This window comes from Stenotrophomonas maltophilia group sp. RNC7 (assembly GCF_030910085.1).
Classification (GTDB): Bacteria; Pseudomonadota; Gammaproteobacteria; order Xanthomonadales; family Xanthomonadaceae; genus Stenotrophomonas; species Stenotrophomonas sepilia.
The window spans coordinates 1-56,482 of sequence record NZ_JAVFVN010000809.1 but is presented as its reverse complement, the minus strand read 5'-3'; the positions used below and the strand labels follow the sequence as shown (position 1 = coordinate 56,482).

At 66.6% G+C, this 56,482-nt stretch carries 50 protein-coding genes (1 of these 50 cut by a window edge); 20 read left to right on the top strand and 30 right to left on the bottom strand.

The genetic code is table 11. The features are described 5' to 3' along the window. On the top strand, positions 1-1,436 hold the 3' portion of the coding sequence (locus tag RCF13_RS19650) for an oligopeptide:H+ symporter (RefSeq protein WP_231352603.1). The gene continues 319 nt to the left of window position 1, outside the view; only the last 1,436 of its 1,755 coding nucleotides appear in the window; the start codon falls outside the window, past its left edge; the stop codon is at positions 1,434-1,436. Positions 1,437-1,492: 56 nt separating this feature from the next. Here RCF13_RS19650 and RCF13_RS19645 read toward each other — a convergent pair whose 3' ends face one another. Further along, a complete protein-coding gene (locus RCF13_RS19645) occupies positions 1,493-3,481 on the bottom strand; it encodes a prolyl oligopeptidase family serine peptidase (RefSeq protein ID WP_061480393.1) in 1,989 nt (662 codons plus the stop codon). A gap of 163 nt (positions 3,482-3,644) precedes the next feature. Further along, positions 3,645-4,280 carry a LysE family transporter gene (locus RCF13_RS19640; protein WP_049422777.1) on the bottom strand — a complete coding sequence of 212 codons (636 nt, stop codon included), beginning with the start codon at positions 4,278-4,280 and terminating at the stop codon, positions 3,645-3,647. Positions 4,281-4,418: 138 nt separating this feature from the next. Between RCF13_RS19640 and RCF13_RS19635 the strand changes: the two genes are divergently transcribed. The 4 genes from RCF13_RS19635 to RCF13_RS19620 all read left to right on the top strand — a co-directional run bounded on the left by RCF13_RS19635 (position 4,419) and on the right by RCF13_RS19620 (position 10,358). Next, entirely contained in the window at positions 4,419-5,324 is a 906-nt protein-coding gene (locus tag RCF13_RS19635) for a LysR family transcriptional regulator ArgP (protein WP_061480394.1), read from the top strand. 170 nt (positions 5,325-5,494) lie between these two features. Further along, positions 5,495-5,941, top strand: coding sequence for a GNAT family N-acetyltransferase (locus RCF13_RS19630; protein ID WP_019336987.1), 447 nt, complete (start codon positions 5,495-5,497; stop codon positions 5,939-5,941). A gap of 193 nt (positions 5,942-6,134) precedes the next feature. Beyond that, positions 6,135-7,823, top strand: a complete 1,689-nt coding sequence (mqo, locus tag RCF13_RS19625; RefSeq protein WP_231352602.1) for a malate dehydrogenase (quinone) — start codon at positions 6,135-6,137, stop codon at positions 7,821-7,823. 327 nt (positions 7,824-8,150) lie between these two features. Then, the gene (locus RCF13_RS19620) at positions 8,151-10,358 is read left to right on the top strand and encodes a TonB-dependent siderophore receptor (RefSeq protein WP_134968083.1); all 2,208 of its coding nucleotides are present in this window, start codon (positions 8,151-8,153) and stop codon (positions 10,356-10,358) included. A 127-nt stretch (positions 10,359-10,485) separates the two neighbouring features. Here RCF13_RS19620 and RCF13_RS19615 read toward each other — a convergent pair whose 3' ends face one another. After that, positions 10,486-10,806: a hypothetical protein gene (locus RCF13_RS19615; protein ID WP_061479173.1), complete on the bottom strand. Its 321-nt coding sequence runs from the start codon at positions 10,804-10,806 to the stop codon at positions 10,486-10,488. A gap of 442 nt (positions 10,807-11,248) precedes the next feature. Beyond that, positions 11,249-11,680 carry an SMI1/KNR4 family protein gene (locus tag RCF13_RS19610; RefSeq protein WP_229298514.1) on the bottom strand — a complete coding sequence of 144 codons (432 nt, stop codon included), beginning with the start codon at positions 11,678-11,680 and terminating at the stop codon, positions 11,249-11,251. Positions 11,681-11,986: 306 nt separating this feature from the next. Between RCF13_RS19610 and RCF13_RS19605 the strand changes: the two genes are divergently transcribed. Next, positions 11,987-12,934, top strand: a complete 948-nt coding sequence (locus tag RCF13_RS19605; protein WP_134968082.1) for a nucleoside hydrolase — start codon at positions 11,987-11,989, stop codon at positions 12,932-12,934. Between the two features lie 4 nt (positions 12,935-12,938). On the opposite strand, the gene RCF13_RS19600 is transcribed toward RCF13_RS19605, so the two are convergent. The 7 genes from RCF13_RS19600 to RCF13_RS19570 form a co-directional block, all read right to left on the bottom strand. Beyond that, positions 12,939-14,198 (bottom strand): MFS transporter, encoded by a 1,260-nt coding sequence (locus RCF13_RS19600; RefSeq protein WP_134968081.1) that lies wholly within the window; start codon positions 14,196-14,198, stop codon positions 12,939-12,941. Further along, positions 14,195-14,698 (bottom strand): hypothetical protein, encoded by a 504-nt coding sequence (locus RCF13_RS19595; protein WP_231352601.1) that lies wholly within the window; start codon positions 14,696-14,698, stop codon positions 14,195-14,197. Before RCF13_RS19595 ends, RCF13_RS19600 begins: the two co-directional genes overlap by 4 nt. Positions 14,699-14,757: 59 nt before the next feature. After that, positions 14,758-15,894, bottom strand: a complete 1,137-nt coding sequence (locus RCF13_RS19590) for a metallophosphoesterase (RefSeq protein ID WP_061479176.1) — start codon at positions 15,892-15,894, stop codon at positions 14,758-14,760. A 133-nt stretch (positions 15,895-16,027) separates the two neighbouring features. Then, positions 16,028-17,566, bottom strand: coding sequence for a TerC family protein (locus RCF13_RS19585; protein WP_134968080.1), 1,539 nt, complete (start codon positions 17,564-17,566; stop codon positions 16,028-16,030). A 43-nt stretch (positions 17,567-17,609) separates the two neighbouring features. Continuing rightward, positions 17,610-17,834, bottom strand: coding sequence for a helix-turn-helix transcriptional regulator (locus tag RCF13_RS19580; RefSeq protein WP_061479178.1), 225 nt, complete (start codon positions 17,832-17,834; stop codon positions 17,610-17,612). Continuing rightward, on the bottom strand, positions 17,834-18,301 hold the full coding sequence (locus RCF13_RS19575; RefSeq protein WP_134968089.1) for a DUF2975 domain-containing protein: 468 nt from the start codon (positions 18,299-18,301) through the stop codon (positions 17,834-17,836). The genes RCF13_RS19580 and RCF13_RS19575 overlap by 1 nt, the downstream gene beginning before the upstream one ends. A gap of 204 nt (positions 18,302-18,505) precedes the next feature. Next, a complete protein-coding gene (locus RCF13_RS19570; RefSeq protein ID WP_061479179.1) occupies positions 18,506-19,087 on the bottom strand; it encodes a hypothetical protein in 582 nt (193 codons plus the stop codon). 128 nt (positions 19,088-19,215) lie between these two features. On the opposite strand from RCF13_RS19570, the gene RCF13_RS19565 reads away from it, so the two are divergent. Both RCF13_RS19565 and RCF13_RS19560 read left to right on the top strand, forming a co-directional pair. Beyond that, on the top strand, positions 19,216-19,527 hold the full coding sequence (locus RCF13_RS19565; protein ID WP_004147836.1) for a metalloregulator ArsR/SmtB family transcription factor: 312 nt from the start codon (positions 19,216-19,218) through the stop codon (positions 19,525-19,527). A gap of 24 nt (positions 19,528-19,551) precedes the next feature. Next, positions 19,552-20,946: a DUF2867 domain-containing protein gene (locus tag RCF13_RS19560; RefSeq protein ID WP_134968079.1), complete on the top strand. Its 1,395-nt coding sequence runs from the start codon at positions 19,552-19,554 to the stop codon at positions 20,944-20,946. A gap of 38 nt (positions 20,947-20,984) precedes the next feature. Here RCF13_RS19560 and RCF13_RS19555 read toward each other — a convergent pair whose 3' ends face one another. After that, entirely contained in the window at positions 20,985-21,416 is a 432-nt protein-coding gene (locus RCF13_RS19555) for a pyridoxamine 5'-phosphate oxidase family protein (RefSeq protein WP_134968078.1), read from the bottom strand. A 285-nt stretch (positions 21,417-21,701) separates the two neighbouring features. On the opposite strand from RCF13_RS19555, the gene RCF13_RS19550 reads away from it, so the two are divergent. Both RCF13_RS19550 and RCF13_RS19545 read left to right on the top strand, forming a co-directional pair. After that, a complete protein-coding gene (locus tag RCF13_RS19550; RefSeq protein WP_134968077.1) occupies positions 21,702-22,139 on the top strand; it encodes a hypothetical protein in 438 nt (145 codons plus the stop codon). A 36-nt stretch (positions 22,140-22,175) separates the two neighbouring features. After that, positions 22,176-22,682, top strand: coding sequence for a PaaI family thioesterase (locus tag RCF13_RS19545; protein WP_231352600.1), 507 nt, complete (start codon positions 22,176-22,178; stop codon positions 22,680-22,682). Between the two features lie 9 nt (positions 22,683-22,691). Here RCF13_RS19545 and RCF13_RS19540 read toward each other — a convergent pair whose 3' ends face one another. The 4 genes from RCF13_RS19540 to RCF13_RS19525 all read right to left on the bottom strand — a co-directional run bounded on the left by RCF13_RS19540 (position 22,692) and on the right by RCF13_RS19525 (position 27,945). Continuing rightward, positions 22,692-24,434, bottom strand: a complete 1,743-nt coding sequence (locus RCF13_RS19540; protein ID WP_134968076.1) for a GGDEF domain-containing protein — start codon at positions 24,432-24,434, stop codon at positions 22,692-22,694. Positions 24,435-24,596: 162 nt separating this feature from the next. After that, the gene (locus RCF13_RS19535) at positions 24,597-25,622 is read right to left on the bottom strand and encodes an AI-2E family transporter (protein WP_053497611.1); all 1,026 of its coding nucleotides are present in this window, start codon (positions 25,620-25,622) and stop codon (positions 24,597-24,599) included. A 116-nt stretch (positions 25,623-25,738) separates the two neighbouring features. Next, positions 25,739-26,791: a sensor domain-containing diguanylate cyclase gene (locus tag RCF13_RS19530; protein WP_061479183.1), complete on the bottom strand. Its 1,053-nt coding sequence runs from the start codon at positions 26,789-26,791 to the stop codon at positions 25,739-25,741. Positions 26,792-26,940: 149 nt separating this feature from the next. Continuing rightward, positions 26,941-27,945 (bottom strand): LacI family DNA-binding transcriptional regulator, encoded by a 1,005-nt coding sequence (locus tag RCF13_RS19525; RefSeq protein ID WP_134968075.1) that lies wholly within the window; start codon positions 27,943-27,945, stop codon positions 26,941-26,943. Between the two features lie 95 nt (positions 27,946-28,040). On the opposite strand from RCF13_RS19525, the gene RCF13_RS19520 reads away from it, so the two are divergent. From RCF13_RS19520 to RCF13_RS19500, 5 genes are read left to right on the top strand one after another with little or no spacing between them, the layout of a single operon-like run. Next, complete coding sequence (locus RCF13_RS19520) at positions 28,041-29,093, top strand: sugar phosphate isomerase/epimerase family protein (protein ID WP_134968074.1); 1,053 nt, start codon at positions 28,041-28,043, stop codon at positions 29,091-29,093. 27 nt (positions 29,094-29,120) lie between these two features. Then, on the top strand, positions 29,121-30,338 hold the full coding sequence (locus RCF13_RS19515) for a nucleoside permease (RefSeq protein WP_134968073.1): 1,218 nt from the start codon (positions 29,121-29,123) through the stop codon (positions 30,336-30,338). 12 nt (positions 30,339-30,350) lie between these two features. Next, positions 30,351-31,475 carry a Gfo/Idh/MocA family oxidoreductase gene (locus RCF13_RS19510; RefSeq protein WP_231352599.1) on the top strand — a complete coding sequence of 375 codons (1,125 nt, stop codon included), beginning with the start codon at positions 30,351-30,353 and terminating at the stop codon, positions 31,473-31,475. Between the two features lie 19 nt (positions 31,476-31,494). Continuing rightward, positions 31,495-32,358, top strand: a complete 864-nt coding sequence (locus tag RCF13_RS19505) for a sugar phosphate isomerase/epimerase (RefSeq protein WP_154350381.1) — start codon at positions 31,495-31,497, stop codon at positions 32,356-32,358. 18 nt (positions 32,359-32,376) lie between these two features. Then, positions 32,377-32,673, top strand: coding sequence for a cytochrome c (locus RCF13_RS19500; protein ID WP_005415640.1), 297 nt, complete (start codon positions 32,377-32,379; stop codon positions 32,671-32,673). A gap of 10 nt (positions 32,674-32,683) precedes the next feature. On the opposite strand, the gene RCF13_RS19495 is transcribed toward RCF13_RS19500, so the two are convergent. The 6 genes from RCF13_RS19495 to RCF13_RS19470 all read right to left on the bottom strand — a co-directional run bounded on the left by RCF13_RS19495 (position 32,684) and on the right by RCF13_RS19470 (position 37,942). Next, on the bottom strand, positions 32,684-33,442 hold the full coding sequence (locus RCF13_RS19495) for a DUF1080 domain-containing protein (RefSeq protein ID WP_061479188.1): 759 nt from the start codon (positions 33,440-33,442) through the stop codon (positions 32,684-32,686). Continuing rightward, a complete protein-coding gene (locus RCF13_RS19490; protein WP_134969200.1) occupies positions 33,442-34,017 on the bottom strand; it encodes a gluconate 2-dehydrogenase subunit 3 family protein in 576 nt (191 codons plus the stop codon). Before RCF13_RS19490 ends, RCF13_RS19495 begins: the two co-directional genes overlap by 1 nt. Then, positions 34,017-35,702 (bottom strand): GMC family oxidoreductase, encoded by a 1,686-nt coding sequence (locus RCF13_RS19485; RefSeq protein WP_134969201.1) that lies wholly within the window; start codon positions 35,700-35,702, stop codon positions 34,017-34,019. The genes RCF13_RS19490 and RCF13_RS19485 overlap by 1 nt, the downstream gene beginning before the upstream one ends. Before the next feature lie 27 nt (positions 35,703-35,729). Further along, positions 35,730-36,626 carry a TIM barrel protein gene (locus RCF13_RS19480; protein WP_181357916.1) on the bottom strand — a complete coding sequence of 299 codons (897 nt, stop codon included), beginning with the start codon at positions 36,624-36,626 and terminating at the stop codon, positions 35,730-35,732. 210 nt (positions 36,627-36,836) lie between these two features. Beyond that, positions 36,837-37,619 carry an SDR family oxidoreductase gene (locus RCF13_RS19475; RefSeq protein WP_061479191.1) on the bottom strand — a complete coding sequence of 261 codons (783 nt, stop codon included), beginning with the start codon at positions 37,617-37,619 and terminating at the stop codon, positions 36,837-36,839. Next, complete coding sequence (locus RCF13_RS19470; protein WP_061479192.1) at positions 37,616-37,942, bottom strand: nuclear transport factor 2 family protein; 327 nt, start codon at positions 37,940-37,942, stop codon at positions 37,616-37,618. The genes RCF13_RS19475 and RCF13_RS19470 overlap by 4 nt, the downstream gene beginning before the upstream one ends. A 98-nt stretch (positions 37,943-38,040) precedes the next feature. Between RCF13_RS19470 and RCF13_RS19465 the strand changes: the two genes are divergently transcribed. After that, on the top strand, positions 38,041-38,952 hold the full coding sequence (locus tag RCF13_RS19465) for a LysR family transcriptional regulator (RefSeq protein ID WP_061479193.1): 912 nt from the start codon (positions 38,041-38,043) through the stop codon (positions 38,950-38,952). A gap of 123 nt (positions 38,953-39,075) precedes the next feature. Here RCF13_RS19465 and RCF13_RS19460 read toward each other — a convergent pair whose 3' ends face one another. Continuing rightward, positions 39,076-39,648 carry a single-stranded DNA-binding protein gene (locus RCF13_RS19460; protein WP_043034165.1) on the bottom strand — a complete coding sequence of 191 codons (573 nt, stop codon included), beginning with the start codon at positions 39,646-39,648 and terminating at the stop codon, positions 39,076-39,078. A 291-nt stretch (positions 39,649-39,939) separates the two neighbouring features. Between RCF13_RS19460 and RCF13_RS19455 the strand changes: the two genes are divergently transcribed. After that, on the top strand, positions 39,940-40,971 hold the full coding sequence (locus tag RCF13_RS19455) for a LacI family DNA-binding transcriptional regulator (protein ID WP_308141472.1): 1,032 nt from the start codon (positions 39,940-39,942) through the stop codon (positions 40,969-40,971). A gap of 124 nt (positions 40,972-41,095) precedes the next feature. Here the strand turns inward: RCF13_RS19455 and RCF13_RS19450 are convergent, their stop codons facing one another. From RCF13_RS19450 to RCF13_RS19425, 6 genes are all read right to left on the bottom strand, one after another. Beyond that, positions 41,096-41,401 carry a hypothetical protein gene (locus RCF13_RS19450; RefSeq protein ID WP_061479195.1) on the bottom strand — a complete coding sequence of 102 codons (306 nt, stop codon included), beginning with the start codon at positions 41,399-41,401 and terminating at the stop codon, positions 41,096-41,098. Further along, a complete protein-coding gene (locus tag RCF13_RS19445; protein WP_134969282.1) occupies positions 41,398-41,862 on the bottom strand; it encodes a GNAT family N-acetyltransferase in 465 nt (154 codons plus the stop codon). Before RCF13_RS19445 ends, RCF13_RS19450 begins: the two co-directional genes overlap by 4 nt. A 140-nt stretch (positions 41,863-42,002) precedes the next feature. Next, the gene (locus tag RCF13_RS19440) at positions 42,003-42,389 is read right to left on the bottom strand and encodes an SseB family protein (RefSeq protein WP_134969281.1); all 387 of its coding nucleotides are present in this window, start codon (positions 42,387-42,389) and stop codon (positions 42,003-42,005) included. Between the two features lie 127 nt (positions 42,390-42,516). Then, the gene (locus RCF13_RS19435) at positions 42,517-44,232 is read right to left on the bottom strand and encodes an alpha-amylase family glycosyl hydrolase (RefSeq protein ID WP_134969280.1); all 1,716 of its coding nucleotides are present in this window, start codon (positions 44,230-44,232) and stop codon (positions 42,517-42,519) included. Further along, positions 44,232-45,719 (bottom strand): MFS transporter, encoded by a 1,488-nt coding sequence (locus RCF13_RS19430; protein ID WP_134969279.1) that lies wholly within the window; start codon positions 45,717-45,719, stop codon positions 44,232-44,234. Before RCF13_RS19430 ends, RCF13_RS19435 begins: the two co-directional genes overlap by 1 nt. Next, positions 45,716-47,917: a Six-hairpin glycosidase-like protein gene (locus tag RCF13_RS19425; RefSeq protein ID WP_231352598.1), complete on the bottom strand. Its 2,202-nt coding sequence runs from the start codon at positions 47,915-47,917 to the stop codon at positions 45,716-45,718. The genes RCF13_RS19430 and RCF13_RS19425 overlap by 4 nt, the downstream gene beginning before the upstream one ends. A gap of 237 nt (positions 47,918-48,154) precedes the next feature. On the opposite strand from RCF13_RS19425, the gene RCF13_RS19420 reads away from it, so the two are divergent. Then, positions 48,155-50,209 (top strand): glycoside hydrolase family 97 protein, encoded by a 2,055-nt coding sequence (locus tag RCF13_RS19420; RefSeq protein WP_061479201.1) that lies wholly within the window; start codon positions 48,155-48,157, stop codon positions 50,207-50,209. A gap of 275 nt (positions 50,210-50,484) precedes the next feature. Continuing rightward, on the top strand, positions 50,485-53,241 hold the full coding sequence (locus tag RCF13_RS19415) for a TonB-dependent receptor (protein WP_181357890.1): 2,757 nt from the start codon (positions 50,485-50,487) through the stop codon (positions 53,239-53,241). 220 nt (positions 53,242-53,461) lie between these two features. On the opposite strand, the gene RCF13_RS19410 is transcribed toward RCF13_RS19415, so the two are convergent. Beyond that, entirely contained in the window at positions 53,462-55,075 is a 1,614-nt protein-coding gene (locus RCF13_RS19410; RefSeq protein ID WP_134968733.1) for an alpha-glucosidase, read from the bottom strand. Positions 55,076-55,289: 214 nt separating this feature from the next. On the opposite strand from RCF13_RS19410, the gene RCF13_RS19405 reads away from it, so the two are divergent. Continuing rightward, a complete protein-coding gene (locus tag RCF13_RS19405; protein WP_061479203.1) occupies positions 55,290-56,288 on the top strand; it encodes a polyprenyl synthetase family protein in 999 nt (332 codons plus the stop codon). Positions 56,289-56,482 lie beyond the last annotated feature (194 nt).

Here is a 56,482-nt window from a genome sequence, read left to right as displayed (position 1 = left end):
CGTACCGGGTGAACGGCGAAGTGGTGCGCGACACCTCCGCACTGGCGGTGACCTACCTGTCCCTGGCGCTGATCATCATGGGCGTCGGCTTCCTGAAGCCGAACATCTCCACCATCGTCGGCAAGCTGTACGCCAAGGACGACCCCCGTCGCGACTCGGGCTTCTCGCTGTTCTACGCCGGCATCAACCTCGGCGCGCTGTTCTCTTCGCTGGTGTGTGGCTTCCTCGGTGAGGCCTATGGCTGGAAGTATGGGTTCGGTGCTGCCGGCATCGGCATGCTGGCCGGCCTGGCGATGTTCCTGTGGGGCCAGAAGTACCTGCAGGGCCATGCCGAACCGCCGCAGCCGGCCGCGCTGAAGCAGAAGGTGCTGGGACTGCCGCGCGAATGGCTGATCTACCTGTGCGCGGTGCTGGGTGTGCTGCCGGTCGCCTGGCTGATGTGGGCTGCCGGCAACGGCGCGTTCGCGCTGGGCGGAGAAATCAGCCTGGCGCTGATGCTGATGCTGGTGGTGCTGGGCGGCGTGCTGGTCTGGTTCGCCTGGTTCACCGGCACGAAATGCACGCCGGTGCAGCGCCAGCAGATGATCGCGCTGATGGTTCTGATCTTCCTGGCGCTGGTGTTCTTCACCATGTACGAGCAGTCCTACGGCTCGTGGGTGACCTTCACCGACCGCCTGTTGACCAAGGACATCGTGCCCTCGCTGGTGATCACCGGCGGCACGCCGCTGCCGTGGTCGATCCTCTCGCTGCTGCTGGCACCGCTGGGCTTCGTGATCAGCGCGCGGCTGTCCGAGCGCCGCCCGGGCTCGTCTGCACCGCGCACGTTCTTCGCCGCCATCGTCGTGCTGATGCTGGTGCTGCTGGTGCGCGACTGCCTGGTGATCCCGCAGACCGCCGGCTCGCTCACCTATCTCGGCGGCCTGTTCCTGGTGCTGCTGGCGCCGGTCTTCGCCGCGCTGTGGACGTGGATGGACCGCCGCGGCTGGGAGCCGGGCAAGCCGGTGAAGTCGGCCTGGGGCCTGGTGATCGGCGCACTGTCGTTCTTGCCGCTGGCACTGGCGGCGCAGCAGGTGGGCGCCACGGGCGAGATGGCCAGCGTGTGGTGGCTGGTGCTGGCCTACTTCCTGCTCGCCAGCGGCGAGATGTGCCTGTCGCCGGTCGGCCTGTCGGCAGTGACACAGCTGGCCGTGCCGCGGGTGATGAGCCTGATGATGGGCACCTGGTTCCTGGCCACCGCATTCTCGGAGACGCTGGCCGCGCTGTTCGGCAAGCTGGCCGCGATCGAGGTGCCGGAAGGCGAATCGCTGGACATGGTGGCCGCAGCCGGCGCCTATGCGCACCTGTTCTGGCTGCTGATGTGGATCGGCCTGGGTTGCGCACTGGCGGCCTTCATCGCCGCACCGCTGCTGAAGAAGATGATGCACGGGGTGAAGTAAACCCCGCGCTTGCGGAAAACCAGGGCGGCGGAACGTTCATCCGCCGCCCTGTCAGCTCAGGGCGCCTTGTCCTTGCCGGTCGCGGGCGCGGCCGTCGCGGTCTTGCCACCCAGGCTGCGCGCCAGGAAGGCCAGCAACTTGTCGTAGTACTCGCTGCGATGGGCCTCGGTGTAGAAGCCGTGGCCTTCGGTCTTGTAGTACAGGCTTTCCACCGGCGTGCCGGCGCGCTTGAGCGCCGCTTCCATGCGCTCGGTGTGCTGGATCGGCGCGCGCTTGTCTTCGCCACCGGCGGCCAGGAACACCGGCACCTTGATCCGTTCGGCCAGGTTCACCGGCGACACCGCACCCAGCTTGGCCGGATCCCCCAGCCATTCGCGCAGATAGGTCACGCCTGAACCCCGGTCCTGGATGTCGCCGCGGGTGTACATCATCGGCAGGTCGTAGACCCCGACATAGCCCGCCGCGCACTGATACAACCCGGGTTCGCGGGCGGCACCCATCATCGCCGAGTAGGCCCCGTAGCTGGCGCCGTAGATGCAGATGCGACGGCCGTCGGCGATGCCTTCGCTGATTGCCCAGCGGGTGGCATCGGTGACATCGTCCTGCATTGCCGCGCCCCACTGCTGCGCACCGGCCTGGGTGTGCGCCCGGCCGTAGTTGCCCGAACCACGGAAGTTGACCTGCAGCACGGCATAACCGGCCGCGGCCAGCATCTGCGTTTCGCGGTCGTACTGGCCGGAATCGAAGATGTCGAACGGGCCGCCATGCGGCATCACCACCATCGGCAGGTTGCGCCCGTCGCTGCCGGCCGGCAGGGTCAGGAAGCCATGCAGCGGCAGGCCGTCGCGCGCCTTCAGTGCAATCGGCTTCACGCTGGCACTACGGTCCACGTCGATCCAGTCGCTGCGGCTGATCAGGTGATCGGCCTTGCGCGCCACCGTGTCGTACACGTAGAAATCGCCCGGGTTCGAGCCCGACCAGGTTTCCACCAGCACGACACGGCCATCGCGGGTGCTGGAGGTGATGTAGACGGGCCCTCCGAAGGCGGCTTCCAGGCTGCGGTACAGGCGCGCCTCCGGCGACTTCTCGTCGAAGAACCGGGTACGCGGCGTATCGCCCAGATACAGCGCGCCCACCGGCACGTGGGTGCCGGGCCGATGGATGATGCGATACGGATTGACCACCTCGTCGCGCAGCAGCGTGGCACGCTCGCCGGTCTGCGGATTCCAGCTGACGATCGCATCCGGGCCCTGGGCCTGCTCGACGTTGAGGTAGGCCAGGCTGTCATCGGCCGAGAAGCCGAGGGCGGTTTCGATGCGCTTGCTGACCGCCTCATCGTTGATCAGCTTCCAGGTGTCGCCGCTGCGTTCGCGGAAATACAGCTTGTTGATGTTGTCGCTGCCCGAGCCGTGCACGAAGCGGACCTCGCCGGCGCCATCGGTGGTGAATTCGCCGCGCCGTACCGGCGAAGATGCCACCCGCGCACGGCGGCCGGTGGTCACATCCATGCGATCGACGCGGGTGAACGGATCCTCGGCCAGCGGCCATACGGTCACCAGCACGTTGCGCTCGTCGCCCGGCAGGTCGTCGGCCAGGAAGGCGGCGACCGCCTCGACCTTCTTCGGCTGGATGCGGGTTCCCGGGCCGTTGCTCTCCACGCGGTAGCCCACCAGCAGTTCGCCGCGATTGCCGTTGGCATCGATGGCGTAGAGTTCGCCGGTGGGATTGGGCTGGTCGAGCGAGCCCCACTTCTGGGCCAGGCCGATCAACAGGCGCTCGTTGCTGACCCAGTCGAATTCCTGCGCGTGGTTGCGGCTGGGTGGCCGGAAACTGCCGACCATCTGCTTGTCCTTCAACCGCAGCACGGCGATCGCGGTGGCGTCCTCCATCGGCACCGTCGCCGCCACGTACTCGCCCCCCGGCGAGATCTTGATATCGGTGAAGGTCTCCCGGCGCAGGTACTGCGTCAGGTCCACCGCCCCCGCGCTGCCTGCGGCAACGCCCCCGATGACGGCCAGTGCGGCCGCCAGAATCGTCTTGTGCATCCTTCCCCTGCTCCTCTGGACACCTTGTCCTGGTGGCCGATTCTAGGCAGGGCCATGCCTTTCCCGCCAGAGCCGGAAAAGACGACGGCACCGTTGCCGGTGCCGTCGTTGCCACTACCTTGGAGAGAGAGTCAGGACGTGGGTTCGGGGGGCGTGCGCCGGGTCAGTGGACCCCGCGCACCGCCAACATGAGGGCCAGGATGCTGAGGATCACGGCGATGGTGCCGTCGAGCACGCGCCAGGTGCCGGGCTTGGTGAACAGCGGCGCCAGCAGGCGGGCCCCGAGGCCCTGCGCGGTCAGCCACAGGCAGCTGGCGGTGACCACACCGGCGGCGAAGGCCATGCGGGCGTTGCCGAAGTTCTCGGCGATCGAGCCGATCACCATCATGTCCAGCCAGAAGTGCGGATTGATCAGCGAGAAGCCGACCGCGGCCATCAGCACCGCGCGGCGGCTGCCGTCGTCGCTGTCAGCCTCGCCCATGCCACCGCCACCCGCGATCGCACGGCGTGCCGACTTCATCGCATACCAGGCCAGGAAGGCCACGCCGGTCCACAGCACGGCGCTGGTCAGCCACGGCAGCGCCGAGGTGAGCGTGCGCAGGCCGGCCACGCTGGCGAAGATGAAGATGGCATCGATGGCCGCGCAGGTGGCGACCACCGGCACGATGTGCTTGCGCAGGATGCCCTGGCGCAGAATGAAGGCGCTCTGGGCGCCGACCACGGCGAACAGGCCGATGCCGGTGGCTGCACCAGAGAACCAGGCACCGAGGCCGGTGCTGGCGGAGATGACCGAGAACATGGGATTCACTGCCTTGTATTGCTTGGGGGGACGGTGCCTCGCGAAGGCGGACAGCACCGGAACGGGCGCCATTGTCGCGCCGCAACATGAAAAAGACGAGCTAAACTTCCTAAATCAACATTAGCGGAGCTTAATTCGATGCGTATCGACCATGCCCAGCTGCGCGCCCTGGCCGCGGTGATCCGCGAAGGCAGCTTCGACCGCGCCGCACAGTCGTTGAATGTCACGCCCTCGGCCATCTCGCAGCGGGTCAAGGCACTGGAGGACCGGATCGGCCGCCTGCTGGTCAAGCGCGGCACGCCGGCCACCGCCACCGCCGAGGGGCAGCTGCTGGTGCAGCTGGCCGAGCAGACCGCCCTGCTCGAACACGATGCGCTGCACCGGATGGGCCTGGCCGATGAGGATCTGCCCCAGGCCAGCATCCCGGTGGCGGTGAACCACGACAGCCTGGAAACCTGGTTTCCGCAGGCGGCCCACCAGTTCGCGCAGAGCACCGGCACCACCTTGGACCTGCGTGTGGAAGACCAGGACCACACGGTGGAGCTGCTGCGCCAGGGCACGGTGCTGGGCGCAGTGACCACCCTGGACGAGCCGGTGCAGGGCTGCCAGATCCATGCGCTGGGCAGCATCCGCTATGCAGCGACCTGCACCCCCGAATTCCGCGAACGCCACTTCGCCAAGGGCGTGACCGCGCAGGCGCTGGCGCAAGCCCCGGTGCTGGTGTTCAACCGCAAGGACGAAATGCAGTCGCGCTTCGCCCGACGCATGGCCGGCGACGACCTGCCCAGCACCGCACCGACCTGGTGGATTCCCTCCACCCGGGCCTTCGTGCAGGCCAACCTCGGCGGACTGGGCTGGACCATGAACCCGCTGCCGCTGGTCAAGCGCCACCTGGACGCGGGCCGCCTGGTCTACGTGCGCCAGCGCGCGTGGGAAGACGTGCCGCTGTACTGGCAGCATTGGAAGGGCGACGTGCAGACCATGGCCCTGCTGACCCGCGCGGTGCTGGATGCCTCCTCCGCGCTGGTCCGGCGCAAGCGCTGAAAAGGGGACGGAGGGGATTAAGTCGTTCAAGACCCAAACGACATATCGGGCAAAGACGACTTAATCCCCTCCGTCCCCTTTTTTGCTCCATCCAATCTCCACGAAACCTCCACACCGGGTCCATGCGTGATGCGGATACTGGTCGGCCGATCACTGCAAGGATGCCCTGCATGCCTGTATTCGTCCGCGATGCGCGCCCCGAAGATGCCGCCGCCTGCATCGACCTGCGCGGGCGCACCCGCGAGAACGCCTTCAGTGCCGCCCAACTGGCGGAACTGGGCATCACCGAGGACAGCTGGGCGGCCGGCATCGCCCAAGGCGATTCGATCGGCCGCGTCGCCTGGGAGGGCGAGCGCATGGCCGGTTACTGCTTCGCCGACCGCGACAGCGGCGAGGTGCTGGTGCTGGCCCTGCTGCCGGACTACGAAGGCCGCGGCATCGGCCGCCAACTGCTGCAGGACGTGGTGAGCCTGACCCGCGATGCCGGCCACCGGCGGCTGTTCCTGGCCTGCTCGGCCGACCCGCGATCGCGCTCGCACGGCTTCTACCGCCGCCTGGGCTGGCGCCCGACCGGCGAGATCGACGACGCCGGAGACGAGATTCTGGAGCTGGTCTGATTGAAGGCGTCGCCAGGCATGACCTGGCGCTATGGGTGACGGGGCCGCGAAAGGTCGGATGCTGCGTTGCATCAAAAAAGGACCGGAACCGGTTAGAATCGCGCCAGGATGTTGCAAGGCGTTGTTTCTTCACGCCCTTTCCCTGCCCCACGCGCATCCTGACCCCTTCCCCTCCGCCAACGATCCCGCCCCCATGAAGAAATTTGGCAAGGCTCTTCTCGCCCTGCTCGTGCTGCTGTTGCTGGCCGCCGCGCTGTTCCTGTACTGGCCGCTGACCCAGCGCTCGGTGCCCGCCGCCAGCAACGACAAGCCCGTCGATGTTGTGCTGGTCGGCGCCGGCATCATGAGCATTACCCTGGCCACCTACCTGCAGGAACTGCAGCCGGACTGGAACATCCAGGTCTACGAACGCCTCGACGGCGTCGCCGGTGAAAGCTCCGACGGCTGGAACAACGCCGGCACCGGCCATTCGGCGTTCGCCGAACTGAACTACACCCCGGAACTGCCCGATGGCAGCATCGAGACCAAGCGCGCGGTCGGCATCGCCGAATCGTTCGAGGTCTCGCGCCAGTTCTGGTCGCACCAGGTCAAGCAAGGCCGGCTGAGCCAGCCCAGCGACTTCATCAACCCGACGCCGCACATGAGCTTCGTCTGGGGCGATGACAACATCGCCTACCTGCACAAGCGCCAGCAGGCGCTGGTGAAGAACCCGCTGTTCTACGGCATGCAGTACTCGGAAGATCCGGCACAGATCAAGCAGTGGGCGCCGCTGCTGATGGAAGGCCGCGACCCGAAGCAGAAGGTGGCCGCGACCTGGATGCCGCTGGGCACCGACGTCAATTTCGGCGTGATCACCCGCCAGCTGACCGCCGGCCTGCAGCGCAACCCGAACTTCAGCCTGCACCTGAACCATGAAGTGACCGCGCTGCGGCAGAACGCCGACAAGAGCTGGAACGTGACGGTGAAGGATCTCAAGGCCGGCACCGAAACCACCACCCACACCCGCTTCGTCTTCATCGGTGCCGGCGGCGCCGCGCTGAAGCTGCTGCAGATGTCCGGCATTCCGGAGTCGAAGGACTATGCCGGCTTCCCGGTCGGTGGCCAGTTCCTCGCCTTCCAGGGCCAGGACGTGACCTCGCGCCATGGCGTGAAAGCCTACGGCATGGCCGAAACCGGTTCGCCGCCGATGTCGGTGCCGCATCTGGACGCGCGCAAGCTGGATGGCAAGCCGGTGGTCCTGTTCGGGCCGTTCGCGCTGTACAGCACCAAGTTCCTCAAGCACGGCTCGTGGTGGGACCTGTATTCCTCGGTGACCCACAACAACGTTGGCCCGATGCTGGAAGTGGGCAAGGACAACCTGGACCTGGTGCAGTACCTGATGGGCCAGGCGCGCCTGAACGATGCCGACCGCCAGGCCGAACTGGTCAAGTACTTCCCCAATGCCAAGCCGGGTGACTGGAAGCTGGTGACCGCCGGCCAGCGCGTGCAGATCATCAAGCGTGACCCGCTGAAGGGCCCGGTGCTGCAGTTCGGTACCGAGATCGTGACCGACAAGGACCACACCCTCGCCGCCCTGCTCGGCGCCTCGCCGGGTGCGTCGACCTCGCCGCCGATCATGCTGGACCTGATGGCCAAGGCCTTCCCGGAGCAGATGAAGGCCGGCTGGGAAACCCGCCTGCGCGAGATCGTGCCGTCGTATGGGCGCAAGCTCAACGACAGCCCCGCGCTGGTGAACGAGATCCGTACGCTGACCAGCCAGACCCTGCACCTGCCGTACCTGGAAGTGCCGGTGGATGCCAACGCGGCGGTGCCTGCACCGGCCGCAATTCCGGCTCCGGTCAAGGAAAAGCGCAACGCCAACGAGGAACTGCAGGCGCTGTAAGCCCGCGCCTTCCTTCGATGCAGACGGACGGCCACCTTCGGGTGGCCGTTCGTTTTTGGGGCGGCTCCCTGCTGTAGAGCCGAGCCCAATCTCGGCGCCAGCCAAAAGCAGCCGAGCATGGGCTCGGCTCTACAGAAGGCGATGCCTGGTGCCGGAAAGCCGATGCACGATGACGCGAATTGTAATGTTGTTAAGAATTATTTACATTTGCACCCCGCGCAGTGACCTCGCGCCTTAGCAGACGGACCTGACCGTGCCCGAAGCCGCCGCCCCGGGTGCTGGACGACTGTTGCCGCCCTTCCCCCGTTTCCAAGCTTCGAGCCCACCATGTCCACGCCTCTCCGTAACCGCCTGCCCCGCCGCGCGCTGCTGCCGGCTGCCCTGCTTTCGTCGTTGACCCTGCTGGCCGCGCCCAGCGTGTTCGCCGCCACAGATGGCGCTGCCGACGCCAAGACCCTGGACCGTGTCAGTGTGCGTGCCGAGCAGTCCGCTCCGCCATCCAGCACCACCCGCCTGCCGATCACGCTGCAGGAAACCCCGCAGTCGGCCACCGCGATCAGCCTGCAGCGCCTGCAGGACGAATCACTGTTCAGCATCAACGATGTGATGCGCAACGTGACCGGCGTCAGCGTGTCCTTCTATGACACGCAGCGCCCGCTGTACTACGCGCGTGGCTTCGCCATCACCGACTTCCAGGTCGACGGCATTCCCACCTACAGCGGCTCCACCAACCAGGAATACGACACCGCCTTCTACGACCGCATCGAAGTGATCCGCGGTGCCAACGGCCTGCTCAGCGGCGCCGGCGTGCCGTCGGCCACGGTCAACCTGCTGCGCAAGCGCCCCGGCAAGGAATTCGACGCGTCGTTCGCGGTCAGTGCCGGCAGCTGGGACTACCGCCGGATGGAAGCCGACGTCACCGCGCCGCTGACCGCCGACGGCCGCTTCCGCAGCCGCGTGGTCGCCGCCTACACCGACCGCGGGCTGTACTACGACCGTTACGACGAGAACAAGATGGCCGGCATGGCGGTGCTGGAAGGCGATGTCACCGACAGCACCACGCTCGCCCTCGGCTACCAGACCCAGGACAACAACCCGACCGGCTCCACCTGGGGCACGGTGCCGTTCTTCGACAACCAGGGCAACTTCGCCCACCTGCCGCGTTCGACCAACCTGTCGCCGAAGTGGAGCTACTGGAAGCGCGAGAGCAACACCGCGTTCGCCAACCTGGAACAGCGCTTCGGCGACAACTGGCTGCTGAAGATCAACACCGCCTACACCCGTGGCAACGTGCAGAACGTGCGCCTGTACGGCACCGGCAACCCAGACCCGGTGACCGGCTCGGGCATCTACCTGCGTGCCGCCGCCGGTGATTCCAAGGACACCCGCCGCAATGTCGATGCCTACCTGTCCGGCAGCTTCGACCTGTTCGGCCGCGAGCACGACCTCACCGTTGGCGCGCAGTGGTCGGACCTGGAAGGGACCACGAACACCGTGGCGCTGAACTTCCCGGGCGACTGGGCAACGTGTGTCAGCGCCACGGGTGCACGCGAGCGCTGCTACTACATCCCCAACGTATACAGCTGGAACGGCGACATCTCCGAGGTGACCTACCGCCGCACCGGCGCGCGCCGCGTGGCCAAGACCACGCAGAGTGGCGTCTATCTGGCCACCCGCCTGCACCTGGCCGATCCGCTGTCGCTGATCGCCGGTGCACGCCTGAGCCGCTGGGAAACCCTCACCCGCTCCTACAACGCCGCCGGCGCCTATACCGGCACCAGCGGTGCGTACAAGGTGAGTGATGAAGTCACTCCGTACGTGGGCCTGGTCTACGAGATCACCCCAAACGTGTCGGCCTATGCCAGCTACACCGAGATCTTCAATCCGCAGAACTACAAGGACCGCAACGAGAACCTGCTGGCGCCGGTGCAGGGCTCGAACCTGGAAGCGGGCCTCAAGACGCAGTGGTTCGATGGCCGCCTGACCGCAAATGCCGCTGTGTTCGAGGCCAAGCAGGACAACTACGCGGTGCGTGACATGGGCGTGCCGGAGGGTTCGCTTAGCGACGGCAGCTCGGCCTACATCGGCGTCAACGGCACCAAGGCGCGTGGCTGGGAGATGGATATCAACGGCGAAATCCTGCCGGGCTGGACGGTCAATGCCGGCTACACCCACGTCAAGGTCATCCGCGCCGCCACCGACCTGCTGTACGCCAACCCGCCCAAGGACCTGCTGCAGCTCAACACGCAACTGCAGCTGCGCGGTGCGCTGGAACGCCTGAGCATCGGCGGTGGCCTGCAGTGGCAGAGCAAGGTGCAGGGCTACAACATCGCCTACCCGCTGGGCGGCACGGTGACGGTGAACCAGCCGGCGTATTCGCTGGTGCAGTTCAACGCCAACTACCGCATCAGCGACAACTGGACCGCGACGCTGAGCGTGCGCAACGCGCTGGACAAGACCTACTGGGCCAACCTGGACTACAACAACTTCGGCGAGCCGCGCTTCGTGTCGGCCAGCCTGCGCTGGAAGTTCTGAGGCAGGCAGGGGTTGCCGGGCTGTGCCCGGCACCTTGTAGCGTCGAGCCATGCTCGACTGCTTCTCGATCAGGCGTCGCGGCTTTGGAACGAAGGGCAGTCGAGCATGGCTCGACGCTACAGAGACCTCAATCGCCGCAGCTGCCGCCGTCCCCCCCACCGCCATCACTGCTGCAGTCGGAGCTGCTGTGGCTGTGATGGCTGTGGCTGTCACCTGAGTAGCCACCTGAGCTGTCGTAGCTTGCGCCGCCATCCCCCCGGCTGCCCGAGCCATCGGCCGTGGCCACCGCCAGGCACAGGATGGCGCCGACCAGCGGCAGCAGCCAGACCAGCAGCAGCTGCACCGTGCGACCGCCCGCCGACACCTCTTCGCGCCCCAGCACCACGAAGGTGGCGACGACGTTCAAGCCCAATACCAGGGCGACCAGGACCAGGGTTACCACCAGCATGGAGCAGCTCCTTGAGCAGGGGGGCATACCTACCGCGACTGATCCATTGGTTGCAGCGCGGCTTTTCCATCGAATTTCCGTTCGAATAAATATTCTGCGAGGCTATCGATAAATGTTGACCAGGCATTTTAGTCAGACCTGCAGGAATTCTACAAACCATCTTGCGCGAGCCGGACATCCTCCGGTTCGCTTAGCAATTCAAGGTGTCTTATATAGCAGCTGACCGCTCCCGACCTACTCCTTCTACACCTTTCTATCTCCATCTACTTCGGCCCATCACGCAGACTTCTGACAATCCTATTCCAGTAGCGCACAGCCTCAAAATGCTGCTCTCTCGTCAACCAGGCTTTGTTCTCAGGGCTGACCGGATCACCACCAACGATAACGGGTCTAAGCTCGAACAGCTCCATGCCTTTAGGGCGTGCGTGCTTATCCAGGCCAATCATTCTCGCTCTGCCAATTGCGCAAATAAATCCGGAAGGTCGGCCGCTACCAAGATGGCGTATTGACGATCCATGCCTATAAAAGGAATCATTACTACCGGCATAGCGACATCCCACATATCGAATCCATACGCTTCTCCTCCCCCGCTGGAGCCGAACAAAAATATACCGGGCGCATCCGTCTCGACTTCATATTCACGATTGAAATCAACCAGCTCTTCTGCCCTCCAAAAAATGATGTAGTTATCGCCGATGAATCCTTCGCCACCGTCGTGAGTCTTAAGGAATTCAAGGTAGCTCTTAGGGAGTGCCGTTCTCAATTCTTCTGGCAGGCTATCAATGGCCGAAAGTTGAGCTGGACCATTGAGCTGTCCTTCTGTTAGTTGATATTTCATCGCTATTTTCCTGAAACTCTCTGCAATTGTTTCCACCAAGGAGACACCTCCTGCCAATGAGCCAGGTGCGCTCTTCAAATACGGAAGTGCTGCCGTTCTCTGCATAGTAGGTGTCGGCAATGCAAAGTGGCACAGGCTCGTCATCGATGAAGATGGTTCGGAGTCTGGCAGGACAGCTCTCAAACGGTTCGAGTCGATACCCTACCTTGAAGGCGATGATATGCCCCCACCGGCGCCCCGGTTCGCCCTGCCCGTCATGAAGATGGGACAATGCAGGGCGCGCCGGCCTGCTTCCAGGCCGCCGGCGCCCCTCGCACCACACGGAAGAAGAAGAACAACAACATGCTGAAAGTCATTTTCGATACCGACCCGGGCGTCGACGACGCCCTGGCCCTGCTGTACCTGCACAAGCACGCCCAGATCGACCTGATCGGTGTCACCACCACCTTCGGCAATGCCTCGGTGGAGTCGACCACGCACAACGCGCTGTACCTGAAGCAGGCCTGGGGCTTCGCCGCCCCGGTCGCGCGCGGTGCCGATGGCCCGCTGCAGCCGGAAGCCACCCCGGAAGCCTGGCCGGTGCACATCCACGGCCACAACGGCCTGGGCAACCACCCGGTGCCGGCCAGCCTGGACGTGACCGCCGATGCCCGCCCGGCCCATCAGCTGATCATCGATCTGGTCCGCGCCCATCCGGGCGAAGTGACTCTGGTCGCGGTCGGCCGCATGACCAACCTGGCCCTGGCCCTGCAGCAGGCCCCGGACATCGCCGGCCTGGTACGCGGCGTGGTGATCATGGGCGGCGCCTTCCACGTCAACGGCAACATCACCCCGGCCGCCGAGGCCAACATCTGGGGCGATGCCGAAGCGGCCGACGTGGTGTTCACCGCCAGCTGGCCGGTCACCGCGATCGGCCTGGACGTGACCACCCGCGTGGAAATGGACCGTGACGGCCTGGATAAGCTGGCCGCCATCGGCGGTGCCGACGCCGAGCTGGTCCGTGCGCTGTCGCAGGATTACGTCGACTTCTACCTGCAGGCCGGCCACAAGGGCATGGTCGTGCACGACTGCTGCGCATGCATCGCGCTGACCCGCCCGGAACTGTTCCAGTTCGAGCGCGCCAGCGTGCGTGTGGCCACCGACGGCGTTGCCCGCGGCATGACCATTCCCAAGCCGGAAGGCCTGGCATTCGGCCCCAGCGTGTGGGACGGCCACGTGGTGCAGTCGATTGCCATCGGTGTGGATGCGGCCGCGGTACTGGCCGACATCGAGCAGACCCTGAAGGTCTGACCGTCTAGCGCTTGGCCCTGCCCGGGACCGTCTCGGGCAGGGTCCACAGCACCGGCAGCACCAGCACCGCCACCAGTGCGATCATCGCGCCCGGCGCCGCCGCCCAGCCGCTGCGCTCCACCCACCATTGCGCCAGCCACGGCGTTGCGCCGCCGAAGAAGGCAGTGGCCATGGTTACCCCCAGTGCGAGACCGCTGACCCGGCCTTCGCCTGGGAACTGCTCAGCCGTGGCCGGGGCGGCCACCGCGCTTACACCGCCGGCCACGCAGGCCAGCAGCACCGCAGCCAGCACGATGCCCAGCGCCGTCGCCTGTGCCATCCACGCAAACAGGGACAGCGGCAGCAGCGCTGCCAGCACGGTCAGGCCCAACAACACCGGCCGTCGTCCGACCCGGTCCGACAATGCGCCACACAGGGGCGTGATCGCAATCACTGCCACCGCCGCGATCGTCGACAGCCACAGTGCGTCACCCTCATCGTGGCCCTGCGCGTGCAGGAATGCAGGCACATAGGTGATGCCCACGTAGTAGGTGATCGATCCCAGCGCCGAAATCGCGAACGTGCGCGCCACCGCCAACGGATGATGCTGCAGCACATGCCGCAGCGGTGTGGCGGGAATGCTGCCTTCGCGGCGCTGGCGCTCGAACTCCGGCGACTCGTGCATGCCCGAACGCGCAATCAGGATCACCTGCGCAAGCGCAGCGCCGACGAGGAACGGAATCCGCCAGCCCCAGCTGTCCAGCTGCGGTGTGGGCAGCAGCGCGACGGTAAGTGCAGAGATCGCCACCGCCAGCAGTGCGCCCACTTCGCTGGCCGCCGAAGCCAACGACGTAACCAGGCCGCGTCGGCGCGCCGGTGCGCTTTCCAGCAGGTACGCCACCACGCCGGTATATTCGCCGCCCACCGAGAACGCCATCACGCAGCGCAGCACCAGCAGCAGCACGCCGGCCGTGGCGCCTGCGGTGGCCGCGGTCGGCAGCAGCGCGGTGGCCAGCATTGCCGCTGCCATCAACGCCATCGACGCAAGCAACATCCATCGCCGGCCGAGCCGGTCACCCAGGTGACCAAAGCACAGCGCGCCCAGCGGACGCATAAGGTAGGACACGGCGAATCCGGCCAAGGTGACCAGCAGCGCCTGCTCGCCACCGCCGAAGAACACCCGCGACAGCACCGTGGCGAAGTACAGGTACAGGGTGAAGTCGTACCACTCCACCACCGTGGACAGGCCGGCCACCCACATCGAGCGCTGTCGCGCCACAGTCATTGCGTATTCGCCTTCAACAGCCTCGATCCCGGTTGGGCAGGTTCGGCGCAGCGTGGCATGGACGGGGTGAAATACCGGTCATCGGCTATCGGCTGCCTGCATGTACTGGGCTTCATGGCCGCTGAAGCGCTCACCGTCAAAGCCGAAGCAGAAGCGTCCTTGCTCGAACGCGCGGTAGACCAGCAGCGCACCGTCGAGGCAGAACTGCTGCTGATCCACGCCTGTTTCCAGCGTCCCGTAGCCAGCGCAACATCCAGCGTATCGGGATCGTGTTCGGCAAGTTGCTTCAGTGCGTTGGCGTAGCCACCCGGAAACGCGAGCCGTTCGTAGTGCTGGTGGAACGCCGCGCAGGCCTGGGTGTGCAGCAGCTTGCGTTCCGGGTCACGCCAGCGCAACGCAGCACTCTCCCGGATGGCCCGCGGCAACCGGTTGATCTCATCCGCATTGGCTCGGATCAGGCGTTCCATCAGGGCACGGGGATGGGCCTTCGTGCCTTCCATGTGGTTTGTCAGGGGTCAGTTCCCTTTCCCTGCGGGAACGGGATCTGCCCCACTTCAGGTCACGGCGCGCGGCGCAATGTCACCAGGGTGATCTCCGACGGCACGCCGATGCGTGCCGGGAAACCGGCCCAGAGACCCGCACCATTGCTCACGTAAAGGGTCATCCCGTCCACGTCGTAGCGGCCGGAGACGAAGCCACCATTGGCCCGCCTCACCAGTTGGTCCATGCCGATGATCTGCCCACCGTGAGTGTGCCCGGACAATTGCAGCTTCACGCCGCGCGCCGCCGCCTCTCGCGCGTTGCGCGGGCGGTGGTCAAGCAGGATCACCGGCGCAGAGGGATCGGCGCCGGCCAAGGCGGCGTCCAGATCCGGCAGCGGCAGGCCGTAGCGTGCGGCCACCGGATCGGTGACCCCGGCAATGGTCAGCGCTGCATCACCGCGTCGTACCTGCAGGTGGCTGTTCTCCAGCACCTGCATGTGCAGCGCACGGAACGCCTGCATCCATGCCTGGTACTGCGCGTAATACTCGTGGTTGCCGGTAATGGCGACGACACCGTCCGGCGCCCGCAGATCAGCCAGAGGACGCGCGTCGTCACGACGGGCCTCCACACTGCCGTCGATCAGATCGCCGGTGATCACGATCAGATCCGGCGCCAATGCGTTGCTCTCATCCACCACCCTGCGCACCCAGTCGCCGGTCAGCAGGCGGCTGGCATGGATGTCGGTCAGCTGCAGCACGCGATAGCCGTCGAACGCCGCTGGCAGCCCGGCAACGCTCACCTCGATCTGCCGGGGCTGGGGCACTGCCATGCCCTGGCTGACACCATAACCACTGACCAGCAGGGCCAGCACGCCGGCCGCCGGCCGCAAGCGCCGCGTGCGCAATGCGGCTACCGCACGTGGCCAGCGCAGCAGGCGGGACGCGAGCAGGCCCACATCCATCGCCAGCATCAGCAACGCCAACAGCAACACCGCCGTGGAGCCGGTGGCCAGCGTGGCGATGGCCAGCTTCGGGATTTCCGGCGACGCCATGGTGCCCCAGAAGGTGGCGACGATACGCAGCTGCACGGCTACGCCCACCAGCAGCAGCGACAGCACGACCTTCAGCCAAGTGGACATGCGCAGTGGCCAGAACAGGCGCCAGGCCACATACAGGCCCATCAACAAACCGATCGTACTCAGCACTGCAACCATCCAGAAGGGGAAACGAGCCCGCCATGGTGAAGGTTGCGGGAGATGTTGTGTAGAGCCGAGCCTGCGCTCGGCTGCTCGGGACGCAGTCGAGCACGGCTCGACTCTACAGAAAGCCAGTAGAGCAGGCCCGACTCTACGGATGGCCCAGGCGCTGCACCCGCAGGCGGGCGATACGGCGTTTTTCCATCGCCAGCACGGTGATGCGCACGCCCGCCACCTCCACCGCATCGCCGATGTCCGGCAGCCGGCCCAGCTGCTCGAGCACCAGCCCGGAGATGGTCATGTAGTCGGCACTGCGTGGCAGCGATACGCCGGTCAGCCGCTGCAGGTCGTCCAGAGTCAGTGCACCGTCGGCCTCCCACTGCTCCTCGCCCTGCGCGACCACGCCATAGCGCTCGTCCTGGGTATCGACCAGATCGCCGGCAATCGCCGCCAGCAGATCGTTGGCGGTCACCAGGCCCTCCACGCTGCCGTACTCATCCACCGCCACTGCCAGCGGTACCGGATGCTGGCGGATCAGTTCCAGCGCCTGCAGCGCACTGGCGCTGGACAGCACGTACTGCGGCTCGCGCAGGTTGCCTTCCAGCTGCAGCGGCCTGCCCTGCAGCAGGTCGGCCAGCAGATCGCGGCTCTGCACCACGCCACGCAGGCTGTCCAGGTCACCCTCACCCACCAGCAGGCGGGTGTGCGGCGACGCCACCAGGCGCGCCACGACGTCCTCCTGCCCACGCGCCAGGTCGATCCACTGCACATCGGCGCGCACGGTCATTACGCTCGACACCGGCCGGTCGGCCAGGCCCAGCACGCTGCGGATCATTTCGTGTTCGGCCGGCTGCAGGCGCTCTTCGGCGTCCACCTGCGCGTCCAGGCCTTCATCGTCGTGGCCATTGGCCGGGCGCGCGCCGAGCATGCGCAGCACCGCATCAGCGGTGCGCTGCCGGAACGGCTGGCGACGCTCGTTGCGCTCACGGTTGAAACGCACCCACTGGTTGAAGGCTTCCACCAGGATCGAGAAGGCGATCGCCGCGTACAGGTAGCCCTTCGGGATCTTGTAGCCCAGGCCCTCGGCCACCAGGCTGAAACCGATCATCAGCAGGAAGCCCAGGCACAGCACCACCACGGTGGGATGCTTGTTGACGAAGCGGGTCAACGGCTTGCTCGCCAGCAACATCAGCGCCATCGCGATGGTCACGGCGGCATACATCACGCCCAGGTTGTCGACCATGCCGACCGCGGTGATCACCGAATCCAGCGAGAACACCGCATCGAGCACCACGATCTGCGCCACCACCATGGCGAAGCTGGCGTAGACCTTCTTGCCATCTTCGTGGTGCGCGCGGCCTTCCAGCCGTTCGTGCAGCTCCATGGTGCCCTTGAACAGCAGGAACAGGCCACCGCCCAGCAGGATCAGGTCACGCCCGGAAAAGCTGTGCTCGAACAGCGTAAGCAGCGGCTCGGTCAGTTTCATGATCCAGGCCAGCGCCGCCAGCAGCACCAGCCGCATCAGCAGGGCCAGTGCCAGGCCGATCACCCGCGCGCGGTCGCGCTGGTGTGGCGGAAGCTTGTCGGCAAGGATCGCGATGAACACCAGGTTGTCGATGCCGAGCACGATCTCAAGCACGACCAGGGTTGCAAGGCCCATCCATATCGAGGGGTCAGCCAACCATTCCATTTCAGGTCCGTTTCGTCAGTAGGTAAGGGAGAAGAACAAACACTCAGTCTGCGTCCTGCGTGTGCGACGGGTCGTACCCGAGCAGGTCGCCAGGCGTGCATTGCAGCTCCCGGCAGATCGCATCCAGCGTGGAAAAGCGGATGGCGCGCGCCTTGCCGGTCTTCAGGATCGACAGGTTCGCCAGGGTGATGTCAATGCGCCCGGCCAGCTCGGACAGGGTCATGCCCCGTTCCTGCAGCACGCGGTCCAGGGTGATGACGATTGCCATCAGATGACACCGTCGAGGTCATCGCGCATCGCCGCGCCCACGGCGAAGACGCGTGCCAGCACGAACAGCATCATCACCGCCACCAGCCCGGTGATCGACATGCCGCCGCCCACCTCCATCCAGGTGAAGTCCGGGCCCATCCAGGCCGCGTAGGCGCCGATCAGGATCGACAGCAGCTCCATCGCCAGCATCAGCCACGCCATCCGTTGCAGTCGCTGCGCATTGGCGTGGGTGAACGGCCTTTCGCGCGCCGCCGATTTCAGCAGCCGCAGCAGATGGCGCAGGAACAGCAGGCACAGCACAAGCAGCGCGACGATCGCAGCCAGCCCCAGGCAGAAGTGCAGGAACAGAGCGTTGCCGTGTGCAGCAGCGGCAGCGGCATCGTGGACGCTGTCGAGCAGCCAGCGACGGTCGTGCGCGACCAGCGGCACGGCCAGCAGTGCGGCCAGGATGCCCAGCCAGCACATCGCCCGGACGGCTTGGACGGCGGCCTGGGCCAGGGTGAACAAGCCTCGCGCGGGTCTGGCGCTGGCGGGACGAGCGGTCAAGCGGCCTCCGGCATTGGGGCGGCCTCGCCGCCCCAGGGTGGATTTATCGATAAACGATATATCACAACCTGCATGAAAGGCTGAATCGCGGGCATGGGCAGCCTGCGCGGCGCGGGGCCAGCGTTATTGGCTGGGTGCAGCCTGCTCCAGCATCGCTTCGCCCGGCGTCACCGAGGCCATCGCCTGCACGCCGGCCTCGGCCGCCTGCCGCGTGACCAGCCGGAAACGCACCTGCAGCTTGGCCTGCCCGGGCGTGGCCCAGCCGTACTGGATCGCCACCTGGTCCGCCGACAACGGCCCACGGCCTGGCAGCGAGCGCGCCTGCAACGGCGTTGGCGCCGCCTGCACCAACCGGGCAAAGCCCTTCTGCACGACCGCCGCGTCGGCCTTTTCGGCGTAGACCGTGCACGTGCCATCGTCAGCCCAGCTGACCGCATAGCGGCCGCTGGCCAGAGGCACCATCCAGGCCACGCCCGACTGCCCCTGCAGCAACGTTGCCGCCTCGGCAGGCTGCAGCGGTGACAGCCCGTTGGATTCCATCAACGACTGCAACCGCGCCGGCGCGCCGATGTGCTGCATGCAGGCGGTATCGAACAAGTCACTGAAAGGGTCCTGCGCCTGTGCGCTGGCCTTGGGTGAACGTGCAGGCTGCGCCGCCGCCAGGGCAGGCAGCAGGGCCAGGATCAGCCAGGAGGCAGGGCGCATTGGAACTCCACGGTACGGAAAACAGCAGGGAGGATGGCAAAGCCCTGGCGCGGCGCGCAATGGTCATGGCTTGACAGCAGGCTTGGGCGGGAAGATTATCAATTAACGAATTAGTTAATTAGCTCGCCATGGACCGTATCTTCGAAGCCCTCGCCTCCACCGCCCGCCGGCAGATCCTGGCCTATCTCAGCGCCGGTGAGCTCAGCGCGGGTGAATTGGCCGAGCGCTTCGATTTCAGCAAACCGGCACTGTCCAGCCACCTGCGCATCCTTGAGGAAGCCGGCCTGATCGAACGGGAGAAGCGCGGCCAGTTCGTGTACTTCCGGCAGGTGCCCGACCGCCTGGCCAACACGTTGTTCTCGTGGGCGGCCGAAGTCTGTCCGGTCGGTGGCCCGCTGAAGCGCGAAGCACGCGCCCGCCGCAAGTCCCCTGCCCGCTAAGCCACTCCGCCGAGGAGCATGACCATGCCTGGTTCGACCCGCGACCGCCGTTCGTTTCCAGGCGTACAGCTTCCGGCACTGGAGGGTGGCAGCCCGACCGAAGTCACCCTGATCGCGCAGCTCGGCATCGGTGCCGGTGACGCGCTGGTGAGTGACGCCGGCCAGCGTCAGCGCCACCACCCGGCGTTCATCGATGCGTTGGATGAACCTTCGGCGCGACTGGGTGGCATGCACCTGCAGCACGGGGATGCCTCCTCGCTGTACAGCTTCACCGTCGGTGCCGGTGGCCACCCGTTTCATCGCCATGCAGGCCCGCGCATGTTCACCGCCATCGCCGGCAGCGCGGGAGCCGAGCTGCGTTTCGCCACCGTCTCCGACACGCAGCTGGCAGCAGATCCCGGTGCCTTCGCGCGCACGCTTCGGCGCATCCGCATCCCACCGGACTGCCTTTTTACCGTGCGCTTCGGCGGCGGCACCTGGCACCAGTTCGCGTCGAACCATCCTGCACATCCGGCGCTGTTCGCGCTGTCCTGCCACAGCAATGAACTGGCCGGCTCGATGAGCGAGCAGGCGCGTGCACAGGTGGAGCGCAATGCTGCCGATATCCCCAGCCTGACCGAGGTGCTTCCGGAATCGCACTGGCCTTCGGGCACCTCGCTTGCGGCGGCACCGCTGTTGCGACTGTCGCTGCAGGCGGCGCCTCCCAGCCTGTGCGCACACCTGTGCGCGCGTACCCGTGCCCTGCTCGGCCCGCTGCGCCGCATCCCCGTGCGGCCGCTGCGCGGGTTCGTCGAACGCGCCACACCGGCCTATCCCATCCATTCGCGGCCCGCCGCCACCGATGGCCTGCTGCCCACAGCGCTACCGCACAGCCACTACCAGGACCTGACCACCCTGTGCCTGGAACCCTCGCAGGTGATCCACCGTTCCGCATCGGCACTGCTGGCCGATGTACTGGACGGCTTCCTGCGCAATCCACCCAGCGGCGTAGGCTATCTGATGGCGCTGCGAAACCGACTGGTGGCACCGTTGCGGTTGCGCACGTCGCCGCTGGGATGCCCGGTGTCGTCACTGCTGTCTACCGATCACAGCCGGTTGTTCGCTGGTCGATTTCCGGTGCTGGATTCGCACATCGATACGCAGGACAACGACGCCGAAGTCCTGCTCGGCGCCGACGATCGGCACCTGCGTTTCCGCAGCAGCGTGCGCGTGCAGCGGCGTAGCAATGGACATGTCGAGGTCAGCCTGGGCTCACGCGTGCAGACCCTCAATGCGTTCGGCGGCATGTACATGGCACTGATCGACGTCGGGCACCGGCGCTATGTCGCGCCGGCACTGCTGCGTCGTGCGGTGGAGCACGCCTTGGCACCGGACCTGGCCAATCTTGGGGATTCGGCAGCACACCCTACGCACTGCTGACCCTGGAACGCGATGCGCCGGGCGCTGAGCGGTTCCGGTTAGATCACGATTTCGCCCTCGTCCTCGCCATCCCAGTAGTGGATACGGCTGGCGCGCACATGGATCAGTACCAGTCCCGGTGTATCCACTCCCTGTTCGAACCACCGTTCCAGGTCCTTCACCCAGTGCTCGCGCATCGTGGCCCGATCGCGCACCAGCGCCGCCCTTCCCTGCACGTGCACGAACAGCGGCGGCTTGCCCAGCAGCGATTTGCTGCCGGAGAAACCCAGTGCGACGGTGGGGTCAGCCTCGATCTCGCGCACCATGTCGGTGTCTTCCATGGTGAAGAACCAGCTGTCACCGTCATAGTCCACGTCACCGTTGTTGCTCATGGGGCGACCGGCAATTTCTCCACTGGCGTGGGTCTGCAGCATCGTGAAATCGATGCCGGCCATTTTCTTGGCAAGTTCTGGGAGGGTGAGCTCGGTCACGGCGCGGTCCTTGATCGGAGGGACGCCCAGCGTCTGCGCAGAGCGGTGACCGGAAAGTGGATGAGCACTTGCGGCCTCTTCACGGGAAACGAGATACGGCGCATGGTCCGGGCGTGACGCACTCCACACCGCCATGCTTACGTTAAAAGCAGATAGAGGAACGCCCCTGCGGAGCACCACACCCAGCTAACAGGGGCGTGCCCGAGAATCGCGCAACCCCGTGGCACGACCGGCATGGCAGCCGGCGTGCACGCGGCGACTCCTCCCCAACCGCATGGCCTCCACATGGATCTGTTCGCCTGGCTCGCGTTCGGCTGCTATCTGTTGGCGTTCTTCATTGTCTCGCTGTTTGCTGCGGCCTATCTGAAACGCTCCGACTTCATGCCCTACCACGGCCAGGCCGTGGGCAGGCCGTGGGCGGAGATCGACCCGCGCATGCAGGTGCTGCTGATGGCACTCATCCGCGTGGTCGGCGCCGGTTGGATCGCGCTGGCCGGCGCCGGCGCGATGCTGGCCTGGCTGATCTTCTTCGGGGGTCACCTGGCACTGCCGCAGCTGCTGGCGTTCCAGCTGTTCTGTCTGGTCGCCACCCTGCCGCCGGTCCTGGTTGCGTCCGGCGTGCGGCGACGCACCGGTGCGCGTACTCCGGTACCCGCCGGCGCCGCGGTGGTGCTGCTGTCGGTCATCGGATTCGTGCTGGCGCTGTTGTCGCTACCGCAGTGAGTTCCCTTTCTCTCCCCTCCCCCACGAGGCTCCACGATGAACCCCGAATCGATCTTCTACAGCGTGGTCAACGGTGATCTTCCACGTTCCCAGGCCGGCACCCTGCTCGGCTGGCGCTTCATCGGCTATGACGATGCACTGCGTCGCATCCAGGTCGAGTTCGACGCCGGGACGGTGCTCACCAACCCGATGGGCAACGTGCAGGGCGGATTCCTGTCAGCGATGCTGGACGACTGCATGGGGCCGGCGATCTACGCCACCCTGCCAGCCAACCGCATCGCGGTCACGGTGGAATCCAAGACCAGTTTCGTCAACCCGGCACGGCCGGGGCTGATCATCGGCTGGGGCGAAGTCGAGCACAGCAAGGGCAGCATCGCCTTCACCCGTGGCTGGCTGACCGACCCGGCCGGCAAGGTACTGGCTACCGCCAGCGCCACCTTCCGGGTGGGTGCGCTGCGCTGGCGCGGGCTCTCGATGCCGCGTCCCATCGCGCGCCGGATGATCGCGCGCACGCTGCGGCGCGTGCATGCGCGCATCGGCTGATGCGTGTCCTCAACGTGCGTTGCGGCCGCCGCCGGCCACCCGCACGCGGTCGCGGCCCTGCGCCTTGGCCTGGTACATGGCCGCGTCGGCGGCGCGCAGCAGGGTGCGCCAGCCCAGCGCATCGGTGCCCCCCTCGGCTACGCCGAAGCTGGCAGTGACCCGCAGCACGTTGCCTGCGGCCAGTGCGATGTCCAGCTGCCGCATGGCCACGCGCAGCGACTCGGCCAACTGGCGGCCGCCGTCCAGATCGCCGTCGGCCAGCAGCACCAGGAATTCCTCGCCACCGTAGCGGGCGATGCTGTCGCTGCGGCGCAGGTGGCGCTGCAGCAGCTGTGCCACCTGCACCAGCACCTGGTCCCCAGCAGCATGCCCATGGCCGTCGTTGATGGCCTTGAAGCGATCGATGTCCAGCAGGATCACCACCGCGCTGTTGCCACCGTCGGCATGGCGCTGCTGCACCCTCTGGTCCAGCGCGCGCCGGTTCAACAACCCGGTCAGTTCATCGGTGCCGGCCAGCTGGCGCAGCTCGCTGGTCAATGCCGAGCGCTCGCGCGACTTCTCGCGCAGCACTTCGATGGCATCGAACAGGCGCTGCATCTCGGCCAGCGGGTGGGTCACGTGCTGTTCCGGGCCGGGCGCTTCCGAGGCGATCTGGATCACCTGCTTCTGTGCCTGCAGCAGCGGCCGCAGGATCTGCAGATGGGCAATGCGCAGCGCCACGCCCAGCACCACCAGCGTGCCAAGCACCGTCGCCACCAGCACCACCAGGCGCGTCGCTTCGCGGTTGCGGGTGCGCTCGAAACGGGCGATGGACACGCTCAGGTAACCGTCACGCAGCGCTTCCAGCGACCGCAGGGTCGGTACGTAGCGCGTGGTGAACTCGGCGGCGGTCCACGGCGGCGACACGCCACGCCGTCCATCTTCGATCAGCCGTTCGATCATCGGCAGCGATTCGCCGAAGAACTGCCGGCGTGCCATGTCCCAATGCCAGGACAGCGTCGGATCGCTGCGGAACACGGCGTCATGGCTGCCTGCCAGCCGCCACAGTTCCAGCAGGCGGCCTTCGGTCTGCAATGCCGCCCGCACCTGTTCGTCACGCCAGGCCCCCGGTACCGCCACCGGCGCCATCACGTTCGAGGCCAGGCGGCCGCCATGCTCGCGCAGGTCGATCAGCACCTGGCCCTGCATCGCCGGGATCGCCGCTTCGCGGTCGGCACTGACCAGCACGCTGATCTGCGTCGAGGTCAACACGTGCAGGCGATCGACCACGGCGAACATGCTGCTGATCGCGCGCTCCACGTCTTCCACCCGGCGCGCGTCGTGCGGCTGTGCCGCCACCTGGTCCACCGCGGCCCGCGCCGACTGCAGGCGACGTCGCGCGTCGGCCAGCAGCCCATGTTCGTCGACCACGCCCGGATCGGCCTTGAACACGGTGTCCAGTTGCAGCAGGGCGGTGTCGACCCGCTTGCGCGCAACCGCCAGCTGCGCGGCCAGCCGCGCCTGTTCGGCCGCATCGGCCGTATTGGCTCCCAGCAGGCTGTTGGCGGGGCCGCGCTCGGCCGACACCCGGTTGGCCAGGTCGAAGGTCTGCTGCAGCCGGCGCAGGCTGACCAGGTTGTCCTCGGCGGCGGTGAAGCGCAGCGTGCCCTGCACCAGTGCGATGGCCATCAGCGGCAGCGTACAGACTACGAACAGCCCGGCCAGGATCCAGACCCAGGTCCGCAATCCGATGGGCGACGCCTTGCGGGCCATGCACATTTCCCCTGTCGTGCGGAACACTGTAGCGACCGTCTGCACAGGCGCCAAGCCGCTAGCGGGCCAACCGTGGCCGTCGGTACACCGTGCCCGCCGCGAACGCACCGACAAGGCCGCGCGGACACTCGAATCGGGACAAATACGTCATGCCCCGCCGCGTCAGATCCAGCGCTGGTCGACCAGTTCGCGCTTCACGTAGGCATAGAACACCGGCGCGGCGACCAGGCCCGGCAGGCCGAAGGCCGCCTCCATCACCAGCATGGCCAGCAGCAGCTCCCAGGCACGCGCCTGGATTTCGCCACCGACAATGCGCGCGTTGAGGAAGTACTCCAGCTTGTGGATCACGATCAGGTACAGCAGCGCCGCCACCGCCACGTAGAACGAGACCGACAGTGCGACGATGGTGATGATCGTGTTGGAGATGATGTTGCCCACCACCGGTAGCAGGCCGGCCAGGAAGGTGATCAGCACCAGGGTCTTGGACAGCGGCAGGTGCACTCCGAACAACGGCAGCACGCCCAGCAGGAAGATCGCGGTGAACACGGTGTTCAGCAGCGAGATCTTCACCTGCGCGAACACCACCTGGCGGAACGCGGTGGCCAGGCGGCTGGTGCGCCCGACCAGCTCCTGCGCCAGCGGACCCATCTTCGGCAGCGGCAGTTCGTCATACAGTGCGATCATCGCACCCAGCACCATGCCGATCAGCACGCGAACACCCACCTGGACCACCGAGGTACCGGCCACGCCCAGCTGGCGCTGATGCTCGGCGGCCCAGTCGTTCAGCGCCGCGCGCAGCGCTGGCATGTCTTCGGGAATGTAGGGTTGCAGCAGCGCCGGCACCTGGTGCCGCGAGGTGTTGAGGATCTCCATCAGGCGCGCCAGCAAAGCATCCGGGCCACCGGTCTCGTTGCGGAAGAACGAGGCCACGCCGATCCCGGCCAGCACCAGCGCGCTGATGATGATCGCCGACAGCACGATCACGGCGATTGCCCGTGCGCGTCCCGGCGGCAGCCTGCCTTCCACGGTGGAAGCCAGCAGGTGGGTCAGCTGGAACACCAGCAGGCCGGACAGAAGGGTGACCACCAGGCCCAGTTTCAGCGCCAGCCACATGCCCAGCAGCATCATCAGCCACGCCGCGATCCTTGGAATGGGGGGCTTGGGCTGGGCAACGAGAGCGTCTTGCATGGGAGCGCGTCCGGGCGGGGTGGCCCATGGTAGAGGATTGGCGTGCCGATTCCGCGTGCAGGATGAATGGGTATTTCATCCTCGTTCGGCGGCAGCCGTGCCGTCCCCACGCGCGCTCACTCGCCGTAGCTGGCGGTGTTCTTGCCCTGGCGCTTGGCGTGGTACAGCGCGCGGTCGGCCAGTGCCAACCAGTCCTCGACACTGCCGCCACGCGGCGTGGCCGCAATGCCGATACTGACGCTGAATTCCACACCCGGCGTGGCCTGCCGCGCGGCCTCGAGCAGGTGCAGGCGCACCCGCTCGGCCACGTGCATCGCATCGACGGGCGCGCAGTCGCGCAGCAGCACGACGAACTCATCGCCCCCCAGGCGCGCGGGCGTATCACCGGGCCGGGCAACGGTGCGCAATGTCGCCGCGATATGCCGCAGCACCTCGTCACCGGCGCGGTGGCCATGCGAGTCATTGATGCGCTTGAAGTCGTCCACATCGAGCATCAGCAGGCAGGCAAACCCGCCCTGGCCCTGTGCCCGGTCCAGCGCCTGCTGCGCACGCAGGATCAGGAAGCCACGGTTGGCCAGCTCGACCAGCGGGTCCATCCGGCTGAGACGCTGCAGCTGGCGGTTCTGCGATTTGACCCGGCGCGCCAGCTGCCAGCTGAGAATGCTCAGGCCGATGCCATACACGAACAGGAACGGGACACTCAGCACGATCGTGCGCTGCGAGGTGACCGGCTGGTAAGGGAAGCCGAGCACCCACCAGGTGAGAGCGAAGCCCAGCATCAGGGCCAGCGTGGCGCGCATCGCCAGGCGAACGCCACCGGCAGCGATCTTGTCGGCCACCAGCAGTGCGGCGAACAGTGCACTGGGCACCGCGCTCAACGCCATGAAGGCGATCCAGCCACCACCGAAAAAGGAGTCGGCCACCATGCAGCGGAACTGGACGAGCGCGGGCTGGCCGGAGCGCTGGGTCAGCATCAATGCCAGCGCAGGCCACGCCAGCGCGTTGAGCAGCAGCAGGACCCACGCCAGCGGCCCATCGTGGCGCTCGAGGATGATCGAAGCGATGGGGATTGCCCCCAGTGCATTGCCGACGAAACGCATCCAGCCGATGCGACGTGCCGCGCCAATGCCTTCGACCGCGCCTTCCGCCGAATCGGTGAAGAATGGCATTGCCCCCCCCTTGCGCGATCGCACCTGCTGCCACGGCCCTTGCCGGGCTGCCTGCGATGAGTCTGACAGCTTTGCGTCAATTCGGGATCAAGGTCGCGGCACGACGCGCGGGCCGGCCGCCCTGCTCCGGCTGCCCTGCCTCGCCTGCGCTACCGCCCAGGCGCCGCTGTCGAACCGCGCAGCATGAAGCTGAACTCCAGCGTCTGCTGAAGCGGTACATCGACCTGTTCGATGATGGCGAGCAGCAGGTTGACCGCGCGCTCACCGATTTCACGCATCGGCTGCCGGATGGTCGTCAGCGGCGGGGTGAGATAACGCGAAGAGGCCAGGTCGTCGAAGCCGACGATGGAGAGCGCTTCCGGAACGCGGATGCCCCGGTCGCGACAGGCCGCCAGTGCCCCCAGTGCCATCTGGTCGCTGAAGCAGAACACCGCGGTCGGCACGGGCGTGCCGTCCAGCAGCGCCATCACCGCCGCATGCCCGGACTCAACGGAAAAGTCCCCGGGCACGATGCTCAGCTGGCGCAGGCGACCCCGCGCCTTGCCGGCGGCCCGGACCCCTTCCAGCCGCTGCTGGTGCAGGGGGTTGTCAGGTGGCCCGCCGACCACGGCGATCCGTTCGTGCCCCAGGCCGTACAGGTGCTCCATCACCGCGCGTGCGGCGGCCGCGTTGTCGATATGGACGCTGGGGATGCCCAGTGCGGGGTCGAACTCGCATCCATTGACCACCGGCGCAGCTGCGCCGCGCTGCTCGACGATTTCGCGCGCGGTCGGTGGCAGGCGATGGCCCAGCACGATCATGCCGTCGGCCTCATTGCGCCGGAGCATCTGTGCGTAGCGCTCCTCACGATCGGGTTGATGCTGGGTATCGCCCAGCAGAACCGCGTAGCCGACCGCCTGCGCGGCCTCCTCCGCACCCTGCAGGATCTGTGCGAAGAACGGATTGGCGATGTCCGGGACGGTGACCAGGATCTTGCCGCTGCGCTGGGTCTTGAGCGTGCGGGCCACCGTGTTGGGCACATAGCCCAATGCGGCGGCGGCCTGCTCGATGCGCGCACGGGTGGCCGGCAGCACCTTGTCTGGCCGGGAAAGCGCCCGTGACACCGTGCCTGCGGAGACGCCGACGTGCCTGGCGATGTCGTAGATGGTGGCCATGGCGTTAGTTCTCCTGTCCGCTGTGCAGTGCACAACAGGTCCTGCGTGCGCCCCTGCTAGGATAATGCAATCGATTGCATCGAGGGCGAATCACGTTGAAGACGCTCAAGGGTCCAGCGCTGTTCCTGGCGCAGTTCATCGGCGACACAGCTCCTTTTGATCGGCTGGATACGCTGGCCGGGTGGGCCGCGGGTCTGGGCTATTCTGGCGTACAAGTTCCCACCTCCGCGCCCCACCTGTTCGATCTGGCCGAGGCGGCACGCAGCCAGGCGTACTGCGACGATGTTGCCGGCATGCTGGCCGGGCACGGTCTGCAGATCACCGAACTGTCGACTCATCTGCAGGGGCAACTGGTCGCGGTCCATCCCGCCTACGACAGCCTGTTCGACGGATTCGCACCCGTAGACGTGCGCGGCAACCCGCCCGCGCGCCAGGCCTGGGCCGTGGAGCAGCTGCGGCTCGCCGCGCAGGCGAGCCAGCGCCTCGGGCTGAGCGCGCACGCCACGTTCTCCGGTGCGCTGGCCTGGCCCTACTTCTATCCGTGGCCGCAGCGCCCGCCGGGCCTGGTGGAAGAAGCCTTCGCCGAACTCGGCCGCCGCTGGCGCCCGATCCTGGATGTGTTCGATGCCTGCGGCGTGGACCTGTGCTTCGAGATCCACCCGGGCGAGGACCTGCATGACGGTGCGACCTTCGAGCGCTTCCTCGATGAGGTCGACCATCATCTCCGCGCGAAGATCCTGTACGACCCCAGCCACCTGCTGCTGCAGCAGATGGATTACCTCGGTTTCATCGACCGTTACCACGCCCGCATCGGCATCTTCCACGTCAAGGACGCGGAGTATCGCCCCAGCGCGCGCAGTGGCGTGTATGGCGGCTACCAGGACTGGATCGATCGTCCGGGCCGGTTCCGCTCACCCGGTGACGGCCAGATCGACTTCAAGGCGATCTTCTCGAAGTTCGCCCAGTACGACTTCCCCGGCTGGGCGGTGCTGGAGTGGGAGTGCTGCCTGAAACACCCGGAGGACGGCGCGCGCGAGGGTGCCGCCTTCATCCGCGATCACATCATCCATGTAACCGAACGCGCCTTCGACGACTTTGCCGGGAGCGCCACGGACGCTGGATCACTGCGCCGCATGCTGGGAATCTGAGCCAAGACCGCCCCGGGAGGGCAAGCCATGACGCACGCCATGTCGCGCCTGGGCGCGATGATGTTTCTGCAGTTCTTCATCTGGGGGGCGTGGTTCGTCACCCTGGGCACCTACCTGGTACAGGGCCCGCTGCAGGCCAGCGCAAGCCAGGTGGCAACGGCGTTTCTCAGCCAGTCCATCGGTGCCATCGTGGCACCGTTCCTGGTCGGCCTGATCGCAGACCGCTATTTCGCGGCGCAGCGCATCCTGGCGGTACTGCACCTGGCCGGCGCGGTGCTGATGTGGCTGGCGTCCACCGCCACCAGCTTCAGCGTGTTTTCCGCGTGCGTCATGGGCTATATGCTGCTGTTCATGCCGACGCTGGCACTGGCCAACAGCGTGGCGATGCGGCACATGCAATCGCCGGAGAAGCAGTTCCCGCTGGTACGCGTGGCCGGCAGCGTCGGCTGGATCGTCGCAGGGGTGCTGATCGGCTGGCTGGGCTGGGAACAGGCGCATCGGCTTGAACTGACCTTCCGGATGGCGGCGGCGGCATCGCTGGTGCTGGGCCTGTATGCGTTCACCCTGCCGCACACGCCGCCACTGGCACAGCAGCGCGATGCCGGGCTGGGGCAGATCCTGGGACTGGATTCGTTGCGGCTGCTGAAGTCGCGCGCCTACCTGGTGTTCTTCCTGGCCTCCATCGCCATCTGCATCCCGTTGTCGTTCTACTACAACTTCACCAATCCGTATCTCAACGACCTGGGCGTGCAGGGCGCGGCCGGCCTGCAGTCGCTGGGCCAGGTGTCCGAAGTGCTGCTGATGCTGGCCATGCCGTTCCTGTTCGTGCGGCTGGGGGTGAAGACCATGCTGGCGGTCGGCATGGCGGCCTGGGTCGTGCGCTACGCGCTGTTCGCCTTCGGCGATGCGGGCAGTGGCTTCTCCCTGCTTGTGATCGGCATCGTACTGCATGGCATCTGCTACGACTTCTTCTTCGTCACCGGCCAGATCTACACCGATGCCCACGCCGGCCCCGCCGCGCGCAGCAGCGCGCAGGGCTTCATCACCCTGGCCACCTATGGCGTGGGCATGCTGATCGGCACCTTCCTGTCCGGCGCGGTAGTGGAGCACTTCACCACTGCAGCGGGCCCGGACTGGCAGCAGATCTGGTTGTTCCCGGCCGGCGTGGCACTGGTAGTGCTGATCGCCTTCCTGCTGCTGTTCCGCGACCGCCCGGTAGCGGCGGCCGCGTCGTCCACACCCTGAGGAGACCGGCCGATGCCCCCGCTTGGAATCGCCATCGTTGGTACCGGCATGATCGGCGCGGTGCATCGCCGCGCGGCACTGCTGGCGGGCGCCGAGGTGCGCGGCGTGGCCGCCTCGTCGCCGCAGCGCGCGCGCGAGGTGGCGCACGCGTGGAATGTCCCGCGCGCCTATCGCGATATCGAGGACGTCGTCGCTGATCCCCAGGTACAGGTCGTGCACATCTGCACGCCCAACCACCTGCACCGCGCGATGGCGCAGGCCGCACTGGACGCCGGCAAGCACGTGATCTGCGAGAAACCGTTGGCGACGACGCTGGACGATGCGCAGGCGCTGGCGGCGCTGGCCGCCTCGACCGGATTGGTCGCCACCGTCCCCTTCGTCTACCGCTACCACCCGGTGGTCCGCGAGGCACGTGCACGCATCGCGCAGGGCGACCTGGGGCCACTGCACCTGATCCATGGCAGCTACCTGCAGGACTGGCTGCTGGACCCGGCCAGCAACAACTGGCGGGTTGACCCGGCACTGGGTGGCACATCGCGCGTGTTCGCTGACATCGGGTCGCACTGGTGCGACCTGGTTGAATGGGTCAGCGGCGAGTGCTTCGCCGAAGTGAACGCGGCGTTTGCCACGGTGATCCCCGAGCGCAGCGCAACCACCTCCCAGAGTTTCAGCACGCCGGCGACAGACGGCGCAAAGCAAGCGGTCGAGAGCGAGGACGTGGCCGCAGCGATGTTCAGGACCGGCGCGGGCACGCTGGCGTCATTGACGGTCAGCCAGGTCTCGGCCGGACGCCACAACCGGCTCTGGTTCGAGATCGACGGCGCCAACGCCAGCGTGGCGTTCAACCAGGAGGATGCCGAGCGGCTGTGGATCGGCCTGCCCGAGCAGCGCGAGGAAATCTTCGTGCGCGGCCCGGGCGCCGGCAGTGCCGAACAACGCCGGTTGTCGCCGCTGCCAGCGGGGCACGCGCAGGGCTACGGGCAGTGCTTCGAAGCGTTCGTGGCCGACACCTATCGCGCCATTGAAGGCGAGCGGCCGCAGGGCCTGCCCACCTTCGAAGACGGCCTGCGCTCGGCGCGGATCGTCGATCGTGTCATTGCATCGGCCAGGTCACGCACCTGGACCGCCATCGGTTGAATCCCGGGAGGACCTGTTGATGAACATCCCTGTCCGTAGAACTGCAATCCTCGTCCTGCTGCTCGCCGCCCTGCCCGCCTTCGCAGGAAACACAGCCGGTGCGCAGAAGCCCATCGCCGTGCAGATGTACACGCTGCGCAACGCCGGCCCGCTCGACCAGCAGCTGAAGATCGTCCACGACGCGGGCGTGCGTGCGGTGGAGACCGTCGGTACGCAGAATGCAAGCGCTGCGGAACTGAAACAGTTGCTGGACCGTTACTCGATCAAAGCGGTTTCGTCGCACGTTCAGCTGGCCGAGCTGCGCGACAACCTGGATGCCGTGGTGGCCTTCAACCGCTCGATTGGCAACAGCACGCTGGTGGTGCCCTACCTGGACCAGAAGGACCGTCCGCGCGATGCCGCCGGCTGGACCGCATTGGGCCGGGAGCTGGGCCGGATTGCCAGGCAGGTGCGTGGCAAGGGGATGCAGCTGGCCTACCACAACCACGACTTCGAGCTGGTCGACTTCAATGGCAGGACCGGACTGGAGCTGCTGTTCGACGCCGCCGGCCCCGAGCTGCAGACCGAACTGGACCTGGCCTGGGTCGCGCGCGCGGGCCTGGACCCGGCCGTGATGCTTGGCAAGTTCCGCGGCCACATGTTTGCGGTACACGCCAAGGACAATGCGCCCAAGGGCCAGGCCGAAGACGAAGGTGGATTCGCTGCGGTCGGCCAGGGCGTGCTGGACTGGGACGCGATCCTGCCGGCCGCCGCCACCGCTGGCGTGCAGTGGTACATCGTCGAACACGACCAGCCACGCGACCCGGCCAAGGTCATCCAGGCCGGCGCAGACTACCTGCGTGAACACCTGACCACCAACCCGCCCACCCGTGCCCACCGCTGACGCATCAAGGAGCCCCACATGAAAATGATCCTGGCAGTGGCCGTGGCCCTGGGCGGCATGAACGTTGCGACGGCAGCGTGGGCCAAGGACGACCCGGCCGCCGGCGCGAAACTCTACGCCCAGCACTGCACCGCCTGCCACGGTGCTGAACGCACCGGTGTACCGCCGACGTTCCCGGCGCTCACCGATGTCGGCAAGCGGCTGCAGCCCGCCCAGGTCAAGGACAGGATCAGGAAGGGCGGCGGTCTGATGCCCCCCTTCCCGCAGCTGTCACAGCAGGAGATCGATGACATCGCCAGCTACCTGGCGAAGTAGCGGGTGGGCGCTACAGCTCGCGCACCCAGATGTTGCGGTAGCTGACCCTGGAGTCATGTTCCTGCAGATACAGCGGCGCGCACCCATGCGGTGCGTACGAAGGCGCACCGATGTATTCGGTCCTGCCCGCCAGCACGGTGTCGTCCTGTACCAGCACGCCGTTGTGCAGCACGGTGATCCGTGCGGGCGACGTCAGGCCGCCGCCCGGCGAGAAGCGCGGGGCCTTCCAGAGGATGTCGTAGACCTGCCACTGGCCCGGTGCGCGCGAGGCGTTCACCCGTGGCATGGCCTGCTTGTAGATCGAACCCGCCTGGCCATTGGCGTAGGTCGGGTTGTGGTAGCTGTCGAGTACCTGCAACTCATAGAGTCCCTGCAGGAAGATCCCGCTGTTGCCCCGGTTCTGGCCGTCGAAGCCCTTCGTTTCGGTGGGCGTACGCCATTCGACATGCAGCTGGACATCGCAGAAGGGTTGCCGGGTACGGATGCCCTTGCTGCCCGGAACAACCGTCATGGCGCCTCCGGCAACCTTCCAGGGCACGCGGCCACCCTGCTCCGATTCCCACGCGGAGAGATCCTTGCCATCGAACAGCACGATCGCATCGGACGGTGCCTTGCCGGGTGGCGTTGCCACGGTCGCGGGCACAGGGGTCCACACTTCCGTCTTCTTCGGGTCACGCACAGCGTCGGCACTGTCCTGTGCGAACGCAGATGCAGCGGCCAGCAGGCCGGCGGTGATCAACGCAGGGCGGATCATCAGGTTGGTGTCCATCAGCTGGTCCCCCAGGCAGGTGTGCCGGGGACATAGGCGAGGTCACCGTCGTAGCGCCCCGGCACGGCGACGTACTGCAGCACCCCGGTCGCACCGACCTTGGAGGTGAAGAAGCCGAAGATGGCCAGCTGCTTGATCATCGTGAAGTAATGCGGCATGGCTTCGCCCTCTTCGGGCGTTCCGGTCTCGGTCACGTCTGCATTGCGCGCCTTGGCTTCGGCATCCAGTGTACGCAGCAATCCGGTGCGCGCCTCCGGCGTGAGCGACACGAAGCGGCCACCGGCGCGCTTGTCGATGTCCGCCAGCCCGGCGCGGAACACCGCCTGCTGCCTGGCGGTGTAGCAGTCGCTGACGAACGTCGCCATGAACGCACCGGCGCCCGCGTCTTTCGCCCCGGGTGTCCGGGTCCGCGGCAGGATGGTCTCGGCAATCTCGTCCAGCGTGCCGATATCGGCATCGGAGAACGGAACCATCGCCCCGGCCGCTGGCGCTTTGCCTTGCACCAGCGCAGGCAGGCCGACCATGGCCGCACCGGTGGCGGCGACGATCATCTTCAGCAGTTCGCGGCGATCCATCACAGGTTCCCCGCTTTCAGTTCGCGCACGGCGTGGTCGGCCGCGCGCGCGGTCAGCGCCATGTAGGTCAACGAAGGATTCACGCAGGCGCTGGAGGTCATGCAGGCACCATCAGTCACATAGACGTTGGGTGCATCCCATACCTGGTTGTGCTGGTTCAATACCGAGCTCTTCCGATCACGTCCCATGCGCGCGGTCCCCATCTCGTGGATGCCCTTGCCCGGGGCATAGTCGTTGTCGTGCATCTTCACGTCCTTGACGCCGGCCGCCTCCAGCATCTCGGCGGCATCGGCGGCCATGTCCTTGCGCATGGCCAGTTCGTTGGCGCGCATGGCGACGTCCATCGCCAGCACCGGCAGCCCCCACTTGTCCTTGTGGTCGTGGTCCAGGCGGATCGTATTGTCGTGGTGCGGCAGCATTTCACCGAATCCGGTCATGCCGATGCGCCAGTCACCGGGCACGGTCAGCGCCTCCTTCAGGTCGGCACCGATGTTCAGCTCGGCGATCTCGCGCGACCAGCCGGTGCGGCTGGCACCGCCCTGGTAGCCGAAGCCGCGCAGATAGCCACGCTTGTCGGCGGCGACATTGCGGAACCGCGGAATGTAGAAGCCGCAGGGACGGCGGCCGAAGTAGTACTTGTCTTCGTAGCCCTCGACCCGGCCCGAGGCGCCCGCACCGAAATGATGGTCCATCACGTTGTGCCCCAGCTCGCCCGACGAAGAACCCAGCCCCCCCTCCCAGACATCGGTGGCCGAGTTCATCAGCAGCCAGGTCGAGTTGAAGGACGATGCGTTGAGGAAGATGACCTTGGCCGTGTACTGGTAGGTCTGCCCGGTCTCGGCGTCGATCACCTCCACGCCACGCGCGCGCTTGCGATCCTTGTCGTAGAGCACTTCCTTGACGATCGAGAACGGCCGCAGGGTCAGGTTGCCGGTCTTCATCGCCGCCGGCAACGTTGCCGCCTGAGTCGAGAAGTAGGCACCGAAGGGGCAGCCAAGGATGCACTTGTTGCGGTACTGGCAGTTGACGCGCCCCTGCTCGGGCATCGGCTGGGTGATGTTGGCGGTGCGCGAGTGGATCATATGGCGCGTTCCGCCGAAGGCCTTCTTGATACGCGCGGCCACATCCTTTTCGACGATGTTCAACGGGATCGGCGGCAGGAACTCACCATCCGGCAGCACGTCCAGTCCCTCGCGCGTGCCGGCGATGCCGGCGAACTTTTCCACATGGTCGTACCACGGCGCGATGTCGGCATAGCGGATCGGCCAATCGGTGGCGATGCCCTCCTTGAGGTTCGCCTCGAAATCCAGGTCGGAGAAGCGGTAGCTCTGACGGCCCCACAACAGCGAACGGCCACCGACGTGGTAGCCGCGGAACCAGTCGAAACGCTTGGTTTCGATGTAGGGTGAGTCCTGCTCGTTGGCCCACATTCCTTCCAGGTTCTCGGCGAGGCCGTAGTCGCGCATCAGCACCGGAAAAGCGGCCTTCATCGCCTGCGTCGGCCGGTTGCGATGCGGGAAGTCCCACGCTTCCTTCATCGCATTGACGTAGTCCTTGACGTGCTCGATGTTGCGCCCGCGTTCCAGCATCAGGACCTTCAGGCCCTTCTCGGTCAGCTCCTTCGCTGCCCAGCCGCCACTGATTCCCGAGCCAACAACAATGGCGTCGTAGTGATTATCTGCCATGGGTCTCTCACCTGGGTGGATATCGTTTCAGACGTCGCAGAGGCGGATCGCCTCGCGCAATGAAGCAACGGGATCGGGCGCGGCAGGCATGAACTCCTGCGCCAGATACCCCTTGAAACCGGTGTCGCGGATCGCGCGGCAGATGGCCGGATAGTTGAGCTCCTGCTGGTCTCCGATCTCGTTCCGGCCGGGCACGCCTGCGGTGTGGTAGTGCTTGAAACAGGCATGGTGTTTTCCGATGGTGGCGATGATGTCGCCCTCCATGATCTGCATGTGGTAGATGTCGTAGAGCAGGCCGAAATTGTCCGAGCCGAGCCGCTGGCACAGCTCCACGCCCCATGCGGAGTGGTCGCACAGGTAGTCGCGATGATCGACCCTGGAGTTCAGCAGTTCCATCACCAGCACGACGCCGCGCTTCTCGGCATGCCCGAGGATGCGCTTGAGGCCGGCTTCGGCATTGGCCAAGCCGTCGTGGGGGTCCATGCCATTGCGGTTGCCGGAGAAGCAGATGAGATGTCGGTAACCGGCATCGGCCACCAGATCGATGTGCCGCGTGTAGCGCTCTACCAGCTGGTCATGGAACTCGCGGCCGGCGAAACCCTTGGTCAGGCCCAGCTCCGCGCCGTTGCACATCGAGCTGTAGACGCCGTGGGCCTTCAGCGTGGGCCAGTCTTCGGGACCGACCAGGTCGATCGCGGCGAAACCGATGTCCTTCACCGTCGCGCAGAGCTGGGCAACCGACAGCTGCGGGAAGGTCCAACGGGCGACGGAGTGCTTCAAGGTGCCTTTGAGGGGGGCATCGGCCGCGAATGCAGGGAGCACACCTGCAGCCCCCAGGCCAATGCCGCCGGCAACCGCAAGGCGTAGCGCGTCGCGTCGCGTGATGCCCATCGCCGGGGCCGGTCTGATCGAATGGATGGACATCCATCTGCCGGCCTCCCAACCGACATCAAGCACTGAGGATTCACTGCAATGCAATCGATTGCACCATAGGGGAGGAATTTGTGTGTTTGCAAGTCGCAGTGCACGAAAATCAATGCTGCGAGGCACAACTCCGCAGCCGACCTGGCAAACAAAAGCCCCGCGTGAGCGAGGCTTTCCTTCTGGCGGTGGGAGCAGGACGACGCCTGTTGGCTACAGCGTCGAAATCGTGCCGCCGTCGATCCGATACTCCGTTCCGGCAATCGACGCCGACCGGGGAGACGCCAGGAACACAATCAGATCGGCCACCTCCTGCGGTGCCGCGGGCCGTCCCACCGGGATCCCGCCGAGCCAGTCCATGACCAGCCTCTTGCCACCTTCATAATCGGTTCCCGCTTCTGCCGCGATCCGCTCTGCAAATTCCCGGGATGCTTCTGTCTCGATCCAGCCCGGCGCTACGCTCAACACCCGCACGCCCTTGGGGGTGACCTCTCGTGAAAGCGACTTGCTGTAGGTCGTGAGTGCCGCTTTGGCGGCGGCATACGCGGTGGTGGACTCCGGCAGAGGCAGCATGCGCTGGATCGAACTGACGTGGATGATCACGCCAGCGCGCTGCGCGAGCATGGATGGCAGCAAGGCACGATCCAGACGCACCGCCGGCATCAGATTCAGGTTCAGCTCGGCAAGCCAGTGCGCATCACTGATCGCTGCGAAGCCGCCGCCAGGTGTCTTTGATCCCCCCAGCACATTGACCAGGATGTCTGCGCCGCCCCATGCCTGCAGCACGGCGTGGGCGAAAATGCCGGTGCCCTCGGCCGTCGACAGATCGGCGGCTACGTAGGCGACTCCTTCCACCGGGCGTGCCGGCAGGCTGCGCGCCGACGTCATCACCCTGGCCCCGGCCTCGGCGAGGGTCCTGACCACGGCCGCCCCCACACCGGCCGTGCCTCCGGTCACCACGGCCCGCAGGCCACCGAGTTGAAGATCGAAGCTCATGCGGTGATCTCCAGCGATGCGATCAGGCCCCGTTCCAGTTCGAAACGGTAGCTCAGCAGAATCGGACTGCTGGGGAAGTTGCCGCTCACGATGGCACGGACAACGTGGTGTTTCCCCTGCCGTTCGATGGCGCTCGGCACGCTGGTGGCGCTGTATTTGGCCGATGCCTCGGCCAGGAAGGCTTTGATGGCGTCGACGCCGACGAGGGTGTGCCCGTCGTCCTTCAGCACAGCCTGGGCGGCAAAACAACGCGCCAGCACTTCGGGGTCATGTTCGGCCGCGAAGTACGCGGCGATGGGTTCCGGGAGAGTCAACGCATTCATTCCTGGCTCCTGCAGTGGTGAGGCGCTCAGGATGTGCACGCAGGTCGGTTAAGTGAATGCCCTATAATCCGAATGGGTTATGTCACGAATCTTACATAATGCGCGGATCCGAGTTCGCTGAACTGAAGGCCTTCGTGGCGGTAGTGGAACGTCAGAGCTTCGCGCGGGCGGCGGAACATCTGGGGGTATCGCCCTCGGCCCTGAGCCAGACCATCCGTCAACTGGAAGGCCGTCTCGGCACCCGCCTTCTGAATCGCACAACACGAAGCGTGGCACCCTCGGCAAGTGGCGGACGACTGTACGCGCGCATCGCGCCGCTGTTCCAGGAGTTGGCGGTAGCGGTCGCTGAAACCAGCGAAGCGAGCGGACGGATCAACGGGACCCTGCGAATCAATACGCTGGGCATCGCCGCGAGAACACTGATTGCCCCGCGGCTTGCCCGCTTCCACCAGGCCTACCCTGATGTCGTTGTCGACATCGTGGTCGACGACGCGCTCAGCGACATCGTCAGTGGCCGGTTTGATGCGGGCATCCGCGTGGGTGGTCAGCTCGAGAAGGACATGGTGGCCATCCGCCTCACCCCGGACCTGAACATGGTGGCCGTGGCGTCACCGGATTACCTGGCACGCCGCGGAACACCGCGAATTCCGGCGGACCTGCAGGATCACGCCTGCATCAACTGGCGGCTGCAGAGTGACGGCAGGCAGTACCGATGGGAGTTCAAGAAGCGAGGCCGCCACCTGGAGGTCGCCGTGGACGGTCCTGTCGTCACCAATCACGCTGACGTCGGGATTGCAGCGGCACTGGCCGGCCTCGGAATCGCCTATCACTTCGAGCAGGATCGCGTGGGGGAACTGCTGGCCCAGGGATTGCTGGTGCGGGTACTGGCGGATTGGTCGGTCTCGCGCCCCGGGCTTTTTCTTTACTACCCGAACAGGCGGCACCGCCCCGCCCTGCTGGGTGCGTTCATTGATTGCCTGCTGGACCAGGGCGTGTTCGGTAATCGGTGACAACATCGAGGAACGTCCGCATCGGCCGCCGCCGGACAACAGGATCCCGGCAGTGCCTCAAGAACGACAAGGGCCCCAGGCAGGCATGCCAGGAGCCCTTGTCGGGATGCACCGAAGATGCGCTTAGAACGGAATATCGTCGTCAGCGAAGTCGTCCATCGGCGGCGCCTGCTGCGGCTGCGGACGCTGGTTGCCTCCCTGGTTGCCGTAACCGCCGCCCTGGTTGCCGCCCTGGTTGCCATAGCCACCGCCCTGGCCACCACGCTGGCCGCCGCCACCGCCGCCGTACTCCTGGCGCGGCGCCTGCTGGCGCTGCGGACGATCGCCGCCGTAGTTGCCGCCACCGCCGCCGCCGCCTTCACCGCGGCCGCCCAGCATCTGCATTTCATCGGCGATGATATCGGTGGAGTACTTCTCCACGCCGTCCTGGCCGGTGTACTTGTCGTAACGCAGGCTGCCTTCGACGTAGACCGAGCTGCCCTTGCGCAGGTACTCGCCGGCGATCTCGCCGAGCTTGCCGAAGAACACCACGCGGTGCCATTCGGTGCGCTCCTGCTGGTTGCCATCCTTGTCCTTGCGGACGCTGGTGGTGGCCAGGCTGATGCGGGTGATCGCCATGCCGCCCTGGGTGTACTTCACGTCCGGGTCGTTGCCGAGATTGCCGACCAGGATGACTTTGTTGATGCCGCGCGCCATAGGTACCTTCGTCCGTTGTCCAGGGGCAGACCGCCAGTGATAGCACAGCCCCGGGCGGGGTGCAGTACGCTGGGCCGCCCCTGGTGAAATTTGGGGGAATGCGAGAACGACGCATCTTACCATTGCCGCCGCCGTCCGCCCGGTCAGGAGACCCCGACCGCCCCGAAGGATCAGGCTGATTTCCTTGTCCGGCAATGACTTACCTGCGCCCCGACCGACGTTCAGAGGGGCATTCGCGTCGGCGCATGGCATCATGCCCGGGCACCTTCCATCTGCCCGCTCCGCCCGCCCATGACGATCAAAGGCAAAGCCACCTCCCTCGACATCGCCCACCTGGCCGGGGTCTCCCAGCCGACCGTGTCGCGGGCCCTGCGCGGCAGCCCGATGGTCAACGCCGAGACCCGCGAGCGCATCCTGCGCATCGCCCGCGAGCTGAACTACAAGGTCGACAAGAACGCCTCCAGCCTGCGCCTGCGCAATGCCGGCACGCTGGCCCTGCTGTTCTTCGAGGACCCGACCAACGACGACTCGTTGATCAACCCGTTCTTCCATTCGATGCTGGGCTCGATCACCCGCGCCTGCGCCCTGCACGGGCAGGACCTGCTGGTGTCGTTCCCGCAGCTGTCCACCGACTGGCAGGCCGATTACGAAGACAGCAACAAGGCCGACGGCATCATCCTGCTCGGCTACGGCGACTACCACGAATCGCGCGACCGCCTGCAGCGGCTGGTCGAACAGGGCACGCACTTCGTGCGCTGGGGCGCCGCCCTGCCTGGCCAGCCCGGTGTCTCGATCGGCAGCGACAACTTCCAGGGCGGGCATGACATCACCACCCATCTGCTGCTGCAGGGCTGCCGCCGCATCGCCTTCCTCGGCCATGCCTCCAGCCACTACCCCGAATTCCAGGAGCGCTACCGCGGCCACGTCGCGGCCCTGCAGGAACATGGCCTGGCCGCCGAACCGCCGCTGCAGCACGACGCCATCACCACCGAAGCCTCTGGCCAGCAGGCCTGCCAGGCGCTGCTGGCGCGCGCTGAACCGGTCGATGCGATCTGCGCGGCCAGCGACCTGATCGCCATCGGCGCGATCCGCGCCCTGCGCGAGGCCGGGCTGCGGGTACCGCAGGACGTGGCGGTGACCGGCTTCGACGATATCCCGTTGGCCGCTTCGGTATCCCCGGCGCTGACCACGGTGCAGCAGGACACCAAGCAGGCCGGCCAGCTGCTGGTGGAGCGCCTGCTGACGCTGATCGGCCGGCAGCCGGTGGAGAGCCAGAGCATCCCGGTGAAGCTGGTGGTAAGAGAGTCTTCGGTCCGCGATTGAGGCCCCCCTGCGCGGAGCGGTCAGCCGCCAAGTGCGGCCGCGCCACTCGGGCGGCCTCACCGTCGGCGATCACACGTTGCCGGCCAGGCAATGGAAGCGGATCTCCGGCGATGTACTCACGGGCTCACCGCGGACTGCGCGGCGGCGACGGCCGGGGCCCCAGCACCGCCAGCAGCACGTAGACCACGATCGAGGCGACGGTACCGAGTGCTGCCGTCACCCCGAATGCCCAGGCCGAACGGCCCTGCCCGCGTGCCCACTGCCCCAGATGCCAGGCGGCGCCCAGGTTGATCAACCAGGCAATGACAAACACCGGCCATTGCACCATGCCTACCGCGCGTAGCACGGGCATGGACACCAGCGCGGCGACGATGGCAGCGATCAGGAAGATCAGGGCCGAGCGGGAATGGTGTGCTGTGGAAACGCTCATGCGACCAACCTGCGCACCATCAACAGCACGCGATAGCTGCGGTTGTCGGCTTCCTGCAGCGGCTTCCAGCCTAGCCGAGCGTACAGGCCGCCATCCAGCGCTTCGGTCTGTAGATACAACTCGGAAACCCCCATCCGCACCGCCTGCGCCGTTGCCTGCTCCACCAGCGCACCAGCCAGCCCACGCCCGCGATGGCTGTCGGCCACGAACACGCTGCCCAGCCAATGTTCGTACTGCGGGAATGCCTGCATCTCCCTGCGCTTGAGCTGCACGGCACCGACCAACTGGTCTCCATCGAAGGCGGCGATCAGGTGCGGGAAACCTTCGGCGTCCTGCGGCGGATTGAGCCGCTGCAGTTCCTGTTCCAGTGTCAGGCCGGCGTCCTGGCCCCATTGTGCGTGGTACCACTCGGCCAGTTGCTGCCGTTCCGGTGCGCCAGCGGGTAATACCCTGAATTCCATGGCAATGCCTTGATCCCGATATTGCCCAAGAGGATCACGGACCGCGCTCGAAGGGAAGCCTTCTGTAGAGTCGCGCCGTGCTCGACTGATCCGGCATGGCGCGAACGGCAGCCGAGCATGGGCTCGGCTCTACATGACAATCAACCCTGGGCGAAGTCCTTCAGGATCTCGCCGACGCCGCTGGGCGAGATCTCGAAGCCCAGCGGGGTGCCGGGGTTGATCACCACGCCGTAGCCGCCGGGCACGCGGCGCAGCACGTCCAGCATCAGCCAGCGGATCTGGTGTTCGGCCTGCTGGCTGTAGATGCCCACCCGCGATGGATCGGTGAACACGGCCACGTGCAGCGTGCCCTGCTTGTCGAACAGCAGCGGGTCGAAACCGCTGCCATCGGGGGTCACCAGGCTGCCGGTCTGCAGCACCACCTCGGAGGCGACGAAGGCTTCCATGAAGGCGCGGATCGGCACCTCCCCATCCATCGCCGCCTTCAGCAGGGTTTCGATCGGGGTCTGCGGAGCGAGGTCGGTCATGGCGATACGGCGGGGAGATAGGGGCTCGTATTGTAGAGCCGAGCCCACGCTCGGCTGCCCCTATCTTTACTCCTCAGAAGCGCAGCCGAGCATTGGCTCGGCTCTACAGCCGCCTGGCCCAGGCCGATCAACGCCCCAGACGCACGTCCCGCGCCTTCTGGTCGGCCATCGCCTTGTCCAGTTCGGCCTGCAGTGCCGGCTGCTGCACGGGCGCATCCAGCACGTAAACCTTCACCCCATGCGCCGGCACGTCGGTCTTCAGCTGCCGCTCGACCTTCACCGTGCCGCCATCCAGCGCGTCACGCCACGTGCCGGCCTGCAGGTAGCGGTCCACCTCGAAGGTGCGCGCCACATCGCCCTTGTTCAGCAGCACCAGCGCCGTCTGCGTCACGTCACCGTGCTGCAGCACGCGGAAGAACACGGCCTCATCGCCCTGCAGCCGCTCGTTCACCTGCAAGCCACGCTGCAGTGCCGGGGTCGCTTCACGCAGTTTGGCGATACGCTGCAGCGGCGCGAAGATCGGGCTCTGCGGCGCAGCGTCCACACGCGGCTGGCCGAAGTAGGCACGGTTGCCTGCGTGCTCGGCGCGGCCACGCATGAAGCCGGTCTCCGAGCCGTAATAGACCACCGGAATGCCGCGTGCGGTGAACAGCCAGTTGTGCGCGTCGATGAAGCCGTTGTCGCTGGCCTGCAGGCGCGGCATGTCGTGGTTGTCGTAGAAGCTCATCAGCTCGTACGGATTGGCATACGGGCCGCCGCTCAGGTGCAGCGGCTCGGCCAGGGTCTCGAAGCCCTTGCCGGCGGTGCCGAAGGTCTGCTCCAGAGCACCGCGCAACGGGAAGTCGAGCACGCTGACATTGGCGTTGGCCGGCCAGGTGTGCTCGGCAATGGTCGCCGCGTTGTAGTCGAAGGCTTCGCCGAACATGAACATGCCCGGGTGCTCGGCGCGGATGCGCTTGACGAATTCATGCCACCACGGGTGCGGCAGCCAGCCGATGGTGTCGATGCGCAATGCGTCCACGCCCTGCGCGGTCCACTGCAGGTAAGCGCCGACCAGGTAATCCATCACCGCCGGATTGTCCTGGTTGAAGTCGGACAGCTCGGCCAGGTTGCCGTCGAAGATCGAGCCGTCCTTGCTGTCGACCGGACCGATGTTGTTGTAGAACGCGTGCAGCGGGTTGTGCTTCGGGTCCAGCTTCTGCGGCGGCAGGTTCTGGTGGTCGGCGATCAACTTTCCATCCTTGTCGAAGATCTGACCGAACTGCGGTTGCCGTGTCGGCATGGTCCAGGCCGGCGAACCGTGGTTGCCGACGATGTCCAGCACCACCTTCAGGCCGGCACCGTGCAGGCCCTTGGTCAGTCCGGCGAAGTCCAGGTCCCTGCTGGGCAGGTGCTCATCGAGTCTGTAGAAGTTGATGCCCCAGTAGCCGTGGTAGCCGGTCTTGCCGCGGTCGGTCAGCGTGCTGGTGCAGCTGATCGGCTTGCTGCCGGTGAAAGCTTGGTCGGGGTTGTCGATGATCGGCGTGATCCACACCGCGCCGAACCCCAGGTTGCGGATGTACTGCGCATTGTCGAGCACGCCACGGAAGTCGCCGCCGAGGTAGCCGATGTTGCCGTCCACCTTGTCCGGGCATGGCAACGGGATGTCGAAGGTGCGGTGCGCGCCACCCTGGCCGCGATGATCGTTGGATGGATCACCGTTGACGAAGCGGTCAGTGACCACGAAGTACACCGCATCGCTGGCGAACGGTTCGGTGGTGCCGACGTAGTCCGGGCGCGGCGTGGCCACGGCCTGGCCGGCGAACAGGGCAAGGGAAACGGCAACAGCCAGTACACCACGCATCACACCACCTCCGGACGGGACGGAACCCGCAGCACGCACAGGCCGGCGACGAACAGGCTGCAGCCGCCCAGCACCAGCACATGCATCGGCTGGCCACCCAGCCATGCGCGCAGGGCAAAGCCGAGCGCACTGGCCGCCACCAGCTGCGGGATCACGATGAAGAAATTGAAGATGCCCATGTACACACCCATCTTCGACGCAGGCACGCTGTCGGACAGCAGTGCATACGGCAACGACAGGATCGATGCCCAGGCAAAGCCCACACCTACCATCGACAGCAGCAGCCAGTGCGGGTCGCGGATGAACATCAGCGAGACCAGGCCGGCAGCGCCCAGCCACAGGTTGACCAGGTGGCTCCAGCGCAGGCCGATCGCACGCACCATCGGCGGAATCAGCACCGCCGCCAGCGCAGCGAAGCCGTTGTAGGCGCCAAACAGCACGCCCACCCAGTTGGCACCTTCGTTGTAGGCCGCCGACTGTGGATCGGTCGAACCGAAGTGGGTACCGGCCACCGCAGCAGTGGTGTAGATCCACATGGCGAAAAGCGCGAACCATGAGAAGAACTGCACCCACGCCAGGCGGCGCATGGTCACTGGCATCGCGCGCAGGTCGCCGACGATGGCGGCCAGCATATGCGTGGCCGGCAACGCGCGCGCGGCCGCCAGCAGCAGGCCGTAGCCGGCGCACAGGCCTGCCAGCACGTACAGCATCCTGTCGCCTTGCCGCCAGGTGATCAGCAGCGCCAACAGCACACCCAGCCCTAGCCACAGGGCCACCCGCGTCCATGGCGCCGGGCCGTTGATCACCGCTCCCGCATGATGCGCCGGCGGCTCGGCATCATCGAAGGCAGCCAGCTCTGCTGGTGAATATTCGTGGGTGCTGACCACCGTCCACGTGATCGCCGCCAGCAGCACCGCCGCGCCGAAGTAGAACGCATAGCGCACGGTGTCCGGCACCTCACCGGCGGCGGCCGTATTGGCAACGCCGAAGTGGGCCAGGATGAACGGCAGGAAGCTGGCGACGATGGCGCCCACACCGATGAAGAAGCTCTGCATCGCATAGCCGGCCGGACGCTGGCGTGGCGCCAGCTGGTCGCCGACGAAGGCTCGGAACGGCTCCATCGATACGTTGATCGAGGCATCGAGCACCCACAGCGTGCCGGCCGCGATCCACAGCGTCGGTGAATTCGGCATCACCAGCAGGGCCAGCGTGGTCAGCACCGCACCGATCATGAAGAACGGACGGCGCCGCCCCCAGCGCGTCCAGGTGCGATCGGACAGGTAACCGATCACCGGCTGCACCAGCAGGCCGGTCAGCGGCGCGGCGATCCACAGCCCCGGTACCGCGTCGATGTCCGCGCCCAGCGTCTCGAAAATTCGGCTGGCGTTGGCATTCTGCAGGGCGAAGCCGAACTGGATGCCGAGAAAACCGAAACACATGTTCCAGATCTGCCAGAACGACAGCTGGGGTTTGGCGGGGCGATTCATCGCGCGCCCTCTACGGCCACGGGCGCCACCGTCAGCGCCTGCACCTGCGCCTGGTTGAGCACGCCGTCGCGCCCGCCCTTGCCCCCGGTGTAGTGCGCGAAGTGCTGCAGTGTGCTCATGTTGAAGCCCTCTTCAAGCGTGACCGCGCATCGGCCCTTCGGCACCGGGAACGTCGCCGAGGTCGAGTCCTGCACGGCCACGCTGTGCGGCAGGGTGACGGTGTGCCGCTGCAACGGCTGGCCCGGGCACTGCAGCACCAGCTGCTTCACCGCGGCGGTCACGCCCGTGTTGATCGGCCCATTCGCGTTGCTGTACTGCAGGCGCAGGCGCACCTGCCCCGCCTTGGCCGAGGTGAACTGCCAGCGCTCGGCACCCTTCAATCGCTGCTGCGGACCGACGCAGACCATCGGACTGTGCAGCGATTCCAATGCGCCGCCGCGCCGGGTCAGGCTCAGGCAATGCTGCAGGCCATCGTCACCGATGCGTGCCAGGCCATTGCTGGCGGTGAGCGCGCGGCCGTCCTGCCACAGCACCTGGCCGGCAGCGACCTCGACATTCCAGCCCCTGCCCTCGCGTCGCGCCTGCGGTGCGGCCGGCGTGGCCGGTGCGCGCGCATTGGCGTCGGCCGTCGTCGCCACGCTGCGCGGTGCCGCTGCGGTGGCCACCAGCTGCACGGTGGTGGTGGCACCACGCGTCTTTACCTCGCCCGCCACCAGCAGGCCATCACCCACCTGCTTCGGCCGCTCCAGCACATAGCGCTTGCCATCGGCCTCCAGGGAGATGCGGCGCTGCTTGCCGAACAGTTCGGGGACCAGCGCGGCTGGCAGCTTGGGCTGCACGCGGCCATCGTCCTGCACGCCGAACACGCCCTCGACCACCATCGACAGATATCCAGCCACCGACCACAGCTGGCGCTCCGAATTGACGACCGGCCCGCTGAGCGCACCTTCATCGACATGCACGGCCTGGCTGACCAGCTCGTAGTTCTCCATGTTGGAGCCGGCCAGCGCGGCACCCTGCATCAGCGAGCGGATCTCGGCGGCAATGCGCGGCGCATCGTCCAGCTGCCGCGCCGCACGCAGCGAGTAGGCACTGACGAACGGCCAGATTGCCCGGTTGTGATAGATCGGCTGTTGTGCTTCCTGCGGCCAGACCACCGGGCTGCCGGCCGGGCCCATCGGATACTCCGCCAGCGCACGCCGCGCGCGCTCGGGCGGCAGCACCTCGGCGAGGATGCCCAGCGAGAGGCCGAGCAGATCGACCTTGGCGTACGGCACCGGGTGCGCGGCTTCGCCGATGTAGCTCATGTACTGGCCGATATCCTCGCGCCAGAAGCGCGCATCGATCTGCTGCGCCAATGCATCGGCCCAGGCCTTGTAGTCGGCAGCGCGGGCATCGCCGCGCTGCCCGGCCAGGCGTTCGGCCAGGCGCAGTGCCTGGTAGTGCAGCACGTTGGTGGACAGTGCGTAGGAATCACCGATGAAACGCACATCCTCGCGGGTCCAGTCTGGATAGGTCTGCTCACGCCAGTCCAGGAAGGAGGTCTCGCCGCGGTACAGGCCCATCCGCGCGTCGAACACCATCGCGCGGTCCTGCGCCAGCGTGCCCTGCAGCGCCTGCCAGACCTGGTCGGCAAACGCGCGATCCTCCAGCAGGTGACGCGCGGCCAGGAACCAGACCACGCGGTCGCTGCTGATCGGCCAGCTGCCGCCGGAGCCGGTGTCCTGCGCAACGAACAGGCCGGGCGTATGGCCATCGCGCGCCGCCGACAGCTTGAACTGCAGCGACTGCCGGGTGCGCTTCGGGTCCAGGCGTGCGAGCGCCAGATCGGCGGCAAAGCTGACATCGCGCGTCCACACATAGGGCCAGCGCGCGCCGGTCTGGAAGCACTCGCAGGGCACCGGCCGGCCTTCGTCGAAGGCGGGATCACGGATCGCATCCACGCGGTCCTGGTCCATCTCCTGCTGGGCCAGTGCGAACAGGGCATCGAACATCACGCTGCCGGTCTGGCTGCGCATCGGCATCGGCGCGATGCGCACCTCGCCGCGCCCTTCCGGTGTGCGCGCATGCAGCACGAAGCTGCCCTTGGCAGCGGCTTCGGCGCGCGCATGGCGGCCGTCGAATTGCAGGTCGGCCGCCTGCGCGGTCGTCCCCAGCGCTGCCCCCAGGGCAGCGGTCAGACAAATGATCTTCAGCATCGAAGCGGCGGACCGGCTCGCGCCCGTCGGCCTCCCTCCCTCTCTGCACGCGTTGTAGGTCCGCACCGTCGTTGCCGGCGGGCGGGCGCGGCCCCTCCCTCAAGGTGCCCTGGCGCCATGGTAGACGCGGGGCTGTCGGCTGCGTCCAGTTGCATACGTATTCATGGCGTCGCGCGGTAGCGCACCCGCCGCGCTGGCTTATGGTCCGGGTCTGCCAACGGCGCCTTGGGAGGGGAATTGCCGATGTCACCCACTGCTGTACGCGCGGTATTCGCGCACATGCTGGGCCTGGCCCTGATCGGATGGGCCACGCTGGTCCAGGCCGCGCCCCAGGTGGCCAGCGTCGAATCGCCGGGCAAGGTGTTGAAGGTCAGCCTGGTGCTGGACGGCGGCACGGCCCGCTACCGGGTCGAGCGCCTGGGCGACACTGTGGTGGAGGATTCGAAGCTCGGCTTCGCCCTGCGCGACGGTCGCCTGGACCGCGATTTCACCCTGCTGGGCCAGCAGCGGCGCAGCGTCGATGACACCTGGGAGCAGCCGTGGGGCGAACGCCGGCTTACCCGCAACCATTTCAACGAACTGACCGTGCAGCTGGCCGAAACCACCGGCAGCAAGCGCCGGCTGGATGTAGTGTTCCGCGTCTACGACGATGGCCTCGGCTTCCGCTACGTATTCCCCGAGCAGCCGAATCTGCGCGAGGCCATCATCGATGACGAGCTGACCGAGTTCGCCATCGCACAGGACTCCACCGCCTGGTGGATCCCCGCCGGCGAGCCGATCCACTACGAGTACCTGTACCAGCGCACCCCGCTGCGCGAAGTACCGCTGGTGCATACGCCGATGACCCTGCGCAGCCGCGATGGCCTGCATGTGGCCATTCACGAGGCCGCGCTGGTGGACTACGCCGGCATGTGGCTGCGCCGCAGCGAGGGGCAGCGCCTGCGCGCGCAGCTCTCGCCCTCGGCCGAAGGCTGGAAGGTGCGCCGCACCCTGCCCTTCGCCACGCCGTGGCGCACGCTGCAGATCGCCGACCGCGCCGGTGGCCTGGTCGAATCGGACCTGATCCTCAATCTCAACGAACCCAATGCGCTGGGTGATGTGAGCTGGGTGAAGCCGGCCAAGTACCTGGGCGTGTGGTGGTCGATGCACCTGGACAACGAGAGCTGGGCGACCGGGCGGAAGCATGCGGCTACCACCGCCAAGACGAAAAAAGTCATCGACTTCGCCGCGGCGCACGGCTTCCGCGGCGTGCTGGTGGAAGGCTGGAATCCGGGCTGGGACGGCATGTGGGTGGGCAATGGCTACGACTTTGATTTCACCCGCGCCACGCCCGATTTCGATATCGAATCGCTGTCGGCGTATGGCCTGAACAAGGGCGTGCACCTGATCGGTCACCACGAAACCGGCTGCGCCATCGAACATTACGAGGCCCAGCTGGGCGCCGCGCTGGACCTGTACGCACGGCTGGGCGTGGACCAGTTCAAGACCGGCTACGTCTGCGACGACGGCCAGGTCGACCGCCGCAATCCCACGGGGGGCCCCTTGTGGCGCGAGTGGCATGACGGGCAGTTCATGGCCCGCCACCATCTGAAGGTGGTGCAGGAAGCCGCGCGCCGGCACCTGTCGGTGAACCCGCATGAGCCGATCAAGGACACCGGCCTGCGCCGCACCTATCCCAACTGGATCTCGCGCGAAGGCGCTCGCGGCATGGAGTACAACGCCTGGGGCCAACCACCGAACCCGCCGGAGCACGAGGTCAACCTGGTGTTCACCCGCATGCTGGCCGGGCCGATGGACTACACCCCCGGCATCCTCAGCCTGAAGGGCCGCCACGGCCAGGCCATCCCCAGTACGTTGGCCCGCCAACTGGCGCTGTACGTGGTGCTGTACAGCCCGATCCAGATGGCCGCCGACCTGCCCGAACACTACCTGCAGCATCGCGAGGCGTTCCGTTTCATCGAGGACGTGGCGGTGGACTGGGAGCAGAGCCGCGTGCTCGATGGCGAAGTGGGTGACTACGTGACGATCGTGCGCCGCGACCGCAACAGCCGCGACTGGTTCCTCGGCAGCATCACCGATGAACACGGCCGCGTGCTGCCGGTGTCACTGGGCTTCCTGGAACCTGGCGTGCGCTACCGCGCCGAGATCTACCGCGATGGCGAGGGCGCGGATTTCCGCAGCAATCCATTCGCGTTCGTTCGCGAAACCCGCGAAGTGACCAGCGCCGATGCAGTGACGCTGGTGCTGGCACCCGGCGGTGGCCAGGCCATTCGCTTCACGCCGATCCGCTGAACGTTTTCCTGCATGCGCCCCCGTAGCGCCCGAGCCCACGCTCGGGCGGCGGTGCGTAGCACCGAAATGCAGCCGAGCATGGGCTCGGCTCTACAGAACGAGACACATGAAAGCGATTACATCCCTGCAGACGCCATTGAATACGTATGCAGGGTGATTCCCGCGAAGAACGCGCTGCCTACCATAGCGGCGACGACAGCGGCCACCGCGTCGCACGTTCACGGCGCCGCCGGAACGCTCACAAATCGATCTGCAACATTGCCTGGGAGGGGAAAATGTTGAACCACAAGCGCAGCGCGCTGAGCATCGCGCTGGCCGTTGTCCTGGCGCCGACGCTGGCGTCGGCACAGTCCACGCAGAGCACCACCACACCGGCCGGCACCGCCGCCACCAACCTCGATACGGTGCAGGTCACCGGCATCCGCCGCGGCATCGAGAGCGCGATCGCGGTCAAGCAGGACGCCACCTCGGTGGTCGAAGCGATCTCCGCCGAAGACATCGGCAAGCTGCCCGACGTCAGCATCGCCGAATCGATCTCGCGCCTGCCCGGCCTGGCCGCCCAGCGCGTGGCGGGCCGCGCGCAGGTAATCAGCGTCCGCGGCCTGTCGCCGGACTTCGCCACCACCCTGCTCAATGGCCGCGAAGTGGTCAGCACCGGCGACAACCGTGGCGTCGAGTTCGACCAGTATCCGTCCGAGCTGGTCAACGGCGTGACCGTGTACAAGACCCCGGACGCGGCGCTGGTCGGCCAGGGCCTGTCGGGCACCATCGACATGCAGACCGCGCGCCCGCTCAGCTTCGGCGAGCGCGTGATCGCGGTCAGTGGCCGCTACCAGAAGAGCTCGCTGGGCCGCGCCGCCAACACCGATCCGTACGGCAACCGCTTCAGCGCCAGCTACATCGACCAGTTCCTGGACAAAACCCTGGGCATCGCCATCGGCTATGCGCACAGCGACATGCCGATCCAGGAGAACCAGGTCGGCCTGTACGAACCGTGGACCACCGAGCACACCGACAAGGGCGACCGTCCGGGCGTGGGTGCCGGCACCTACTTCTCCGATGGCATCAAAGCGCTGCGCCGCACCGGCAACAACAAGCGCGACGGCGTGATGGCCACGATCCAGTTCCGGCCGAACAACAGCTGGACCAGCACCTTCGATGCATTCCACACCGAAGCCGAGCAGATCGACACCGCCAACCAGTTCGAGCTGAACCTGAGCAACTACAACGGCAACTACACCCCGGGCCTGCTGGTCAGCAACCCGCAGGTCAACGCCAATGGTTCGTTCACTGGCGGCACCGCCAGCGGCGTGTACCCGCTGGTACGCGGCATGTACAACAAGCGCAAGGACAAGATCGACGCGTTCGGCTGGAACAACGAGTTCAACTTCAGTGGCGTCAAGCTGGTCGCCGACCTGAACTACTCCAAGGCCACGCGCGATGAGCTGAACCTGGAAAACAACCTGCAGCTGACCCCGATGCCGCAGCTGGATACGGTCGGCGTGTCGATCCGCCAGAACGGCTTCTCGCAGATCAGCCCGGGCCTGAACTATTCCAACCCCGACGCGTTGTTCCTGACCAACACCATCTACGGCTCCGGCTACGGCAAGGTGCCGCAGGTGGAAGACCGCCTGAAGGGTGGCAAGCTGGCCGCAACGATCGCCTTGCCCGAAGCGATCGCCTCGTGGGCGCCGGACATCGACATCGGCGTCAACTATGCCGACCGCCGCAAGGTGAAGACCCAGTCCGAAGGCAACATCCTGCTGGGTGCGCAGGGCGACGCCAACATCGCCTCGGACCTGCAGTACCGCCCGGTCAACCTGGGCTTCGCCGGCCTCGGCACCATCCCGGCCTGGAACGTGCCCGCCGCGGTGGGCCGCTACATGACCTTCAACCCGGTCGACAACCTGGACTACCTGATTCCCAAGTCGTGGACGGTACAGGAGAAGATCACCACCGCCTGGGCGCGCCTGAACATCAACGCCGACATCGGTGAAGTCGGCGTGCGCGGCAACATCGGCGTGCAGATGCAGCACACCGACCAGAGTTCGGATTCGCGCTACTGGGACAGCTCGCAGTCGGCCGGCAACAACGTGCAGCCGTACTCGAACGGCCGCACCTACAACGATTGGCTGCCGAGCCTGAACCTGGCCTTCCTGTTCCCGCACCAGCAGACGCTGCGCTTCGCCGCTGCAAAGCAGGTCGCACGCCCGCGCGTGGACCAGATGCGCGCCGGCCTGGAGTTCGGCGTGGACACCGGCACCGGCCGCCCCGGCGGCAGCGGCGGCAATCCGCTGCTGGACCCGTGGCGTGCCACCGCGCTGGACCTGTCCTACGAGAAGTACTTCGGCGAGAAGGCCTACGTGGCCGCCGCGATCTTCTACAAGGACCTGAAGAGCTACGTCTACACCCAATCGGTCGACAACTACGACTTCACCGCGCTGCTGGGCAGCTACGTGCCGCCGCCGGGCATGACGGCACCGGTGCTGACCACCGGCACCTTCTCCGCCCCGCAGAACGGCAAGGGCGGCACGCTGAAGGGCCTGGAACTGACCGCATCGTTCCCGCTGGAGATGCTGACCGACAGCCTGCGTGGCTTCGGCGTGCAGGCCAGCGCGACCTTCAACAAGAGCGACATCACCATCCTGGACCCGGAGAGCGCCTCCAGCGTGGGCAGTGATCCGATCAGCCTGCCGGGCCTGTCCAAGCGCGTGTACAACTTCACCGCGTATTACGAGCGCAGCGGCTTCGAGGCACGGGTGAGCCAGCGCCGCCGTTCGGACTTCATCGGTGAGATCGGCAACTTCAACGGCAACCGCAGCCTGCGCTACGTGGTCGGCGAGAACGTGACCGATGCGCAGATCAGCTACACCTTCAGCGACAGCAGTGCCCTGCGTGGCCTGACCCTGCTTCTGCAGGGCAGCAACCTGACCAACGAGCCGTACCGCACCTACGCCGGCAGCAAGGACCGCCCGCTGGAGTACATCGAGTGGGGCCGCACCTACATGCTGGGCGTGAACTACAAGTTCTGATCACGGCCGGGTCGTGCCGGCCGCTGGCCGGCAACCACCCCATCGGTAGCGCCGGGCCATGCCCGGCGACGGAAGCCAGGAGCAGGACCGGAAACCCGCTGCGCAGGCAGCGGGTTTTCTTTTGCGCGGATGCCGGCCGTTGGTCGGCAAGGCCCACCCACAAAAAAGGGACGGGGCGCTTCGGCCCCGTCCCCGCAAGTACCGCCACCGGAGAAAACGGTCAGCTGCATCGGGCGCAATACACCGCGCGCGGCGGCAGCTGGAGTTCATTGCCCTGCACCGTGCCCGCATCCGGGCCCGGTACCGCCACCTGCTGCCAGTTGCCCGGCGGCAGCGGATGGGTCACTGCCTCGGCCGACAGGTTGAAGGCCAGCAGGAGGGTTTCATCTGCAAGCATACGCTCGAACAGCAGCACTGGCTCGGCGCTTTCAAGGAATCTGATGTTGCCATGCAGAAGCGCCGGCTGGGTATGCCGCCAGGCCAGGAACGCCCGGAACGCCGCCAGCACCGAATGCGGGTCGCGTTCCTGCACGGCCACCGCCGCCGCCCGGTGCTCGGCCGGAATCGGCAGCCAGGGCTGGCCGCTGGTGAAACCTGCTAACGGCGCATCGGTCCATGGCAGCGGGGTGCGGCAGCCATCACGGCCCTTGAAATTCGGCCAGAAGGTGATGCCGTAGGGGTCCTGCAGTGCCTCGAACGGTACCTCGGCCTCGGCCAGGCCCAGTTCCTCGCCCTGGTACAGGCAGACCGAGCCGCGCAGCGAGCACAGCATCGCCACCAGCATCCGCGCCAGGCGCGGATCGGCCGGGTGGCCGCCCCAGCGGCTGACCGCCCGCTCCACGTCGTGATTCGAAACCGCCCAGCACGGCCAGCCTTCGGTCATCGCCGCTTCCAGCCGCGAGACCGTGTCGCGGATATAGGCCGCGCTGTAGTCATCCACCAGCAGCTCGAAGCTGTAGCCCATGTGCAGGCGGCCTTCGCGGGTGTACTCGGCGGTGGTCGCCAGCGAGTCCTCCGAGGAGATCTCGCCCAGGCTGACCGCGCCCGGGTACTGATCCAACAGCGCGCGCAGGCGCTCCAGGAACGGCAGGTTCTCTGGCTGGGTGTTGTTGTAGTAGTGGTACTGGTAAGCGTATGGGTTGTCCGGGCTGAAGCCGCGCCCCACCCGCTTCTCCGCCGGCTTGGGCGGGTTGTCACGCAGCTGCGCGTCGTGGAAGCAGAAGTTGATCGCATCCAGGCGGAAGCCATCCACGCCGCGATCGAGCCAGAAACGGACATTGTCCAGGGTGGCCTGCTGCACGTCCGGGTGATGGAAGTTCAGGTCCGGCTGGTCGACCAGGAAGTTGTGCAGGTAGTACTGCTCGCGGCGCGGCTCCCACTGCCAGGCGCCGCCACCGAACAGCGACAGCCAGTTGTTCGGCGGGGTGCCGTCCTCGCGCGGGTCGGCCCATACGTACCAGTCGGCCTTCGGATTGCTGCGATCCTGGCGGCTCTCACGGAACCAGGCATGCTCGATCGAGGTATGGCTCAGCACCTGGTCGATCATCACCTTCAGGCCCAGGCCATGGGCCTTGGCCAGCAGGCGGTCGAAGTCGTCCAGGCTGCCGAACAGCGGGTCGACGTCGCGGTAGTCGGCGATGTCGTAGCCGAAGTCGGCCATGGGGGACTTGAAGAACGGCGAGATCCAGATCGCATCCACGCCCAGCGCGGCAATGTGGTCCAGGCGCTCGATGATGCCCGGCAGGTCGCCCACCCCATCGCCGTTGGCATCGAGGAAACTGCGCGGGTAGATCTGGTAGATGACGGCTCCGCGCCACCATGGATAGTGCGACATCGACAGCCCCCCTCCGGGCATGCGGGACCCGCCGGCAGCGGGCCGAAATCCTGATCCGGCAAGCTTAGCGGTGGCCTCGCGGGCATGGCGCAACCTGCATACGTATTCACGCGGAGGGCCGCGCAGGCCGGGTTGGAATTGCCGCCCGGGCCGGTTTGCGCCCGAATTCACGGCCAGCGCCTATAATCGATGGTGAGCCTGAAAGCCTGATCGCATGACCATCACCGAAGACACCCGTCCCGCCCTGGGCCTGCCCCAGATCCAGTCGCTTGCCGCGGCCGACATGGCCGCCGTCGACGCCCTGATCCGGCGCCGGCTGTCCTCGGACGTCGTGCTGATCAACCAGATCGCCGACCACATCATTTCCGCCGGCGGCAAGCGCCTGCGCCCGATGCTGGTGATGCTGGCCGGCCACGCGGTCGGCCAGGCCGGCCCGGAGCACCACCAGCTGGCGGCGATCATCGAGTTCATCCACACCTCTACCCTGCTGCACGACGACGTGGTGGACGAGTCCAGCCTGCGGCGCGGCCGCAGCACCGCCAACGCGCTGTGGGGCAACGCGCCCAGCGTGCTGGTGGGCGACTTCCTGTACTCGCGCAGCTTCCAGCTGATGGTCGAGCTGGAGCGCATGCCGGTGATGCAGATCCTGGCCGATGCCACCAACCGCATCGCCGAGGGTGAAGTGCTGCAGCTGCTGCACGTGCACAACCCGGATACCGACGAAGCCGCCTACCTGCGCGTGATCGAGCGCAAGACTGCGGTGCTGTTCGCCGCCGGTACCCGCCTGGGCGCGCTGGCCAGCGGCGTGGATGAAGCCACCCAGCAGGCCCTGTTCGACTACGGCATGCACCTGGGCTATGCGTTCCAGATTGCCGACGACGTGCTGGACTACTCGGCCAACGCCGAGGAGCTGGGCAAGAACCTGGGCGACGACCTCGCCGAGGGCAAGGCCACGCTGCCGCTGATCCACGCGATGGCCCACTCCGACGACGCTACCCGCGAACGCCTGCGCACCATCGTGCAGGACGGCGACGCCTCGGCGATGCCGGAAGTGCTGGCCGCGATCCGCGCCACCGGCGGCCTGGAGTACAGCCGCCGCCGTGCCGAAGAGTACGCCGAAGCCGCCGAGCGTGCGCTCGACGGCCTGGGCGACAATGACGCCGTGGCGGCCCTGCGCGGCCTGGCGCGTTACGCGGTGCAGCGCTCGCACTGATGGGTTGAGGTGTGCCGACCAACGGTCGGCACCCACCAAAACCGCATTCCGGTGGGTGCCCACCGTTGGTCGGCACCCCGTGTATTAAACGAAGCGTTACTACTACAACAAAAACAGCGCCCACCCCCCGCGCTTTGCCGCCCGCACGTTGTACAGGCACCACCGGGGGCTGTTGGCGTCGCGCTCGGCGCACC

What these genes read in the sequence shown, in the direction of transcription:
- RCF13_RS19645 (WP_061480393.1), bottom strand. Translation starts at nt 3,481, where the DNA reads ATGCACAAGACGATTCTGGCGGCCGCACTGGCCGTCATCGGGGGCGTT.
- RCF13_RS19640 (WP_049422777.1), bottom strand. Translation starts at nt 4,280, where the DNA reads ATGTTCTCGGTCATCTCCGCCAGCACCGGCCTCGGTGCCTGGTTCTCT.
- RCF13_RS19635 (WP_061480394.1), top strand. Translation starts at nt 4,419, where the DNA reads ATGCGTATCGACCATGCCCAGCTGCGCGCCCTGGCCGCGGTGATCCGC.
- RCF13_RS19630 (WP_019336987.1), top strand. Translation starts at nt 5,495, where the DNA reads ATGCCTGTATTCGTCCGCGATGCGCGCCCCGAAGATGCCGCCGCCTGC.
- mqo (WP_231352602.1), top strand. Translation starts at nt 6,135, where the DNA reads ATGAAGAAATTTGGCAAGGCTCTTCTCGCCCTGCTCGTGCTGCTGTTG.
- RCF13_RS19620 (WP_134968083.1), top strand. Translation starts at nt 8,151, where the DNA reads ATGTCCACGCCTCTCCGTAACCGCCTGCCCCGCCGCGCGCTGCTGCCG.
- RCF13_RS19615 (WP_061479173.1), bottom strand. Translation starts at nt 10,806, where the DNA reads ATGCTGGTGGTAACCCTGGTCCTGGTCGCCCTGGTATTGGGCTTGAAC.
- RCF13_RS19605 (WP_134968082.1), top strand. Translation starts at nt 11,987, where the DNA reads ATGCTGAAAGTCATTTTCGATACCGACCCGGGCGTCGACGACGCCCTG.
- RCF13_RS19600 (WP_134968081.1), bottom strand. Translation starts at nt 14,198, where the DNA reads ATGACTGTGGCGCGACAGCGCTCGATGTGGGTGGCCGGCCTGTCCACG.
- RCF13_RS19595 (WP_231352601.1), bottom strand. Translation starts at nt 14,698, where the DNA reads ATGGAAGGCACGAAGGCCCATCCCCGTGCCCTGATGGAACGCCTGATC.
- RCF13_RS19590 (WP_061479176.1), bottom strand. Translation starts at nt 15,894, where the DNA reads ATGGTTGCAGTGCTGAGTACGATCGGTTTGTTGATGGGCCTGTATGTG.
- RCF13_RS19585 (WP_134968080.1), bottom strand. Translation starts at nt 17,566, where the DNA reads ATGGAATGGTTGGCTGACCCCTCGATATGGATGGGCCTTGCAACCCTG.
- RCF13_RS19580 (WP_061479178.1), bottom strand. Translation starts at nt 17,834, where the DNA reads ATGGCAATCGTCATCACCCTGGACCGCGTGCTGCAGGAACGGGGCATG.
- RCF13_RS19575 (WP_134968089.1), bottom strand. Translation starts at nt 18,301, where the DNA reads ATGTGCTGGCTGGGCATCCTGGCCGCACTGCTGGCCGTGCCGCTGGTC.
- RCF13_RS19570 (WP_061479179.1), bottom strand. Translation starts at nt 19,087, where the DNA reads ATGCGCCCTGCCTCCTGGCTGATCCTGGCCCTGCTGCCTGCCCTGGCG.
- RCF13_RS19565 (WP_004147836.1), top strand. Translation starts at nt 19,216, where the DNA reads ATGGACCGTATCTTCGAAGCCCTCGCCTCCACCGCCCGCCGGCAGATC.
- RCF13_RS19560 (WP_134968079.1), top strand. Translation starts at nt 19,552, where the DNA reads ATGCCTGGTTCGACCCGCGACCGCCGTTCGTTTCCAGGCGTACAGCTT.
- RCF13_RS19550 (WP_134968077.1), top strand. Translation starts at nt 21,702, where the DNA reads ATGGATCTGTTCGCCTGGCTCGCGTTCGGCTGCTATCTGTTGGCGTTC.
- RCF13_RS19545 (WP_231352600.1), top strand. Translation starts at nt 22,176, where the DNA reads ATGAACCCCGAATCGATCTTCTACAGCGTGGTCAACGGTGATCTTCCA.
- RCF13_RS19540 (WP_134968076.1), bottom strand. Translation starts at nt 24,434, where the DNA reads ATGGCCCGCAAGGCGTCGCCCATCGGATTGCGGACCTGGGTCTGGATC.
- RCF13_RS19535 (WP_053497611.1), bottom strand. Translation starts at nt 25,622, where the DNA reads ATGCAAGACGCTCTCGTTGCCCAGCCCAAGCCCCCCATTCCAAGGATC.
- RCF13_RS19530 (WP_061479183.1), bottom strand. Translation starts at nt 26,791, where the DNA reads ATGCCATTCTTCACCGATTCGGCGGAAGGCGCGGTCGAAGGCATTGGC.
- RCF13_RS19525 (WP_134968075.1), bottom strand. Translation starts at nt 27,945, where the DNA reads ATGGCCACCATCTACGACATCGCCAGGCACGTCGGCGTCTCCGCAGGC.
- RCF13_RS19515 (WP_134968073.1), top strand. Translation starts at nt 29,121, where the DNA reads ATGACGCACGCCATGTCGCGCCTGGGCGCGATGATGTTTCTGCAGTTC.
- RCF13_RS19510 (WP_231352599.1), top strand. Translation starts at nt 30,351, where the DNA reads ATGCCCCCGCTTGGAATCGCCATCGTTGGTACCGGCATGATCGGCGCG.
- RCF13_RS19505 (WP_154350381.1), top strand. Translation starts at nt 31,495, where the DNA reads ATGAACATCCCTGTCCGTAGAACTGCAATCCTCGTCCTGCTGCTCGCC.
- RCF13_RS19500 (WP_005415640.1), top strand. Translation starts at nt 32,377, where the DNA reads ATGAAAATGATCCTGGCAGTGGCCGTGGCCCTGGGCGGCATGAACGTT.
- RCF13_RS19495 (WP_061479188.1), bottom strand. Translation starts at nt 33,442, where the DNA reads ATGGACACCAACCTGATGATCCGCCCTGCGTTGATCACCGCCGGCCTG.
- RCF13_RS19490 (WP_134969200.1), bottom strand. Translation starts at nt 34,017, where the DNA reads ATGGATCGCCGCGAACTGCTGAAGATGATCGTCGCCGCCACCGGTGCG.
- RCF13_RS19485 (WP_134969201.1), bottom strand. Translation starts at nt 35,702, where the DNA reads ATGGCAGATAATCACTACGACGCCATTGTTGTTGGCTCGGGAATCAGT.
- RCF13_RS19480 (WP_181357916.1), bottom strand. Translation starts at nt 36,626, where the DNA reads ATGTCCATCCATTCGATCAGACCGGCCCCGGCGATGGGCATCACGCGA.
- RCF13_RS19475 (WP_061479191.1), bottom strand. Translation starts at nt 37,619, where the DNA reads ATGAGCTTCGATCTTCAACTCGGTGGCCTGCGGGCCGTGGTGACCGGA.
- RCF13_RS19470 (WP_061479192.1), bottom strand. Translation starts at nt 37,942, where the DNA reads ATGAATGCGTTGACTCTCCCGGAACCCATCGCCGCGTACTTCGCGGCC.
- RCF13_RS19465 (WP_061479193.1), top strand. Translation starts at nt 38,041, where the DNA reads ATGCGCGGATCCGAGTTCGCTGAACTGAAGGCCTTCGTGGCGGTAGTG.
- RCF13_RS19460 (WP_043034165.1), bottom strand. Translation starts at nt 39,648, where the DNA reads ATGGCGCGCGGCATCAACAAAGTCATCCTGGTCGGCAATCTCGGCAAC.
- RCF13_RS19455 (WP_308141472.1), top strand. Translation starts at nt 39,940, where the DNA reads ATGACGATCAAAGGCAAAGCCACCTCCCTCGACATCGCCCACCTGGCC.
- RCF13_RS19450 (WP_061479195.1), bottom strand. Translation starts at nt 41,401, where the DNA reads ATGAGCGTTTCCACAGCACACCATTCCCGCTCGGCCCTGATCTTCCTG.
- RCF13_RS19445 (WP_134969282.1), bottom strand. Translation starts at nt 41,862, where the DNA reads ATGGAATTCAGGGTATTACCCGCTGGCGCACCGGAACGGCAGCAACTG.
- RCF13_RS19440 (WP_134969281.1), bottom strand. Translation starts at nt 42,389, where the DNA reads ATGACCGACCTCGCTCCGCAGACCCCGATCGAAACCCTGCTGAAGGCG.
- RCF13_RS19435 (WP_134969280.1), bottom strand. Translation starts at nt 44,232, where the DNA reads ATGCGTGGTGTACTGGCTGTTGCCGTTTCCCTTGCCCTGTTCGCCGGC.
- RCF13_RS19430 (WP_134969279.1), bottom strand. Translation starts at nt 45,719, where the DNA reads ATGAATCGCCCCGCCAAACCCCAGCTGTCGTTCTGGCAGATCTGGAAC.
- RCF13_RS19425 (WP_231352598.1), bottom strand. Translation starts at nt 47,917, where the DNA reads ATGCTGAAGATCATTTGTCTGACCGCTGCCCTGGGGGCAGCGCTGGGG.
- RCF13_RS19415 (WP_181357890.1), top strand. Translation starts at nt 50,485, where the DNA reads ATGTTGAACCACAAGCGCAGCGCGCTGAGCATCGCGCTGGCCGTTGTC.
- RCF13_RS19410 (WP_134968733.1), bottom strand. Translation starts at nt 55,075, where the DNA reads ATGTCGCACTATCCATGGTGGCGCGGAGCCGTCATCTACCAGATCTAC.
- RCF13_RS19405 (WP_061479203.1), top strand. Translation starts at nt 55,290, where the DNA reads ATGACCATCACCGAAGACACCCGTCCCGCCCTGGGCCTGCCCCAGATC.